Consider the following 48700-nt stretch of genomic DNA (forward strand, 5'->3'; position numbering starts at 1 on the left):
GGGGACAGGGAACAGGGAACAGGGAAAAAATTTCCTTCTGACTCCTGACTCCTGCTAGATGATTTTGAAGCTAAAATCTAAAATCCAAAATTGATAATAGTTAACTTCCCCAAATTTTTTCTAAGACTATTTGGGGCGCAATATCTGCTAGTTTTCCAGTGGGTGAGGTAATAGCTAAGACTTTTTCACTTGTGGGTAATAATTTTTCTGAGTCCGTAGAATTTAGCAAAGCTATTGTATATGTTTCTACTGCTATACTCAATTGCAGAAGACTATTTTCTACAGACAACATTAAACTAGCGCCACCAATGATGGCGGTTAGTTTGCCAATATCATCGGGGGAAGTAACTTTAATATTGTGACAATGTTCTAAAATTGAACGCACAAACGACTCATTATCAGCTTCTTTAATGACAACAACGGGTAAATCTGGTTGTTTTTCTTGGCAAGCTGCAATGATTTTTTGCCAACTTTCTACAGGGTAGGTTGTATCTAAATTAGATCCACCAGCATTGATGAGAATAAAACCTGATTCACTTACGCCTAAACGTTTTTGTTCTCCTTGCGCCCATTCGATGTCTACTTTTGGCACATTTACTGATAGTGGTGGACAAGGAGTATTAATCTTTAAAGGTTTGAGTAGGTCATGGTACACTTTTGCCACATATTGGGATAGGTTGGGTGTAATGTGATTAGTGAGAAAAACCGCACCTTGTCCTTGATAGCCAATGCGTGTGGGGATTCCTGTTAACCACATTAGCAAGCCTACTAACCAACTTTGTCCAACAATAATAGCGACATCATACTCACGATCGCGGATCATGCCAACTAAGTTACCCCAATCAGCCAAACTATTACGATCTTTGTAGTCAAAAGTTAATACATCATGAACTGACTTGCTTACTCGGTAAGCAGCCTTTGACTGGGGTTCGACAATGACATCTATCTGCGCGTCGGGATAATAACGCTTAAGATCATCAAGAGTGGCAAAAAAAAGAATTTGGTTATCAATTGAACCAGGTACAAGGGTTACTACACGCATAATATTTATTAACGTTTATTGTTTTATATTTTAGGAGAATATAGGTATTGAGAATTATGAGTCACGATCTTAAGATGTAGGGGCGCAGGGCGTGCGCCCAAGGGTTAGAAGTTAGGAGTTTTTGAATTTTGCTAGTGAAGTTATTCTCAAAAATGGGTATTCTGAATTTATTTAATTAAAGATCAAGGAAAAGTTGTGCATTTACTAATTCCCGCTGCTGGAAGTGGCAAAAGAATGGGCGCTGATCGTAATAAACTTTTATTACAGGTACGTTCAAAACCATTGATTGCTTGGACTTTGTTGGCAGCAGAAGCCGCAAGTTCTATTAGTTGGATAGGAATTGTTTCTCAACCTCAAGATTGGGACAAGTTCAAGTCTATTATCGCTGAATTAAAGCTAAAAAAAACAATAGAATTAATTTCTGGTGGTTCTACTCGTCAAGAGTCAGTTTATAATGGCTTACAGGCATTACCAAATAATGCGGGACAGGTATTAATCCATGATGGCGCTCGTTGTTTGGCAACACCAGATTTATTTAATGCTTGTTCTGAAGCAATTCTCAATTGTTCTGGTTTAATTGCGGCTGTACCTGTTAAAGATACCATTAAAGTTGTTGATGACAATGGCATAATTAAAAGTACACCAGAACGTAAACAACTTTGGGCGGCTCAAACCCCCCAAGGGTTCGATGTCAAATTGTTAAAACAGTGCCATGCTGAAGGTGTCCGTCAAGGTTGGGAAGTGACTGATGATGCGGCTTTGTTTGAAAAATGCGGTATTGAAGTGAGGATAGTTTCGGGGGAAGAGACTAATTTGAAAATTACTACTCCTCAAGATTTGGCGATCGCAGAATTTATACTTAGTTATAGAGAATAAGCAGGGGAGCAGGCAGCAGGGGGCAAGCAGGGGGAGAAAAATTTTCTAAAATCTAAAATCCAAAATCTAAAATCTAAAATACTGAATGCCCAAGAATATACCTATAGTAGGCAAAATAGAAGCGATTCTTTATTTAAAGGGTAAACCCTTATCACTAAGTGAAATTGCTGAATATGCGAAATGCGATCGCTTCACAGCAGAAGAAGGAATTATCCAACTAATTGAGAATTATTCCCGTCAAGACACAGCTTTAGAAGTCGTAGAAACTGAACATGGTTATAGTTTACAACTGCGGTCAGAATTTCATGATTTAGTGCAAGCTATAATACCAGTAGAATTGGGAGTTGGGGCATTACGGACATTAGCAGCGATCGCCCTCCATAATCCCATATTGCAAAGTGAATTGATTAATTTACGGGGTTCAGGAGCTTATCAGCACGTTCAAGAATTAGTAGAATCCGGTTTCGTCCGCAAACGCCGAGAAAGTGATTCTCGCTCCTTTTCTCTGCAAATAACACCAAAATTTCATCAGTATTTTCAAATCGAACAACTACCCCAAATTTTGGCAATTCCAGACAAAGAACAGCAACTAGAACTGGAGTTAGAAGGATTAGAGGCAGAGGAGGGAACAATTCAAAATTAAAAAACCCTTCTCTATTCCCTATTCCCTTTTCTCTGTAGAAAATGCGCTACCCTATGAATATGGTTTAGAGTAAAATCAGCAGTTAAGCTAATATAAATCGCCAATGGTGTTTGATCCTGACTTTTTGCAAGACGACTCTGAGCAACACCCTAATCAACTTCTGAATGATCGCTTTGGGGACAACCCAAACCAATTACTGAAATATTTACAGCATCAATCTCCTGAAGTTTTAGCCCGTGTAGCCCAAGCTGTCAGCCCCGAAATTAAACAAATCATTTCCCAGAATGTCCAAGGACTCGTGGGAGTGATACCGACAGAACATTTTAATGTGCAAATTACAACAGACCGGGAAAATCTAGCGGGAATACTAGCATCAGCAATGATGACAGGTTATTTTCTCCGCCAAATGGAACAGAGAATGCAATTGGAACATTTATCCAATCAATAGGAGTCAGGAGTCAGGAGTCAGGAGTCAGGAGTTCACCAAAAACAAAGAACAAAAAGAAAGTTTCTTCCCCTCCCCCTGCTTCCTATTCCTGTTCTCTGTCCCCTGCTATTGAGGTTGACACTCCCCGGTCTAAAGACGCGGGGATTCTATAGAGAGTTTCAGTCTATATCTCTCAGTTATCCCAGCTTCAGGCAGGGTTCCTTAAATATTTGGGTTCCTGCCCTGATCCTGTTTGCCATTACCGGCAGAATCATTTCTGACAAGCGTAACTTTCCGAGAGTCCCCCGGTAGGTTTTTAATGTCTTTGCTGACAATTTAACTGTATCACGAATATGGATTAAAATTTGAAGTTATTTCAAATTTTTAAATTAATGTTAATGCAGGATAAAGGAAAGCCTCTAGCCTTCATCCCTTGTCTAAAGCACAGATGTAGCTTCCTACAGCAATTTCCAATCATATAAGGTACATCTTAGCCCCTCATCGCTTGCGGGGAGGGGGTTGGGGGTGGGGTTCTTGTTCCGGGTTTGATGACAATTTGCTGTAAGTCAGCTACATCTTCAAGGGTTTTCGGCATTTCCCTTATAATTTCCCGAACGAACCTGAAATATTTGAGTTTTCCCATTGCGGTTGACTTCTATGGTAAGAATGTCTCCAACACTACTCGATTCGACTATCTTTTGGACTTGAGCCGCAATTTTGATTTGTTTACCATTAACTTTTTGAATCACGTCACCAGGAAGTAATCCTCCTATCTGTGCGGGTGATTTTTCCATAACTTTTCTGATAACAATTCCCACGTCTGGCTGAATGTTTAGCTGATCTTCCGCTTTCAGTCGCTCTTTTGTGGTTGTGGAAATGTCTATCATCTCAATTCCTAGAAAGGGGTGAGCAACTTCTCCTGTGGTAAATAGTTCATTGGCTACACGAAAGGCGGTTTCAATGGGGATAGCAAAACCAAGTCCTTGAGCATCAGCACGGATAGCAGTATTTACGCCAATAACTTGCCCTTGAGCATTTAAGAGTGGTCCACCAGAATTGCCAGGATTAATAGCTGCATCTGTTTGGATAAAACTAACGCGCTTATTAGGAACGCCTACTTGGGCGCTAGTTCTGTCCGTGGCACTGATAATGCCAATAGTGACAGTATTATCTAAACCTAACGGATTGCCTATAGCGATCGCCCATTGTCCAGGAATTAAATTTTGTGAATTACCTAACTTGACTATCGGCAACTTGTGGGCGGAAATTTTGACTGCGGCTATATCTGTCACCGTATCAACTCCTACCACCTTCCCCTCAAAACTCCGCCCATCTTTGAGGGTAACTTGAACCGTGTCTGTATCTGCCACTACATGAGCATTAGTTAATAACTTACCATCCTCACTCAGTATAAATCCTGAACCTGTTCCCCGCTCAACTTTTTCTGAGGGGATTGGTTGTTCATCCTCTTTAAAAAAATGGCGAAATAAGGGATTTTTGAGAGCTTCAGTCATCGGATTTGATACTTTACGAATTGCATTAATTCGCACAACCGCAGGACCAACTCTGCCGACAGCAGTGGCGATAAAATTGATATTATCACTTCCCGAAGTGTTAAGTATGCCATTGACAGGTTGAGGAGCAGCAGATTCAGCAGGTAAAGTTACTGCCACATTTTTTAATTCTTGAAATGAAAGATTGTGCGTCCAAAAATAACGACTAACAAATACACCACCACCAGAGCCAATTACCACCAAACCTAGATAAACAGCCAGTTGCTTCCAAGATACATTCATAATTATTAAGAATAATGGCACTCAAGGACAGATGAAAGCTTATCTCTTTAGTGTAATCAAGCAAACCTTCAGTGAACAGATTATTTGAGCGATAAATATCAAAAATTTGTCAGCATATTCGGGGATCATATCTAGTAGTCTGTCAACCCGAAAATGACGGGTGAAGGGGAGAAGAGAGGTGGGGGAGGTGGGGGAGGTGGGGGAGGTGGGGGAGGTGGGGGAGGTAGGGGGGGAGGGAAGAACAGAAGTTTTTTTCCATTACCCGTCAAAATAAATTTGACGAACTACTAGTTCTTAGATTTCATCATGGATTTACTCAAAATAGGTAGTAAAAAGATAGAGGAAAAACTTTATCCTATCTTTAACAATTCCCCACTAAAATCTAAAAATTAGCGGTTTCTGGACTTCTTTACATGAAATTTTCCTATTGTTCACTATGTTTTTTGAGCTTATTTAGCACTTTAGGTTTATTATCCACCTTATTACAATTACAAAGTGCTAATGCTAGTCCAGGGAGTTGTCCTGTTCCCGTCTTAGCTCGTATCCAACGTCATCAAGTTAATCGCGGTGAAACTTTAGCAAGTATAGCTAATCGCTATAATCTATCACCAGAAACCATTATGGGAATCAATCCATCTGTTAAGAATGGGGTGGTAAGTCCAGGTACAGAATTGCAAATTCTTCCTTTTAATGGCATTGTTGTGGAAGTTCCTCGTAATCAAAGCTGGCGACAAATCGCATCTAAATATAAAGTTCGCCCAGATACAGTCTTTGAAATCAATGGTTGTCAGAAAACCCCTAAATTTGTTTTTTTACCAATACTTCCAGGGGTAACTAATACTACTGCCCCTACTCCTGCTGCTGGGGTAATTGCTACGGCACCTAGTACCCCCGCTGAAAACATTACTGGTTATCCCTTGCCAAGTGTTACAGAGGTTGGATTAGCTTATGGTTGGCAATATCACCCGGTAACAGGAGACGTTTTCTTTCATAGTGGCGTAGATTTGTTAGCGCCAGTAAATACTCCTGTGGCAGCGATCGCTTCAGGAATCGTCGTCTTTGCCAAGGAACAAGGTAGTTACGGCAAATTAGTCATTATTAACCACGCAGGTGGCTCACAGAGCCGTTACGCCCAACTTGACAGCATCAAGGTCACGCTCGGTCAAACGGTCAACAAAGGCGATATTTTAGGATCAGTGGGAACTACAGGACAACCAACCTCTACTCAACCCCATCTTCATTTTGAAATGCGTTCTAACGGTTATTTAGGTTGGGAAGCAAAAAATCCCAAGGAGTTTTTAAAGTGAGGAGTCAAGCCATAGTTCAGAGCTAATAACTCAAGTCCCTTTTAACGGATTATAAACGAAAAAAAAGGTTTGGTGCTATGACCAAACCTCCATAATTGCTGTGCTTAACAACGTACTCAATTAATTTAGTGCTACTCTAGTCACATATCATCTTCCTATGGAATGTGTACAGATTGCTCTAATTGTGATAGATCAAGACAAAAATATATATTGGCGTTGCAAATATTAGTCTATATGAAATTATACAAATTAATTTAAATATAAAAAAGGCTTGGGTGTTAGCCAAGCCTTTATATATACCAGGTGTTTACCATATATAGATACTTTAAACCTTAAATTACTCCTATTCATCTTCCTATCAGGTGTGTACAAATTCAATAAAATCTGATATGGCGGATGTTTATAAGTAGGGGTTGCTGAAAAAGTTATCTGTGAGGGCTAGTAGTGTGTCAACCCGAAAATGACGGGTGAAGGCGAGTAGGGGGGGTAGGGGGGTAGGGGGGTAGGGGGAGGTAGGGGGGGTGGGGGAGGTGGGGGGGGTGGGGGAGGTAGAGGGGGAGGGAAGAACAGAAGTTTTTTCCGATCATTACCCGTCAAAATAAATTTGACGAACTACTAGAAGTATGGCTAACGCCACGCTGCGCTATCAGCAAACCCTACTTAATGGTTTTTGAGCGATCGCTGGCTCGAAAATTGCCGAAAATTTGATCAGGTAGGCCAAAAGACCTACCCTACAGCTATTCTTTCAAAATAGTCTTGGATGCCATTCTTGTCTTCTTGCGATCGCTTTCGGTGAGTTCTTCACCTGCTTGTAAGCGAGTTGCTGAAACTTGTAGCACGGTGGCTGCACAGGTATCGCCAATTTGTAAGGCGGTATTAGCAGCAGTTTGTAACATTGTGGCAGCACCAAGGCGATCGCCTAGTTCTAATTTTGCCTCAGCTAATTGAGTTTGCCGATATTTAGCCAAAAGCAGAATCGAGTTTAGCACCTGGGAATTGAGAGCAGGTTCATAACTCTTGGTAAAATTGGCATATATTGGCACTAAGGGAGAAAGTAAACCCTCTTTATTCAAGGATGGGTCATCATAGCGAATTTGAATATGACCAATGACTTGTTTCCCTTCTGGTAATTGTCCCAGATAAATATTCGCTAAAACAACCCTTTCGCTATCCTTCATCAAGTCCCCTAACCGCAGTATTAAAGTCCCATTAGCATCGGTTTCCACTGGTAATTCAATGGTATCTGGCGCAACTTGGGCAACGGGTTTGAGTTCCGCCAGACGGACAACAGGGACTAAAGATAGGAGTAAATGGGCATTTGTTAATCCCACCGACTGTACCCGCCGAAATAGCCGCGCAAATTGAGTTACAGCTTGCTCTGGGTTCTCGATATAAGCTAGAGTCCCACCCCCTGCATCAGCAATCTTTTCCAATAAATCTGGATTCCAGTCATCACCAAAACCCAGGGTGTTAATTGTCAGGTTGAGTTTGGCGGCTTTTTTGGCAAGTTGCAAACAACGTTTATTGTCATTTGGTCCAATTTGCCATTTCCAAATCTGTAACCCGTTATCCCCATGACCATCTGTGAGGAGGAAGGCTTGGGAAACCGCCCCTTTTGTGCCTTTGAGTAGTTCTGTAATCCCCAAGGATAAACCTTCGGCGATGACAGTCCCTCCAGCAGCCTTTAGCTTGGCTCTTAACTGGGTTTTGATGCTTTCAATATCTTGGATGATTTGGTTGGGGATAATGACTCCAGATGTGCCAGCAAAACCGATGATGGAAATCCTGTCACCAACTTTTAATTGATCCAATAATTGCTCAACTGCTTGAATGACAATATTCATGGGTTCACCGGACATAGAACCACTTTGATCGAGAATCAAGCAGAGATTCAAGGGTAAACTTTGTTCAAATTCAGCAGGAATAGCGGAAATAGAAATTGAGAGTTGACGTTGATTGCTTTGTTGGGCAGCATCAACGTTGGTATCATTTAGAGCCGATGTTAGTTGAACTTTCATTGAGGGGAAGCATCTTGCAAAACAGTTTTTGAGACAATTCTGGTTTTTTTGCGATCGCTTTCTGATAACTGTTCCCCAGCTTGTAAGCGGGTGGCGGAAACTTGCAATACCGTTGCAGCACTAGCATCTCCCATTTGCAGCGCAGTTTTTGCCGCAGTTTGTAACATCGTTGCTGCACCAGCCCGATCACCCTGCTGTAATTTCGTTTCTGCTAACTGGGTTTGGCGATATTTGGCTAAAGCTAAAACCGACCGTTGTACCTGGGGATTTGGTGCTGGTTGGTATTCCCTGGTGACATGAGCATAAATTGGTAGATTGGGGGAGTATAGCCCGATTTGGTTATGGGCGGGGTCATCGTAGCGGACTTGAACATTAGCGATCGCCTGTTTACCTTCTGGCAACTGTCCCACATAAATATTAACTAAAACTACCCGTTCCCCGTCTTTCATTAAATCGCCCAATCTCACCACCAAGCGCCCATCGCTTTCGGGTTGTACTGGTAACTCAATGGTATCTGGGGAAACTTGGGCAATGGGTTTGAGTTCTGCTAACCGCACATTAGGCATTAAGGATAATAATAGTTGAGCGTTAGTCAACCCCACTGTTTGCATTCGACTAAACAACCGCCCAAATTCCGATACAGCCTGATCTGGGTGTTGAATATAAGACAACGTACCCATACCAGCATCAGCGATTTTTTCTAAAACTTTATCATTCCAATTGTCACCAAATCCCAATGTATTTAGAGTTAAATTATAACTGGCGGCTAATTGGGCAAATTTCAAACAGCGATCGTTATCACCATGTTCATTTTCTCCATCAGTCAGTAAAAATGCTTGGGAAACTGTATCATGTTTACCCTTGGCTAACTCTTCAATTCCTAAGCGTAAACCCTCATCAATGGCAGTTCCCCCATCAGCTTTGAGTTGCATTATCTGTTTTTTAATATGTTGGCGATCGCTAATTAACTGATTTGGGACTAGAACTTTAGCCCGGTGGTCAAAAACAACCACACTGAGGCGATCTTCAGGAGTGAGACGATCTACCAATAAACAAGCGGCATTTTTCACAGTTTCTAGGGATTTTCCCATCATTGAACCGCTATGATCGAGAATTAAGCATAAATTCAAAGGCACAGTCCGATCTATTGTTTCACCACTAGCAGAAACAGAAACTACTAATTGACGTTGAGTGCTAGTTTGATTTGCATCTATACCAGCATCATTGAGCGCTAGTTGTAAATTAACTTTCATAATTTCAATTTCCTATCTAGTTTAGACAGATACAATTTTACAGATAACTTCAAACCGCATCCTCTATACTACGGAAAATAAGTTAATTTAGGAGTCACAGGCTGAGAATCACTGGAATAAAAGCCTTAACTTTCCCTAAAACAGAGACTGAAATATGAACAAATAAACATGAAAATTGATATAATTTAATTATTCAAAAAGTAATTTTTCAGGGTTTCTGCTAAAGTAAAAGGAGATTCTTTAGGAAAGAAGTTTAATTTAATTCCTGTTTCTTCAGATGCTTTTAAACGAGCTTTTTCATAACAATCTGCAAATATTTCTATAAATAGAGGTTGCAAACTAGGACTATCTTCTAATAATAATTCAATACAAATACGTTGCTCTGTAATCGTACTGCGCCAGCTTTCACTACGTTTTTCAGGTTGATATTGCCATTTTAGTAAGTGCATTAATAGCACAATTAAACGGCTCTTTAACTCCCGTTTTTCACTTTTTCCCATGCTTTCAATTTCTTCTATCAGATTTGCTAAATCAATTTCTGCAAATTTCCCTGCTTTTAATTGTTTAGCTATTGTTTCTATCCACAGATAAAAATCTTGGTCGTAAAGATCATCATTAGTAGTGACTGTTGGTTGATGTGTTGTCATAATGATTTCTAACCTCCTGCAATAATCCTATCAGTAAATCATTCTATTGCTTCTCTTTCTTCATATTCACCTTGAGGATATCTAATAATTGGGTCATCTGCTAAACAGCCATAAGTTCTATTAATAAAATCATGCCATTCTAAATCTTTGATTTCTTGATTTTGGGCAATTTTGATGGTTTGATTCACAGGTTCAAATGTGACTGTTACTTCTAATTCTGTTTCTCTCATCTCCAGAGGGATATCTAAATGAAGCACCCCCTCTTGACCTACGTAGGAACGAATTTTGATACTTTGCATATTTTTATTATCTGCTATTTTATTTAATATATCAAATCATAATAAGATTTAGGTATGAATTTTAATAATATATCTAGTTTTGTTTCGCGCAAAGGTACAAAGGAGCAAAGACGCAAAGAAAGAGAGGGTTATTTTTTGCCAAATCCTTTAGGTTTGTTTTGAGAATTGCCTTTTTTGGATTTTGGTTTAAAATTGGGTAATTCACTTTTGTTAGATTTCAGATTATCCCAAATAGTTGCAATAGTTTCTTTACAATCAACAGTATCAGGATGATTTTCTCCGAATTGCTCATGATAAATTTCTAAAGCTTTCATGAAGAGAACGAGAGCCTTATCATAAGACATTTCCTCATGATAAATAAACCCTAAATGTTTAAAAATTCGAGCAACATTATGATTTCTATTTCCGAATAAACTCTGACTCAATTTCAATGCTTGAAAATACCAATCTTTTGCTTCACTATAGCGTTTTTGGCATATATAAAGATATGCTAAATTATTCATAGTTAATGCTACATTGGGATTCTCCTCATCCAATAAGCTTTTCATTAATTCCAAAGTATCTAAATATATGGATTCAGCTTCTTGATAACGACCTTGAGATTCGTATAAGTTAGCTAGATTATTTAAGCTGGTTGCCACATCTGGATGTTTAGATCCAAAGAGTCTCTTTTTAATTTCTAAGCATTGTGATAATACAGATTCAGCTTCTTGGTAGCGGTTTTGACTTTGATATATCATAGCCAAATTATTTAGGATTTTGGCTACATTAGGATTCTCTGACCCAAGTAGGCGTTGACTTTTTTCTAAGGCTTTCAAACATAGAGATTCTGCTTCTTGATAACGATTTTGACACCGATATAAATCAGATAAGTTGTTAAAAGAGCTTGCTATATGAGGATGATCTTCTACCAGAATAAGCTGGTGAATTGCCAGGGCTTGTAATAAAAGGGGTTCTGCTTCTGTGTAACGACATTGAGCTTTGTAAAGACCAGCCAAATTTTCAAGACAGCTTGCTATCTCAGTATGATTTTCTCCTCTTAAAATTCGTCTAAGCTCCAATGCCTTGGTTAACCGAATTTCCGCTTCTGTGTAAAGACCTTGAGATTTATAAACTACTCCTAGCAGATTTAGGCTGTCGGCTGTAAATAAGTCGTTTTCCTCTGCTGAATTTTGATTTATTTCCAATGCTTGTAATAAAAGTCGTTGAGCCTCCTTGTAGCGACCTTGAAGTTGATAGATTTTTGCTAAATAGTTAAGGATAACTAAGAGGGCTGAATGTTCTAAGCCAAAATGAATTTCAATGATAGATAAACACTTTTCAATCCATAATTCTGCTGTGTTATAAAAACCCTGACTAATATAAAACTTACCTAACCCAAGAAAAGGCCATATTAAATTATTTTCACTGATAAATTTTCTCAAATTTTCATCTTTTGCTACTTCAATTAAATGAGATGTAGAAGGAGAAAATGTTTGAATATGCTGAATATCTAAAAATTCAGGAATTTGTTTTGCTATAGTAACTATTGCATTCACAAACCCTGTTTTAAAACTATCAACTCTCTCTGACTCTTCCCGCTTATCTCGCAAAAATTCCCGAATTAATGGATGTACTCTATAACTTCCTTGACCTGTACGTTCCAATAAATTAAAATCTAATAAATCTCCTCTAGCTTCTTCCACAATATCTAAATCAATTTCTTGATTTTCTAAAACTGGTAAATTTTGATAAGCCTTTTTTACCAACTCCCAAGGAATATCAGCCAAAGCAAACAAACTTAACATACAGCCTAATTCTTGGGCATTTTCATCTAAACGTTCCCAACTTAATTCAAAGGCATCATTTACCCCTAGTTTAGCTGTCATTGTAGCATCAGCTTTTATAATTGATGTATGCCTCAGCCGCTTTTTCTCTAGTAAAGATAATATTGTCTTTAATGATAAATCTGGATCACGATCTAAATAACGTCCAACTAACTCCAATCCCAAAGGTAAATAACCCAACCAACTGCATATTTTTTCAGCAATTTCTAATTCTTGTTCAATGCGTTCAGCACTAACTAACGACTTTAATAAATCTAGTGCTGGCTGTGGTTGAAGTGTTTCAAGTTGCAAATGTAAAAATGAACGTCCTAAATTTTCTCGTCTGGTAAGAAGTATTGTAAAACTTGATGATTCTGGTGGTAAATAAGGTTTAATTTTTCCATAGCCTGTAACATCATCTATTACTATCAACCATTCACCAGTTCGCCAATTTCGCCAACAGTAATTTAACTGTGTTGGTATATCCCAATCTTCCGGCGGATTCAAATTTAAAAAACTTCGGGCAAAATTAACTATCTGTCTAGCTATATCTCCATCTCTACCATCTAACCAACAAACACCACCACTAGAAATATTAGATTTATTCTCTCGACAATTTTGTAAATGTCTTAATGCGTATTGTTTGGCAAATTCAGTTTTACCTACTCCACCCATTCCCACAATTACAGCAATTTTGAGTCCATTTTGTTGCTGTAACAATTCATCTAGCTTTTGAACTTCATCTTCACGTCCAACAAACTGTAAAACTCCATTAGGAGGAATGTTTTTATAATATAAAATATCTGTATGATCAGCATTAAATCCCTGATTTCCAGGAAAGAGAAAATTTAAAGCCTCATACCGCTTTGGTAAATCTTCCAGTTTAAGAAAGTTTACCGGTTCTTCAATTTGAAAATGGGTGTCATAAATCCAAAATTCATCAAAATTGCAGAGAATAACATATCGAGGTTTTGGCTTTAATTCATTCCAATATTCAAAGACCTGTTTATGATGTTTCTCTAGCTTTTCACCACGACTTTTCATTTCTAATAGTAGTCGTGGCCGCCACACCAAGTCCGCAAACTTTGTATGCTGTCCGTCTGGCTTAATTCGATACTCTAGCTTTGCACCTGCTTCAATACAACCTCGATGTCCAAATGCTTGGAAAAGTTTAACGCAAAATTCCTGTCCTTCACCTTTTTCATAGCCTTTGAGGGAACGAGCGAAATTAATAAATTCTTGGATTTTGCTGGGTGTATCGGTCATAACAGGACTTTTATGATGGAGTCATTTATATTATTCCCTTTTTTAGGGTGCGATCGCTCTTCATTGGTAAAATTTCTTCACAATGCAGCATATTCTGACCCAGATTTCTTGTTACCTTTAATTTAGCGTTCTAAATCCGGTATAGCCGGTTAAATTGGCAGAATTAACATCTTCTTTCCAGCTTTCTATAAATATCGTTAAGATGGGAGGTAGAACCTCCCGGAAAGCATTCCCAGTCGGAGACTGGGAACGAGGGAAAAGCATTCCCAGTCGGAGACTGGGAACGAGGGAAAAGGAGTTCTCAGCAACTTACCAAATGCCGCAAAATTGGTTGAAGAATGTAGTAAATTATTACCTCTAATTGCTAGTATTTTCTAGCCCAGACGAATAGAATATGGCTTGGCTTCGCCACGCCAAGGGCGAACGCGGCTACACAACCAAAGTCTAAGAGAAATTTAACCCACGCAGGTGGGTTTCGTCTGTGTAGACGCGGTTTCTAACCGCCCCCTTTCTAAAAATACCGTTAAAATGGGAAGTTTTACAATCTCCTCCTAATTTATCTGGAGAAGATGTATTGCCAGAATTTTTTAGATTTACAACTTTCCCTCACATATCTGGGAATTTAAAATTGGTGGATATCAAGTATTAGATAAATGGTTGAAAGATAGAAAAAATTCTAAGAGAGAATTATCTACTGAGGAAATTGACTAGTATCAAAAAATTGTCATTGCTTTAACAGAAACTTTACGAATAATGCAGGAAATTGATATAATTGTTCCAGGTTTTCCCATAAGTAGGTGAACACAATAAAACCAAACTGTGTAAAGAAATGTAAAATCGCCCAAACCCTCTTCACTCTTGCCTCTTGCCTTTTGCCTTGCCATAACGACAATTTTCAACGCTCACCTACTTAGAGTAAAAACTGGTAATATTAACCAATATTAATTTCCTATTTACATTGAAAACCCAAAATGTCTCCTATTTACCTCTCTCTCCTCATGGTGCAAAAATAATATTAGGAAACAATATTACACCAGAACAATTAGTAGTTCCCCTTGCACCCACTCCTACAACAATGTTTGGACCCCGTGCAGCTTGTTTATTATCACCAACAGGACCATTATGGGTATCAGATACAGGACATCATCGTTTATTAGGGTGGCAAAATTTACCCACAAAAGATCATCAACCCGCGGACTGGGTAATAGGACAAACTGACTTTTTTCATGAAGGACAAAATGCTAAGGGTCCACCAGGAAAATCTACACTTAGTGTCCCTACAGGTATTTGTAAATGTGGTAATGGTTTAGCTGTTGCCGATGCTTGGAATCACCGCATTTTAATCTGGTACAATATACCAGAAGATAGTCATGTTCCCGCAGATTTGGTATTAGGACAAACTAACTTTATTGATAATGAACCAAATCGAGGTAATCAACAACCTGCGGCTAATACGTTACATTGGCCTTATGGTATTTTTTATCATCAAGGTAAGTTATTTGTAGCTGATACCGGAAATCGTCGGTTATTAATTTGGAATCAATTACCCACAGAAAATGGACAACCTGCGGATATAGTTTTGGGACAACCGAATATGATATCACGCAATGAAAATGGGGGTGGTTCTCCCACTGCCGCCAGTATGCGTTGGTGTCATGATATCACCCTTTGGGATGATAATTTAGTTGTTGCTGATGCAGGTAATAACCGGGTAATGATTTGGGAAGGAACACCAACAGAAAATAATGCCCCTTGTGCGGTGGTTTTAGGACAAAAAAACTTCAATTTTGTGGAATTAAATCAAGGTGTTTATTTCCCCATTGCAAGTAGTTTAAGTATGCCTTATGGGGTAGATGTTGCGGGGGATTGGTTAATAGTTGCTGATACAGCTAATTCCCGGTTGCTAGGATGGAAGAAACAAGCATCTATTTTATTATTGCAGGGTGCGATCGCTGATGGTGTGATGGGACAAGATAACTTTACAAATAAAAGCGAAAATCGGAATTTTGGACTACCAACAAGACAAAGTTTAAATTGGTGTTATGGAATTAAGGTTTGTGGGGAAACTGCGGTAGTTGCTGATTCTGGGAATAATCGCGTTTTGATTTGCAAGTTTTGATTATTTCACGCAGAGACGCAGAGGCGCAGAGGAGGAAGGATGAGAATAGAAGAAATTAGGGTTCGTGGGATTGTGCAAGGTGTGGGTTTTCGTCCTACTGTGTATCGTTTGGCGAAGGTTTTTGGGTTAAAGGGTGATGTTTGTAATGATGGGAAAGGGGTGTTAATTCGTGTTTCTGGTGGTGAGGAAGAAATAACGGAGTTTGTCAATAAGTTATATCAAGAATGTCCTCCTTTGGCAAGAATTAAGGAGTTGATTAGAAGTCCATATTTAGGGGAGTTTGATTTTAATACTTTTGTGATTTCTCGTAGTGTTAATAGTGTGGTGAAAACTGAGATTTCTCCTGACGCGGCAAGTTGTCCCCAATGTCAAAGGGAGATTTTTGATCCTTTTAGTCGTTATTTTCGTTATCCTTTTACTAATTGTACTCATTGTGGTCCAAGGTTGAGTATTATTCGCGCTATTCCCTACGATAGAAATAATACTAGCATGGTGAATTTTCCAATGTGCCAGGAATGTGAAAAGGAATATCAAGATGTAGAAAATCGTCGGTTTCATGCCCAACCTGTGGCTTGTTTTGTATGTGGACCTCGTGCATGGTTAGAAAGGACTGACGATAAACCTGTGATTTCTGATATGTTTTCCATGTTGGATGATGTGGATGCTGTTTGTACGTTATTACAAAAGGGTGAAATTGTTGCTATTAAAGGTTTAGGTGGTTTCCATTTAGCTTGCGATGCCACTTTAGAAAATGCAGTTTCAAAACTCAGAAATCGTAAAATTCGTTATCATAAACCTTTGGCTTTAATGGCAAGAGATATTAATATTATTTCTGAATATTGCTATGTTAATGATTTAGAAAAGGAATTATTAACAAGTTCTGCTGCACCAATAGTTTTATTAAATATTAAAGATCAGAGTAAATTAGCACCTTCTATAGCCCCAGGGCAAAATACTCTTGGTTTTATGCTACCTTATACACCGTTACATCATTTAATTCTCAGAAGAATGAAAGTACCAATAGTCTTAACTAGCGGTAATATTTCTGATCAACCACAATGTATAGATAATGAAGATGCAAAAGATAAATTATCCAAAATAGCTGATTATTTTCTTTTACATAATCGTGATATTGTTAATAGAGTAGATGATTCTGTAGTGCGAGTTATTGATAATCAGATTCAAACCCTCAGACGCGCTAGAGGATATGCACCAGCACCAATTCTTTTACCTCCAGGTTTTAAAAATATACCGCCTATTTTAGCAATGGGTAGTGAGTTAAAAAACACCTTTTGCTTATTACGAGAAAGTGAGGCGATTTTATCACAACATTTAGGAGATTTAGAAAATGCGGCTGCTTTCAATGCTTATCAAGAAACATTGAATTTATATCTGAATTTATTTCAACATCAACCAGAGATAATTGCTATTGATAAACATCCAGAGTATTTATCTTCTAAACTTGGCAAAGAACTAGCAGAAAGTAATAACATTAAATTAGAAGAAATTCAACATCATCATGCCCATATAGCTGCCTGTATGGCAGAAAATCAAATTTCCTTAGATACAAAACCCATTTTAGGAATAGCTTTTGATGGGTTAGGATATGGTGAAGATGGTACACTGTGGGGAGGAGAATTTTTACTAGCAGATTATTGTAACTTTCAAAGATTAGCTACATTTACACCAATGGCAATGATAGGAGGAAAACAGGCAATTTATCAACCTTGGAGAAATACATACTCTCAATTAATTAATGCTTTTACTTGGGAAGAAATCAAAGAAAAGTACAGTGATTTAGAAATCATCAAATTTTTAGAAACTAACAACCCAAAACTACTCAACCAAATCATAGAAAAAGGTATTAATTCACCCTTAACATCATCAGTAGGCAGATTATTTGATGCAGTTGCAGCCGCAATAGGTATTTGTCGAGAACAATGTAGCTATGAAGGACAAGCAGCAATAGAAATGGAAACAATAGCTGATGTCAATATTTTAAACAATGATGAAGAAAGTCTAAATTATTCCTTTAAATTTAAAAAATCAGATAATATTTATTATATAAATACATCTCCAACATGGCGAGAAATCCTCAATGATATTAAACAGCACATATCCTCATCAGAAATAGCTGCAAAATTTCATAAAAGTTTAGCTATTACTGTTGTAACAATGGTTAAACAACTTAGACAAGAACACGAATTTCACCAAGTAGCATTAACAGGAGGAGTATTTCAAAATCGAATTTTATTACAACAGGTAAAAAAGCGATTAGAAAAATTAGAAATTAACGTATTAACTCACAGTATATTACCGACAAATGATGGCAGTTTATCATTAGGACAAAGTGTAATTACAGCCGCTAAATACTTAAAAGAAATAACATAAAAACCTCTGTTGTCTCCGCGCCTCTGCGTGAGATAAATCTTAAAAAAGGAAAACTAAAATGTGTTTAGGAATACCCGGACAAATAACAGAAATAACCAACCGTGAACATAAACTAGCTATGGTTAATATTGGAGGAGTCAAAAGACAAATAAATATAGCCTGTATAGTTGACGAACAACACCCACCAGAAAAATGTATAGGAGATTGGGTATTAGTTCACGTCGGTTTTGCCATGAACAGAATCAACGAACAAGAAGCCGCAGAAACATTACAATTATTGCAAGAAATAGCCGCCTTGCACTAAAGTACAAGGCTAATAGCAAAAGTCCGTTAAAACGGACTGGAAAAGCAAAATAATGACATTCTAGCTAATCAATTTATGTTTTGTGAAGTAATTAATCCAAAATCTAAAACCTAAAAAAATTTAAAATTGATATGAAATATGTAGATGAATTTCGCAACCCTGAAAAAGCCCTCGCTTTACAACAAGAAATAATCAAACTCAGCCAACAAATAGACAAACATATCAAAATAATGGAAGTATGTGGAGGACATACCCATGCTATTTTTAAATATGGAATCGAAGAAATATTACCCGATAATATAGAATTAATTCATGGTCCTGGTTGTCCAGTTTGCGTCATGCCTAAAGGGAGAATAGATGATGCGATCGCACTCTGTCAACTACCCAACATCATATTTACCACATTTGGCGACGCAATGCGCGTACCCGGTGCAAAAACCAGCTTATTACAAGCCAAAGCCCAAGGCGCTGATATTCGCATGGTTTACTCACCATTGGATAGTCTGAAAATAGCCAAAGAAAACCCCAATAAAGAAATAGTTTTCTTTGGTTTAGGCTTTGAAACCACCGCCCCTAGTACCGCATTTACCATTCTTCAAGCAGCCGCAGAAAATATTACTAATTTCAGTATGTTTTCTAATCATGTATTAGTAATTCCTGCATTACAAGCATTATTAGAAAATCCCGATTTACAACTTGATGGTTTTGTTGGACCAGGTCATGTAAGTATAGTCATAGGAACAGAACCTTATGAATTTATTGCCCAAGAATATCATAAACCCATTGTTATTTCTGGCTTTGAACCATTAGATATCTTCCAATCAATTTGGATGTTATTAAAACAAATAGTAGAAAATCGTTGTCAAGTCGAAAATCAATATAATCGTTTAGTAGAACCTAGGGGAAATCAAAACGCATTAATAGCCATGAATCAAGTTTTTACAGTTCGTGAGAAATTTGCATGGCGAGGTTTAGGAGAAATCCCCAATTCCGGTTTTAAAATTCGTGCAGAATATGCCCAATTTGATGCTGAAGTTAAATTTACCATTCCTAATTTAAAAGTAGCAGATCATAAAGCTTGTCAGTGTGGAGAAATTCTGAAAGGAGTTTTAAAACCTTGGCAATGTCAAGTATTTGGAACAGCTTGCACACCAGAAACACCCATAGGGACTTGTATGGTTTCTTCCGAAGGTGCTTGTGCAGCATATTACAAATATGGGCGACTTTCCACTATGGCTAAAAGAGATAAATCAGGTGTATCTCCACAATCGCTATCAGTCTAAATTGCACAATTTGAGGAAAATTATATGCCTTTTGTCACTGTTCAAATTGGTAAAGGTCACTCCATAGAAAAAAAGCGAAAATTAGTTAAAGCTGTAACCGATGCTTTAGTTTCTGCTTTAGGAACAAAACCCGAATGGATAACCGTACATATTGACGAATTTGAACGGGAAGATTGGGCAGTTGGTGGCATTTTACATTACGATAAACACAATGGTAGACATGAAGAAACAGGTAGGTAATTAATTAATAATGACAGGCAAGATGCCTGTCCCACAAGAAAAAAAATATAATTACAAAGCAATTTTAAAATGCCAATTAACCCTAATCAAAATTCACTCTTTCAAAAAATCGAACAAGTCCGTCGTCGTGCAGGAAAAGTGAGAGATACTCATATTAATTTATCTCATGGTAGTGGTGGTAAAGCCATGAGAGATTTAATCGCCGATATCTTTGTGAAAAGTTTTGATAATCCCATTCTTGCCCAATTAGAAGACCAAGCCACATTTGATTTAGCCAGTCTTTCTCAACATGGAAAGCGACTAGCATTTACCACAGATTCTTATGTAGTAGACCCCTTATTTTTCCCTGGTTCAGACATAGGAGAACTAGCAATAAATGGCACAATTAATGATTTAGCTGTGAGTGGTGCAAAACCTTTATATCTCACTTGTAGCGTCATTTTAGAAGAAGGTTTACCAGTAGAAACATTACGCCGTGTAGTTGCCAGTATGCAGAAAGCAGCCCAAAAAGCTGGAGTGCAAATAGTCACAGGAGACACCAAAGTTGTTAATCGTGGTTGTGCTGATAAACTATTTATTAATACTGCTGGTATTGGTATAATTCCCCCAGGAATTAATATTTCTCCTCGCAACATTCAACCAGGAGACGTAGTAATTATTAATGGAGAAATAGGCAATCATGGCACAGCAATATTAATTGCCAGAGGAGAATTAGCATTAGAAACAGATATAGAAAGCGACTGTCAACCATTACATGAATTAGTCGCCGAAATCATCAAAGTTTGTCCCCAAATTCACGCCATGAGAGACGCAACCAGAGGAGGTTTAGCCACAGTATTAAATGAATTTGCCCTCACCGCAAACGTAGGCATACGCATTAATGAAAACGCAATTCCTATTCGAGAAGAAGTAAATGGAGTCTGTGAAATATTAGGATTAGAACCCTTATACTTAGCTAATGAAGGAAAATTAGTAATAGTTGCACCTCCTGAAAAAGCCGATTTAATATTAGAAATTATGCGAAATCATCCTACGGGAAAAGACGCATCTATCATTGGTGAAGTTATCACCAACCCACCAGGAATAGTATTATTAAAAACTGCCTTTGGTGCGGAAAGAATCCTTGATATGTTAGTAGGTGATCAACTTCCTAGAATATGTTAATCGTAGGTTGGGTTGAGGTAAGGAAACCCAACATCTTCTATCATGAAAATAAAAATTGGTGACATTGTGCAGGAATTAGTGATATAATCATATACAATACTTATTTGTGAAGAGAATATGTTAAAACACCTCACAATTACAGAAGCACAACAGCAAATTTTAGATTTGCCTGATGATGTACAACAAGAGCCAATAATTATTACCAAACATGGTAAACCAGTCATGGCAGCTATTAGTTTTGAGCAATATGAATCTTTATTAGAAACTTTAGCAATTTTATTTGATAAAGAATTTACCCAACAATTACAAGAAAGTATAGCTCAAGCACACAGGGGAGAAACTATTAGTTGGCATGATGCAAAACTCAAACTCGGACTTTGAAAAACCACAAACTGATAATATTGAATTTGAAATTCAGTTAACACCTTTAGCATTAGAGATGTTAGCAAATATTAAAGATAAACGTCACCAAAAAGCTCTAAGTTCACGAATTGATAAACTAAAAATAGAACCAGAAAAACAGGGAAAACCTTTAACTGGACAACTAATAAATTATCGTAGTCTTAGGGCTGTAGGGCAACGCTACCGTATAGTTTATCAAGTGGAAAATGATAAGGTAGTTGTTTTGGTAGTTGGTATAGGTTTAAGAAAGGAAGGTGATAAGGGAGATGTTTATAATTTATTACAAAAGTTATTATAGTTTACGGTAGTTCCTAGAATATGTTAAGCGTAGGTTGGGTTGACGGAAGGAAACCCAACATTTCCAAAATTTTCATGATTTTGTTGGGTTGCGCTGTCGCTTAACCCAACCTACAATTTTTTCTATTAAATTATGCTATGCACGAACTAGGAATAACCCAAAATATCATCGCTATAGTTAGCGAAAACGCCCAAAATAAAAAAGTTCAAAGAGTATTATTAGAAATCGGCAAATTATCAGCAATTATGCCAGATGCGATTAAATTCTGTTTTGATATTTGCGCCCAAGGTACAATAGTAGAAGGGGCAAGATTAGAAATTTTAGAAATACCAGGAATGGCTAAATGTCGTCAATGTGGTGCAACTTTTCCTATAGATAAACCTTTTGGAATTTGTGAATGTGGTAGTGTGCAATTAGATATCATAACTGGTGAAGAACTAAAAATTAAAGAAATTGAAGTGGAGGAATTATGTGTGTAACTTGTGGTTGTGCTGATAATAATCAAACGACAATTACAAACATGGAATATGCAGATCATCATACCCATACTTTAGCAGATGGAACTGTAATTACTCATTCTCATCACCATGAAGAATCACCCCAAATTCATGCTAAAATACATAATACAACCATATCTTTAGAACAAGAAATCTTAAGTAAAAATAACTTACTAGCTGCCCAAAATCGCGGCTGGTTTAAAGGTCGAAATATTCTGGCTTTGAATTTAATGAGTTCTCCCGGTGCAGGAAAAACTACATTATTAACTCGAACTATTAATGATTTAAAAGATCATTTAACTATTAGCGTGATTGAAGGTGATCAAGAAACTACTAATGATGCGGAAAAGATTAAATCAACAGGTTGTAAAGTCGTGCAAATTAACACGGGTACGGGCTGTCATTTAGACGCATCAATGATAGAAAGGGGTTTACAAGAACTGAATCCTCCTCTTAATTCTGTGGTGATGATTGAAAATGTCGGAAATTTAGTTTGTCCGGCTTTATTTGACTTGGGAGAAGCTGCTAAAGTTGTAATTTTATCGGTGACAGAGGGAGAAGATAAACCAATTAAATATCCCCATATTTTCCGCAATAGTGAAATTATGATTTTGACAAAAATTGATTTATTACCCTATTTGCAATTTGATGTTCAACGCTGTATTGAATATGCAAAACAGGTAAATCCAAAAATACAAATTTTCCAAGTTTCTGCTACTACTGGGGAAGGGTTGGCAGGTTTATATAATTGGTTAAATCAAGTTTGATTTATGTTTAAATTGGCTGTTTTTTTCTCGCGCAGAGACGCAGAGGCGCAGAGAGTAAGAGGTTGAGAAATGGGATTTATAATTATTTCTGAAAAACCGTTAATAATACAAACCCCAGTAAATTATAGTGACCTACACAAGTGAATCCAGCATGATTACCCATTTCTTCTCTTTGCTTTTGGCTATAAAATCTAACTGCTGTATGAGAATGGGGCGTAATTTGACATGGTGATGAGTTATTAAAAGTAATATCTACTAAATAAAATTTACCCCCAGGAGAAAGTACCCTTGCGACTTCTTTTAAAACCTGTTCTGGTTGGGGATAATGTAAGAAACTAATTGTATTAAAAACCGCATCAAATTGTCCCTCTGCAAAGGGGAGATTTTCCGCATTACCTTCCAGATAAATTAAGCGGGGACGGTGGCGGTTATTTTGTCTCGCTACCCGCAACATTTGCGGAGATAAATCTAAACCTGTGGCTGTAATTTCTGGAAATTGAGTTGCTAATCTATCTAATAAGCGTCCAGTACCACAACCTAAATCTAGAATATTTGCATGAGGTAATAATTCAACTTTTGTAATTAATCTTTGGTGAATAGCTTGATAAATAAAAGAAGGAAATGTCCAATCATAACTATTTGCCCAACGGTCAAATAGTTCTTTTTTATTATTTACAAAATTGCTAATCATGGCTGCTATATTTTTGTGTTAATTTTATTATAACAAAATAATAAGATATATCCCCGACTTCTTTAAGAGGGTGTTTGAAAAGTCACGATTGCTGTATCAAATGTTTTACCCCTCCCTAACCCTCCCCTTATAAAGGGGAGGGAACTGGATTTTCTTGTTTCTCCCCTTTGTAAGGGGGGTAACAATGTGATGAAAATTACGGGATACCACTTTTAAAACATCCTCTAAGAAGTCTGGGATATGGTAAGGAACGCAAATTTAATAACCTGCAATTCTGATGTAACCTGGAATGGTGCGTTACGCTGTCGCTAACACACCCTACTTTTGCACCTTATTTAATTCACATTCCTAATTTTAGTGATTAAAATATAATTTAGGACTTACAACCAATCTCGATAGGCTGAAATTTCAGTTACTCCAATTTCAAAAGGTGATCCTTTGCCAAAAGGAGGATAAACACGAATTTTGGCATCTTTAGTCAATCTTTCTAGTCTATTTCCCAATTGGGGAATATTGCTGACTATATGCCAATAAGCAACTATATCGGGACAGTCTACAATTAACATCAAAGTAGTCTTATCTGTGGTCATGTACCACTGACAATTAGATAGTAATACTTGAGTAATGCGATCGCACGCATAAAAGAAGCATCTACCTATAGATTGTTCCAACTCCAAATGGAGGATACCATCCTCTTTTGTTACCTTAATAGGAGGTAAATCATCGGGAGGAAGCAAAGAAAGTTTAGACATAATTCCGCACCTCTTGATTGTAGCGTTGCAAACTTTCTCGATTTTTTTGCAAAGAAAAAGATGAGGGTTTTAACGCTAGTGTGCTGAGATTTAATTCGTCCTGAAATTTCTTGATTTTGTCACGACAACCATTAACATCACCGATAATTGAATTCTCAATCAAATAGTCTTCATCGAAACAAATATTTGTCCGATCAAATGCTGGTTGTTGAGGACTTTTCTGCATTACTTGAGTCGAGTTAGCCGTCATTTCTTTGCTGAAGTGGCGAATAAAAGGCAATGCTTCATTTACCGCTTCATCATGGGTTTTACCCACAAAAAAGAACCGGGCTAACAGGAACTTTTCTGCACCACTGGAATTAAATTCCCGATACTTATTGACTGTCTTCCGCAATCTTTCTAGAGAAAAAGGCGGACCACCCATTAAACCGAAGGAATTTTCGGCAGCAAATTTAACTGCATCATCGTCACCACTAGCAACATAGATGGGAATTGGTTTTTGCAATGGTTGGGGATGAATTGTGAGATTTTCACATTGATAATATTCGCCATTAAATGATACATCAGTCTCATATAACAGCTTTTGAATCAATGCTACTGACTCTAACATTCTGGTGCGAGATTCCTGGGTTGTCACCCCAAAATGTTTATTTTGCTGTGGAAATGGTCCACCTTTCGCTACCCCAAAAGCCAGCCTCCCACTACAAAGATTATCCAAAGTGGCGATATCTTCAGCCACCCGGATTGGCTGATGAAATGGCAATAATACAGCCGCAGTTCCTAGACGAATTTGTGAAGTTACACCCGCCAAATGTGCCAATAACAGCAGAATTGAAGGACTAAGATTGAACTCATTAAAATGATGTTCCGTTACCCAAGCCTCTTCAAAACCTAAACTTTCAGCCTCTTTTACCAATAAAACTTGCTCAAAGATAGTCCGTCTAGCATCTAGGTGATGATTTTCGTAATTGCAGAAAAGTCCTGTTTTCATTGTTGACCAAATATTAGATTAGGCTGCGACTAATTGCAACTCCAACCATAATCGAGGTTCGGACTGCTTTAACTTCGACATAGGGTCACGTAGCAATCGTTTAGCATTCAGACAAACTACTTGAATTAACCCCATATTTTCGGCTAATTCTCTGAGGATTTCTTTTTTGGATTGGATACAGGGCATTATGTCTTCTCGACAATAAATTCCTATATATTGAAACCGTTTTGCAGGTCGTCCCCAAAAACAAGTAATAACTTTCACATGACAGCCTTCTAAGAGTTCTCCCACGGCTGGGTAATAGTCATTTACGACTCTAAGAAATTCTTGGGCTAGGATGTCTTCAGTAATCATCTGACTGATTCTTCTGTAGCTTCCATAACTCTATTAATTATAACATATAATTGTTATTTAAACCTGACAAAATAAATAAAATCAATAAGATCCCCGACTTTCTTTAAGAAGTCGGGGATCTGAAACTTTCAACTATCGAGAATTGCGTTCTGCTACTAAAACATCAGCAATGATATCTGGTAGACTTTTCAAATCGGTATATCCTTCTGAACCAGAAATTGGGGAAATAAAAGTATAGTTAGGATCACAAACTCCTGTGTCATAAACCTGCATAACCCATCTATCAGGTAATCCCTCTACACCCAATTCTACAATGTACCAACTCTCACCCATTAACCGAGAATTAATCACTGTAAACCAATCTCTATAATCATCAGCAATATTCCAATCTGCCAAAAGAAATTCCAATGATATTTTTCCGGCATCAGTTGCAGTCAATAACATTATTACTCCTGAGTGACAACTTGATTAGAAACTTCAGGGTATAAACCTAATTCTTTTGCCAATTGTTTAGCAACAAAAAATAGAAATTGCGCTCCATCTTGATTACCTTGATGAGCAAACATTGTGGCTACTTGTAACATTGCTTGCACTAAACCAGAATCAATTAATTCAGGTTGTGCTTCCAAAACTTCTGGTTCTTGACCATTAGGACATTGGAGAAGTTCATCAATTAAATTAAAATACTGTGTTTGGCGTTCGTCTGTCATGATAATTTAGTTTATGGTGAATGATTAATTTGAAAAATTACTGTTCGATGCTTTGTTGCCACATTCTTTCCAACATGGCAATGTGTTCTTTTAATACAGCAGCACGGTAGACAAGATATCTGTCATAAGCGATAATTCCTATACCAATACAAATGGGTGTTACTAAAAATATCCATTGCAAAATTGTTGCTAATTTATATTTTTTTGCGGTAACTTTGAGTTGATGAAGAAAATTATTGTCAGATAATTTGACCTTGACTAAAGATGGCTGAGTATTGATAATTTTTGTTTGGGGAACTAATGCTGGAGATGCTATATTTATTTTCGACAATTCACAGGATAAATTCTGTGTTTTAACGAACTCTCTATGTTGTCCCCAAACTATAGCAAATACTACTACCCCTGGAGAAATTAATGCTAAAGTTACCAAACTTACGGTAAGCACATTTAAAAGTTTGACTTTCATGTTTTCTCCATTACCAGGTATCAACTACCTAGAAAGAAAATTTCTATTAGTAGGTTTATTTTTTGCACCTTTTTTATTCAAAATATGCTTATCAAAATCTCCTCAAAACAAAATTCTTTCCTTTTATATTGTGTAATACAGACAGGATTGAAATAACTTTTGAGAAATATAGGAGTTAAGAAGTCCCCCCTGATTCGTCAGACTTGCATCTTAGGAACTTCGGGGGGTAGAGGGGAATCTCTGCGTAAATCCTATATCGTTTATATCAGTTGCCCTTTTAGTCCTAACTTTAAGTGAGTTGAATTAATATTATTAAGATGATTACGATAATACTCATAGTCTGTCATCCTGACTGTGCAAGCATTAAAAAAAATATTTGGTGTGGGGGTGCTAGTATTTTTTGAGTGGGGTACTAGCATTTTTGAGGGAGGGGACGGGGTATTTTGTACTCAAAGCCAAACTAATATCGGCTATTGGTTTGAGATATTTATTAGGGAAGATTCACAAGTACAAACTGTACTCAAATGACAGCATCTCATGACAAGGCTAGACCTAAGATATCTTGAATAAGTCAGAAACAAAATTAAGATATTCTAAGGAAGGTAGAACAGTATTATTTTCAACAATCAATACCCAACATGAGTGTTGGGTTTCATGCTATTGCTCCGCAACGCTCACGCGAACAACCCAACCTACGAATCAAGACTTTTTTCAATTTGGCGAAGGTATTAACAATTAGGAATATTTTCTTGTGGGAATAGACAGAAATTATGGTAAAATGGCTATGGCTAATATAAAGAACTAATCAGATAAATATGTAACTGAAATAGATTAATATATAAATTTTAGGAGTTTAGGAGTTAAAAAATGCGAATTGCTAAAGACGTAACAGAACTTATTGGAAAAACGCCATTAATTCAGTTAAATAAAATTCCCCAAGCCGAGGGAGTAGTAGCTAGGATAGTCGTCAAACTAGAAAGTATGAATCCTGCGGCTTCTGTAAAAGACAGAATTGGCGTAAGTATGATCCTTTCCGCTGAATCTGAAGGTTTAATTTCACCGGGCAAAACCATTTTAGTTGAACCAACATCTGGTAATACAGGTATCGCTTTAGCAATGGTAGCAGCCGCCCGTGGCTACAAGTTAATTTTAACTATGCCAGAAACCATGAGCCAAGAAAGACGGGCTATGTTGCGGGCTTATGGTGCAAGTTTGGAATTAACACCAGGAACTCAGGGAATGCGGGGCGCAATTAACAAAGCTGAGGAAATTGTTGCCAATACTCCTAATGCCTTTATGTTACAACAATTTGCCAACCCAGCTAACCCGAAAATTCACCGAGAAACCACCGCTGAGGAAATTTGGGCGGATACTGACGGAGAAGTTGATATCTTAATTTCTGGGGTAGGAACGGGCGGCACAATTACTGGTATTGCTGAAGTAATTAAACAACGCAAACCAAGTTTTCAAGTTATTGCAGTCGAACCTAGTAACAGTCCGATTCTATCAGGTGGTAAACCCGGTTCTCACAAAATTCAAGGAATTGGTGCGGGATTTATTCCTGATGTTTTGCGTCAAGATTTAATTGATGAAATAATTCAAGTGGAGGACGCAGCAGCAATTGAATATGGACGGAGATTAGCTAGGGAGGAAGGTTTATTATCAGGAATCTCTTCGGGTGCGGCTTTATCTGCTGCTGTTGAAGTTGGTAAACGCCCAGAAAATGCGGGTAAATTAATAGTAATGATTCAACCTTCTTTTGGTGAACGCTATTTAAGCACCGCATTGTTTCAAGATTTAATGAGTTAAACATTTTGTAAGGTTGGGTTGACGTATGTTCCCCAACATTTACCCGGTTTACAAAAAAAACAGTGTCATTATTTCAATCTCATGTTTTTAAACATGAGTTTTTTCTGTTCCCTGTTGCTTCTTCCTCTGAAACCTTGGAGAATGGTAACATTGATGCGATCGCTAATTTTTGGCTTAAACTGTTAGGGTGGTGGTAATGCTATTCCCGTTTTTCTAAACTCTGCGGGTAAAGGTTCATTATTAGACATCTCCGGTAAAGATTGTAGAGACGTTCCATGGAACGTCTCTACAGGGGTTTCATGTCACGCATATTTAATTTTCACCAGATGTCTATTGTTCAGCAAATTATACAAGGTCGCAGCTAAAGCATAAACTGTCCAATTTGGTAAATATAATTAATATAAAGCCTCATGTTAACTATCAATCATGAGGTGGGCAATGCCCACCCTACAAATTTATAAATTCACACCATGTTTCTTAGCAATTTCTACAAGTTGCTCATATTGATGTTGTGATGCTTTAGCTAAAATTGCATCTGCTTCTTCTGGATTAGTACCATCTTTAGGAATTAAATACTTCACATAAAGAGAAACAAAATCAACGACAGCAGCTAAACCTGTTAATTCGTGTTTATCGGCTTGTTTTCCAGCAATTACGGCTACTAACCCGGCTCTAATGGGGTCAGGTCTTACTTTCATAAATTGGTCAACTAATTGCTTAGAATAATCCGCTGGTGCTAAATTCTTTAACTTACTTTGATCAGGTTTAAATTCTAATCCTGCGGCTGTTGATTGATCCAACATACACCATTCTATAAATTCTTGGAGTGCGGCTTCAGGAAGCTTAGGAAGATATTGATGTAGTTCTAAATTAGACACAATTAGTTACCACTTTTAGTATTTAGTAATTCCTAATTGATAATTCTTAATCTGATAGTTAGGAATTATCAATTATTCCTTAAAATTCAGACTAACCCACTGATTTGGGAACTTTTGTACTGCACATAACAATTATATAGAACCCTGACTTATCGAAAAATAGAGAAAAGAACAGATCCCCGACTTCTTAGAGAAGTCGGGGATCTTAAGTATTAAGTAACATAAATTAAGCTGTTCTAAAACGAGCTAATTCTTCGCCGGTTTTCGCGTCGTGGGCGTGAACAGTACACACCAAACATGAATCAAAAGAACGGGCGACATGACCCACTTCTACGGGATCTTTAGGGTCTTGAATTGGTGTTCCAATTAATGCTTTTTCAATTGGTCCTAGTTGTCCTTCTCCGTCACGGGGTCCAATATTCCAAGTACCGGGAGCGATAACTTGATAATTCTTAATTTTGCCTTTTTCGATTTCTACCCAGTGACATAATGCACCTCTAGCAGCTTCCGTTGCACCCCAACCTTTACCATCTTTTTCTTCTGGTTTAATATACCAAGGATCGTTTAATTTAAACTCTCTTAAACAACGTTCAGCTTGACGATATAGTTTCACTATTTCATGGACTCTTCCTAATTGCCGAAGATGAACACTTGCACCGCCCATTTTCTTGAATGTATCGAGAATAAATGGGTCATAATGTTGCCAAGATTCCCCATGATTTCCCCCTGCAACTAATTGACGGGCTAGGGGACCGGCTTCTAAACGTCCTAAGTCTTGGTGAAGGACTGCACTTGACCAAGAATAAGCACCAGTAAAGTCTTTTTGGTTGTTATTAATTGGGTTTGTAGTGCGATCGCTTGGATGCCAATCTTCTGTACCTTCATCATACCAGGAATGGGTTAAATTCTCACGGGCAAAACCTTGATTCATCAAAGCATGAGTATCAGTGAAGCTATCATAAACACCGCTTTTCATAATCACAGCAGCGTTACGTCCTTCAATGGTGGGATGATTATATTTATCCTCATGGGGAATATAACCCCAAGTCACATATTTACCCACACCAGCGCCATATCGATCTAAACCGATATCTAACCCCATGCGCCAATATAAACCTAAGTCAGATTCTCGATGTTTAACATCTTCATCTAACCACTTTTGAAAGTCTTCATAAGATTGAATTTCTTCATATCTTTCTAAAGAACAACCTAACCAAACTGGTTCTAACCAATTGGTGCGGAAATATTCCAAAATTGCCCAGGCGCGGGTAATATCAGTTAAAGTTGGGGCGCACATCACACCACCAGGCACCATATAACTGCAATGACAACAGGTGATATGCTGTAAATGTTCCTGAGTAACTTATTTTATCAGGTAATTTTGCTCGGACAGAACATTTTATTTTCACCATTTCAGCTTTTATAAATAAGGGAATATTTAAGGAATGAGTCAGGGTAATTTTTATCCCTAACAGTTACAGCAGTTTTCTTGTATTTGAACTACTATTATTAGACCTAACCCCCAGCCTACCTCTCCCTAACCCTCTCCTAAGAGGAGAGGGAAAAAGAAAAACCTTTATTGCTGGAAGGGGGGTAAATCAAAGCCTCTCTCCTCTTAGGAGAGAGGTTTGGAGAGAGGTCGGTTTGTGGTCTATTTACCTGAAAATAGCTGTACTGTAATATCGGAAACCTATCCCCCATCTCTACATGAGGATGCAAATGCAGACTCAAGGGACTGGTTCGCAGATATGTTTGCAGACTTTGAGCCGCAGAACACCACAGACGGTAGGTATAGGGAATGGCGAAAATAAAAGCAACGGAATTACAGTATCAAGCAGTTTTTGAACAGAAGTTAGTTGAAGCTAATACTAATTTAAAAAGGGAGAGAATAAGAGTTAGTATTAAACAAACTGGCAATTCTCTCCAATTACGAGCTACCTTACCTTTAAAACCAGGAGATTACAGTTTAGGTAAGACAAAAAAGCAGTATGATATATCTTTAGGAATACCCGCAAATTTAGAGGGATTAAAAACAGCCATTGAAGAAAGTTATGAATTAGGTAAATTAATTGCTCGTCATACTTTTGAGTGGAATGAGAAATATTTAGGAATTAAATCGAGAGAGAAACAAGAGAGCAAAACAATTGGCGAATTATTAGATAAATTTGATGAAAAATATTATCAAACCCGTCAGAAAACTATCACTAGTCAAAATACTTTTGCTAACTATATATCTGTAATTAAAAGAAACTTGACTCTCACCCATTTAGCTACAAAAGAAAATTTTGAGGAAATTATTAATTCATTTCAGGGTAATAAAAAAAATGAACTAATAGCAGTAACTTCTGTTTTGATTAAAACCTTTAATTTAGGATTTCAACTTGATGTCAAACGAGATCATGTCACTCCTGCTTATCGAGAAATTCCTGAAGATGAAAAAATAATATCTGCTTTTGACCTCTTTGAAAAATTTGCCCTCAACCGCAAAAATACAAACATTAGTGATGAAATAGACACCTGGGAAATGTGGCGTTGGGTATATGGAATGTTGGCGACTTATGGATTAAGACCAAGGGAATTATTTGTCCAACCAGATATTAATTGGTGGATGTCTTCCCAAAATATTGACCATACTTGGAAAGTGAATAAAAATACCAAAACTGGATATCGAGAAGTTATTCCTTTTGTACCTGAGTGGGTAGATTTATTTGATTTAAAAAATCCCAAACCATTAAATATTTTAGAAAGAAAAGTTGAAAAAATTGCTTCTGTACAAAATATTAATTGGATGCGAAGAGATATATCCAGATGGTTTAGAAAAGTGGGGATTGAGTTTCAACCTTATGATTTACGCCATGCTTGTGCAATTCGAGCGCATCTTCAGGGAATACCAATTAAAGCCGCAGCAGATAATTTAGGTCATACTGTTGATGAACATACAAAGACCTATCAAAGATGGTTTGGGATTGAAAATAGGAAAAAAGCCTTTGGTGAGGTAATTAGTCAAAGGTCGTTAATTGAGTTGCAGAAGAATGAAATATTGGCGTTAAGGATGGAGAATGAAAGGTTGAAGTTGGAGGTGGAAAGGTTGAAATTTTTGGAAACTAAAGATCGAGAGGACTGCGAACAGCTTTACCACCACTGTGCCTTTAGGGATTTAGTGACCTAGTTTCTGAGGTATAATATTTACCTCAAAGCACAAGTACTAGGACTTACGCACTGTACAAACTCACCATGATGTGAATGAACGAAAATCTGTGGATTATGGAGCGGTTACCAATTACAGGATGTCTGAAAAGGGTAGCTTACAACCAAATTATAAGGGTTTCAGTGCGATCGCCAATCCTGTAGGGTGCGTTAATAGAATGTAACGCACCCTACAGGATTGGTTTAGTAAAAACATTTCTTGCTAAAATATAATCAGAGAAACAGCAAAATGAGATTATGAACTTAGATACAATTCAACAAGATATTGAGTCTCTTCCTCCCGATGCACAACAAATCATAGTCGAACTCGTAGAAGTCCTGAAAAAACGCTATCTTCTGAATCAACAAAAATCCTCAGAAAATTCCTTGCCAGACTGGTCAGACTTTATCGGTTGCATAGAAGCTGAAACAGACCTCTCAAAAAACTATAAAAACTACTTAGATCGTGAACTTAATCAAAAATATGATCATAGTTGATACAGGCTTTTGGTTAGCTCTTGCCAATAAAAAAGACACAGTTCATATAGCCGCCAAAAAACGATTTCAAGATTTAGCTAATCAGCAATTTATTACAACCTGGTGCGTCGTCACAGAAACGTGCTATCTATTACAAAAAAGAGTAGGAGTGGATGCTCCAAAAATCTTTATTAATAAAATTTCTACAGGAAAGCTACAAATATTTGATCCGAAACAACATCATTGCCAGCGTATTGAAGAACTGATGGAAAAATATAAAGATTTACCGATGGATTTAGCCGATGCCTCTCTCGTTATTCTGGCAGAAGAATTAGGTCATGGGCAAATTTTATCCGTTGATTATCGAGACTTCAATACCTATCGCTGGAAAAATACAGAACCGTTCGATAACCTCTTTCATGAATTTTTATGATGTAGTGCGATGCCTATGGCGAGGGAAGCGATCGCTCAATTTCCATTATCTTGTGCTTCGTTAACTATGATTAACTGCGATCTCATGGGTAAGCGATTCCTAGGTCGCGCTTCGCTATCGCTCAATTTTCATTTTCTTGTGCTTCCTTGACTACTATTAACTGCGATAGCCTAAGCGCTGACTTGTCAGTGCGATCGCCGATCTTGTAGGGTGCGTTAACGGAGTGTAACGCACCATATTTATAATTATTTACTGATTTTCGGTGCGTTACGCTGTCGCTAACGCACCCTACTAATCGTCCCAATATCCTTGAGGTTTTTCCTTTCTGCTATCTTTACCCCAATCGGTTGGATAAATTCCCTGAGCGATAAACCGATGAATACTGGAATACTGCCAATCTTGGGGATTTTCACACAATCCATGTCGAGCCGGATTATCATGAATATAATCACAATGGAGCGCAAAATCCCGTTCATCCCGAATTAAATGCTCCCAAAACCGACGTTGCCAAAGATTACTTTCTCCTCGCTTTTGTCGTGATTGAGAAACCTCCCGATTAACCCCTAATGCTTGTCCATAATGTTTAGTAACATAGGTTTTAATTAGGCGCAATCTCACCGACAAATATTTATCATCAGGGGGTAAAGTCCACAAACAATGAAAATGATCAGGTAATAAAACAAAAGCATCAATACAAAAAGGATATTTTTCCCTTACTTTTTCTATTGCTTCTCGGAGAGATTTTCTCCCTATATCAGTACAGAGCCAAGATTCTCTTTGATAAGTGACTTGTGTGATGAAATATGTACCTCCAGAAACATTAGGTCTTCTATAATTAGGCATTATGGAGTTAGTATGGGTGAAATTAAATTTATTTTTTATTTATTGTATTGTCATATTGCAAGCAGTTCGCTCAAAATCCATTGTCTTGTGCTTCCTTAACTGGGATTAATTGCGATCTTATGGGTAAGTGCGATTCCTACGGAGCGCTTCGCTATCGCTCAAAATCCATTGTATTGTGCTTTCTTAACTGTGATTAACTGCGATCTTATGGGTAAGCGATCGCTCAAAATCCATTGTCTTGTGCTTCCTTGACTTTGATTAACTGCGATCGCTCAAAATCCATTGTCTTGTGCTTCCTTAACTGGGATTAATTGCGATAGCGTAAGCGCTGACTTGTCAGTTCGCTAATATTGAGTTAATGCGATCGCTTAAAATCCATTTTTTTGTGCTTCCTTAACTGCGATCGCTCAATATCCAAACAAATAAATCAATAAAAATATGCGTGCAAACATTGACACTCAGAAGTTAGAACGTCTGATGCAAGTCTTAGGTAGAGAAGCCCAGGGTTCAGGCTGCATCTACTTTACAGGAGGAGCTAGTGCGCTACTAATTGGATGGCGTAACTCCACAGTTGATGTTGATCTTCGTCTAGATCCTGAACCACCAGGCATTTTTCAGGCGATTCCTACGGAGCGCTTCGCTATCTCCAAACTCAAACAAGAATTAAACATTAATATCGAATTAGCATCTCCGCAGGATTTTTTGCCACCTCTTCCAGGATGGCGTGATAGAAGCGTATTCATTGGCAAACAAGGTCAAATTTCGTTTTATCACTATGATTTTACAGCCCAAGCTCTTTCTAAACTATCCAGGGGATTTGACCGTGATATTAAAGATATTGAAGCCATGTACAAACAGAAATTATTCTCTTTGAGTGATCTACAGAATTGCTTTGAAGCGATTGTACCTGAACTAATCAGATTCCCATCTCTTAATCCTGATATGCTTAGAAGCAGAGTCGAGAAATTTATTGAACGTTGTGAAAATAACCTGGAGGAAAATCAATCATGAATCTTAATGAGTTACCAGGTGCAGAAATAATATTACCTGGACTAAGTGATCTTCGCAGTGGTGAGTCCAAGACAATTGGAGCATTGTTAGCGGCGATCGCGTCAACCCGCTTAACTGAAGCTGGTTTAGATATCCCTAAAAATCACTTAGCTCCAGAACCAGAGCTAACTTTATATGCCCTTCTCCAAGATGAACGAGAGGATGCTTACATTTACTATAATGCTTTGCTTAATCAACTAAATAGCTTTTGCAATGCTCTTGAACTCAGTTATAAATATAAACCCGCTAAATTTACTGTTTAATATCTTTGAGAAAAGCGATTCCTACGGAGTTCGCTATCGCTCAATTTCCATTATCTTGTGATTCTTTAACTGGGATTAACTGCGATAGCGAAGCGCTGACTTGTCAGTTCGCTAATATTGGGGAAATGCGATAGCGAAGCGCTCCGTAGGAATCGCTTAAAATCTATTATCTTGTGCTTCCTTAACTGGGATTAACTGCGATCTCATGGGTAAGCTATCGCTCAATTTCCATTATCTTGTGATTCTTTAACTGGGATTAACTGCGATCGCTACTGTCTTGATTATCAAGTGATAAAATAAAAAAAGGAATAACAACTACTCACCCCAAGAACATCTTTTAGACTGCACAGTATCAGAAGAGAAAAAATAATGGCTGAACTCAAACTAAGATCAAAAGATCCAGATTCCCTCAGACGAATTATTGAAAGTGCTTTATCAGAAAGATTACAAAGTGTAATAGCAGGAATAAAAAGAACAGAAGAACGAATTATAGAATTGGAAACCAAGTATCAATTATCAACAAAGGAATTTATAACCCGTTTTAATAATGATGAATTATCCCATAATTTTGATTTTGATGAATGGATTGGCGAATCTCGAATGTTGACACATTTACAACAAATGAAAGAGTCTATAGAGGAGATTGATTTTGTTAATTGAAAATTATTTTCAACAGATTCAGCTTTTAATTGAATCTTCAGAAATTGTCAAAATATTCAATATTGAAAGTGAAAAAAGAGGAATATATGAAGGCTTGATCAGAGGAAAAATTGATTTTCAAGATAATTCTTTGCTGCATTTACGAGAATTTATCTATGTTGAAATCTCCATAGATCGAAAAATGTATAGTTATCAATATATGAATTCAGAAAATAAACTAATTTTTCGTTATGACAATACTGAACATCATCGAAAATTAAATCTCCCTACTTTTCCTCATCATAAACATGATGGAAGTGAGGATAATGTGATTAAATCAGATGCTCCTTTTTTAAATGAGGTACTCAATGAGGTTAAAAAATATTAGGATAGTGCGATAGTGAAGCGCGACCTAGGAATTGCTCAAATTCCATTGTCTTGTGCTTCCTTAACTGCGATAGCGTAAGCGCTGACTTGTCAGTTCGCTAATATTGGGTTAGTGCGATCACTTCCTTAACTGTGATTAATTGCGATAGCGTAAGCGCTGACTTGTCAGTTCGCTAATATTGAGTTAATGCGATCGCTTCCTTAACTATGATTAACTGCGATAGCGTAAGCGCTGACTTGTCAGTTCGCTAATATTGAGTTAATGCGATCGCTCTTACGTTTCCTTAACTGGGATTAACTGCGATAGCGTAAGCGCTGACTTGTCAGTTCGCTAATATTTGGTTAATGCGATAGCGAAGCTCCGTAGGAATCGCTCAATATCCAAACAAATCAATAATAAAGATGTGTGCAGAGTGTGTTTTATATTCAGTGGCAGGGTAAAAATTAAAATTGCTCCTCTCTACAAAGCTATAATGTGATTGAAGTCAAAAAACTATAATCCGATATGTCAACCATTGAACAAATTGAAGCAGCTATTCTAACGCTTCCACCAGAACAATTTCAGCGACTTCGGCAATGGATCTTAGACGTAGACTACCAACATTGGGACGAGCAGCTAGAACAAGACATCGCAGACGGCAAACTGGAGGCTTTAGCAGAAGAAGCGATCGCTGAGTTTAAAGCGGGACATTGCCGAGAACTCTGATGCACTACACAACGCGAAGATTTTGGAAGTGCTATGACGATTTGCCCCCTCAAGTTCAGGAAACAGCAGATCAGTGTTACGAACTTTTGAAAGCTGATCCATCTCATCCATCATTACACTTCAAGAAGATTGGTAAAAAATACTGGTCAGTTCGAGCAGGATTAGACTATCGGGCTTTAGGAGTTGAGGTAGAAAGCGGTATTTCTTGGTTTTGGATCGGAACTCACGCAGAATATGACAAGCTCATTGGTAAGCTTTAACCAGCAGGCCAGCCGATTTTGTAGGGTGCGTTAATAGAATGTAAAGCACCTTATAACTTCACCGTTGAACATCTTTGAGAAAAGCAATATCGCTCAAAATCCATTATCTTGTGCTTCCTTAACTGCGATTAATGCGATAGCGTAAGCGCTGACTTGTCAGTTCGCTAATATTGGGTTAGTGCGATAGCGAAGCACTCCGTAGGAATCGCTCAAAATCCATTATCTTGTGCTTCCTTAGAGGGTGTTTGGAAAGTTATGGTTGATGTATCAAATATTTTTTACCCCACCCTAACCCTCCCCTTGTAAAGGGGAGGGAACTGGATTTTTATTGTTTCCCCCCTTTACAAGGGGGGACTAAGGGGGGTAGCAATGTGATGAAAATTACGGAATACCACTTTTCAAACATCCTCTTAACGGGGATTGACTGCGATAGCGTAAGCGCTGACTTGTCAGTTCGCTAATATTGGGTTAATGCGATAGCGAAGCGCTCCGTAGGAATCGCTCAATTGCCATTATCTTATACTTCCTTAACTGTGATTAATTGCGATAGCGTAAGCGCTGACTTGTCAGTTCGCTAATATTGGGTTAGTGCGATAGCGAAGCGCTCCGTAGGAATCGCTCAAAATCCATTATCTTGTACTTCCTTAACTGGGATTAACTGCGATAGCGAAGCGCTCCGTAGGAATCGCTCAATTGCCATTATCTTATACTTCCTTAACTGTGATTAATTGCGATCACTAATGTTGGGTTAGTGCGATAGCGAAGCGCTCCGTAGGAATCGCTCAATTTCCATTATCTTGTGATTCTTTAACTGGGATTAACTGCGATCGCTCTTGAGGCTTATTGAACTCTCACATATCAATTTAGGATTGCTATACTAGCTTTTTGGAGATGTCTATTGTTCCATTGGGAGTTTTATAGAAAATTCCGTTTAATACACTAAATATGGATGTTATACGGAAAAATTATGTATTACAATACAATAGCGACATGAAAAAGAAGTGTGAAAGGTAGTTGAGCATTCATTTCATTACCCGCTAGTTATACTTGGAAAATCATACTTAACCTGAGTAATATGGAAAACCTTGAAGAAAAAATAGCCTTGCTCGAACAAGCAGTTTCAGATGAGAGAAAAAGACTTTCGTCAGATAGGCTTGACATTTCTTTTGGAGAGTTGATCAACCTATACAAAAATGATGAATTAATAATTAGACCAGAGTATCAAAGGTTGTTTCGATGGTCAGAAACACAAAAAACTGCACTTATAGAATCTATTCTACTCTCAATTCCAATTCCTCCAATATTTGTAGCTGAGGATAAAAACGGGGTATGGGAGTTAGTTGATGGATTGCAACGTGTTTCTACTTTTATAAGTTTCTTTGGTGAGCTAAAAGGTGATGGATGGGAAATCAATTATCAAGAAGAGGATGTTAACTCATCAGTGGAAGAGGGAGAAGAAATTGAAGAAGGAAACGGGGAAGTAACTGAAGAGGAAAAAACTCTAAATAAATGGACTTTGCAAGAAGGAGGATTAGTTAACAGCTTACAAGGTTTTAATGTTGATACTCTTCCAACTAATCTAAAAATAAATCTAAAAAGGGCTGTTTGTAGAGTCGAAATTTTGAGAGGGGAAAGCAGTACTTCCATGAAATATGAGTTGTTCAAACGACTCAATTCTGGAGGATCAAAATTAACTCCACAGGAAATCAGAAATGCAATTTATCGAGGTATAAATCCTAGACTTAATGAGCTTTTGCTAAAAATTAGTCAAAATGAGGTTTTTAAAACACTTACCCAATTAACTCGTGGCAAACTTAATGAATTATATGATCAAGAACTAGTTCTTAGGTTTTTCGCTTTCTATAAAAATGCTGAAAACGTCAATGAAAACATGGAGAAATTCTTAAATAAATTTATGGAGAACACTGTCAGCAATACTGATTTTGACTACAATAATTATGAATCTCTCATCATAAGAGTCTTAGAATTAATTAACCAAATAGGAGATGACAAGATATTCAGAAACGCGAGTAACTTATTTGTTCCAGCTTATTTTGAAGGCATATTAATCGGAGTTGCTCAAAATATTGATAAATACGCTGAAGACATTGAACTTTTAAAATCAAAAATAACACAATTGAAAAGTGATACAGATTTCAAGAGATATTCTGGTACTGCTTCTAATAGCAGAAGCCGGATTAGAAATCGTCTTAAAAGAGCAGATGAGATTTTTCAATAAACTTAGCAATCAATTATGCATGATTTTGATATAGCATTGCAAGAAATTATTGAGGAGCGAGTATCTGTTCTTTTTGAAATTGAGAGAGTAATTTTCACGAAAAGATACTCTTTATCTTCAAGACATAAAGATATTTTCTCAACCCAATCAATAGCGATGATTTATTCCGTATGGGAAAGTTTTATCCAAAAATCTTTCAACCTCTATATTGATGAAATTAATAACTTAGGGATAGATTTCTATGATTTTTGCGATGAAATAGTTATTCACCACATGGAAAACGATTTCAAACAGTTCAAGGAGTATCCCGAAAAAGATAATAGAAAGGTACAGTTTTTTGTCTCACTTAAGAATTTTCATGCTATTAGTAGCTGCTCTATTTCAAGAGTTGTTAATACTGAGAGTAATGTTGGCTTCAATGTCTTGAACAAACTGCTCAAAAGTTTTGCACTTGAAAAGTTTCCAGAACATTGGAAAGATTACAAATATCCAAATCCTAATTTAAAAGACTCCTTAGATTTATTCCTAAGATTACGCAATTCTGTAGCTCATGGAGGTGATTTAGTTTCCCCTGATAGGATTGATCAGGCAGTCTATACCAGATTCAAGAAATTGCTGACAGATTTAATGTACGAAATCCGATTGAAGATGTTGTACGGTCTTGAACATCAAACATTCTTAAAGTTACCGCAGAGTATTGTAATAAATGACTAGTAATCATTTTTAAATTCTGTTAGTTTTAAGCAGAACAACTTTTAAGCAAAACAATAGAAAACAACACAGTGCGATTGCTAAATTTCTATTTTATTGACTACTATTAACTGCGATCTCATAGGTAAGCGATCGCTCAATATCCATTATCTTGTGCTTTCTTAACTGCGATTAAGTGCGATAGCGTAAGCGCTGACTTGTCAGTTCGCTAATATTGGGGAAATGCGATAGCGAAGCGCGACCTAGGAATCGCTCAAAATCAATTGTCTTGTGCTTCCTTAACTGCGATTAACAGCGATCGCTAATATTGGGTTAGTGCGATAGCGAAGCGCTCCGTAGGAATCGCTCAAAATCCATTGTCTTGTGATTCTTTAACTATGATTAACTGCGATCTCATGGGTAAGCGATCGCTCAAAATCCATTGTCTTGTGATTCTTTAACTATGATTAACTGCGATCTCATGGGTAAGCGATCGCTCAAAATCTATTGTCTTGTGATTCTTTAACTGTGATTAATTGCGATCTCATAGGTAAGCGATCGCTCAAAATCCATTGTCTTGTGCTGCGATCGCTAGTTGTGGTTTGAGTGCGATCGCTAATCACCTCGGATAATTTTTATCTTGCATTCTGATCGCTCAAAACAGACATCAAATTCTCGAAAAAAGTTTGTTTGTCCCAGGATTAAGGGTACATTAGAGGCTTCTACCCAGGCAAATGCTAGACGAACGGGTTCTAGATTTCCAATTTGAACTTGCACAAATAACCCCCTTGCTTCAACCTTTGCAAGATTTCCAGCCAATGGCAAGCGAACAGTTTTGATTATCCCAAATCGCGCCTAATTGTAACCCAATATCATAAGGTAAAACATTGACAGTAGATCCAGTATCCAGCAGTGCATTTACAGAAACAGAAGAGTCTGCATAACTCAGAATGACAGGAATTGTGGGTAATGCTTCATTGTCAGAAAAGGGAAACTCAACTGTACTAGGCATGAGTTGATGTCTCTTTGTTATCCTGAATCATCTGCATTAGAATGTTTGCAGCTTCCGTTGCGTGATATTGCGACCAAACCGGGTACTCTGATGCAGAAAAAATAACTTGTAGTTCAGCGTCTGGGATTTGTGTGGCTAGGAGTTTGAAGAGTGATAATTTGTCTGACTGACTCAAATTGTTGACCAGAGGAATTAACTCAGTAAGTGACATAGTTTAAACTTCCATACAGGCAATAATACATTGATCATAAGTCATCTGTGAGGTAAAGTCTAACGAGTCCGTTAAACATCTTTGAGAAAAGCGATTCCTGCGGAGCGCTATCTCTATTCCTTCGGAACGCTACGCGAACGAGACGCTACCGTGAACGCTATCGCTTAAAATCCATTGTCTTGTGCTTCCTTAACTGGGATTAACTGCGATAGCGTAAGCGCTGACTTGTCAGTTCGCTAATATTGAGTTAATGCGATAGCGAAGCGCTCCGCAGGAATCGCCAATCTTGTAGGGTGCGTTAATGAAATGTAACATACCTTATTACTTTTTCATCTTCAAGAAAAGCGATTGGTCAAATAGCTACCATGTAGTGGCGTTTCAATGTCAAAGTTGGTGATAATATAGAAAAGAAAAACTCTTTAAATGTAAAATCTTGTATGACTACTCGGCTAGAAGTTGAATCAGTAATCAAGCAATTGCCAGAAAGTGAAGTTCGTGATCTGGCAAAATGGCTTCAAGAATATCTTGATGAGATGTGGGATCAGCAAATTGAGGCAGATTTAGCATCAGGGAAATTAGATCGCCTCATTGCTCAGGCAGAAAAAGATATTGCAGCGAACAACGTGAGGGATCTTGATGAAATCCTTTGCGACGACTGAGTTTTGGAAAGCGTATGCTAATTTGTCACCTGAGATGCAAGAGCAAGCGCGGAAGGCTTATCAGCTTTGGCAGGAAAACTCACTTCATCCCTCTTTGCACTTCAAAAAAGTCGGTAGAAATATTTGGTCTGCCCGTGTCAGTGGTGGATATCGAGCGTTAGCCTTGAAAAAGGGTGACGATTATTATTGGATTTGGATCGGTAATCATGATGAATATGAAAGTTTTTTAAATTAGCTCGTTGTCACAAGCCAGCGAACATACCATCGCTCAAAATTTATTTTCTTGTGCTTCCTTAACTGTGATTAAGTGCGACAGAAACAACCAAGCACACTAAGATTCAGTGTTATTCTTTACTGCTGCTTTTTGAGAATTTTCAGAGGATGGTTCAGCCAGAATTGGTTCAATATCCTGGCTTTTATCTCTTTGGATAAATTCATCTAGTAATTGAAAAAAGTAATCAAATGCAGCTTTTTCATCAATACAGGTGAGTAAAATAATTTTATCCCAAGCGTTAACCGTATGGATAGATAAGCGGTTTTGTAGCCAAGGTTGAAAGTTTTTATGAAAATCACTTTCAGTTTCAGTATTAGTAATACCTAATTCAGAGCGAGAAAAGCGATATCCCAAAATAAACATCCGTAAATTACTGATAGATGCTGTTCCCAAATATAAGCCTGGTTTGGTTTTAATTTTTTCGAGTAAGTAGGTGAGCGTTGAAAATTGTCGTTATGGCAAGGCAAAAGGCAAGAGGCAAGAGGCAAGAGTGAAGAGGGTTTGGGCGATTTTACATTTCTTTACACAGTTTGGTTTTATTGTGTTCACCTACTTAAGTTAAATAATGTACTCATTGAGTTTAACTCCATTAAAAATGTTCAAAATTATTCTATTACTTCTATTTTAAACTCATTAGATAGAGAGGTAAAATCTTGAATCCAGTCATCTGGGTATAGTCCTTGTCGGGAAAGGTTGTCGAAAATTTTGCCAAAAACTTCAACACCGTAGTAGGAGTCTCTCTGAGGAGTATCATCGGTATTACAAAGACGGGATTTTGGAAGTTACAATAGACTCAGAAATCTATGAACAATATTTCAAACCCCTAGAAAAACCCTATCAAGGCACAGAGCAATTTGAATTACCAGTTCCTCATCATTTGTTTCCTATCCTTAACCAATATCCAAGAGTATTAAAACCAAGGTAGTGCTATGAGCGATCAGTTTTGGCAAAAAATCAAATCTAAATATCGGTTAGGTGAACTGATTCACGGTACAGTCGAGTATCAGGCGCCATTTGGGATTTTTGTTAGTTTAGATGATGAAGCAGTCAAGGGTCTTGTTCAGATTACTGATTTTGTTGATAGTGGAGATATGACTCCAGAAATGTATCCAGATATTGGTTCACCTATTGGGGCTGTTGTTGTTGGGTATACCGAAGATGATCGCAATCAAATTTGGTTGAGTGTCAAGCCCAGTGTCTTACAGAAAGCATTGGTACATCTCAAAATTCCCGCAACAAGCGATCGATAATCAGCAGCATAACGATCTAAATACACACCAACCACCAAGAGGTTATTAAATATCTTTGAGAAAAGCGATTCCTAGGTCACGCTTCGCTATCGCTTAAAATTCATTATCTTGTGCTTCCTTAACTGTGATTAAGTGCGATCTCATGGGTAAGCGATCGCTCAATTTCCATTATCTTGTGCTTCGTTAACTGTGATTAACTGCGATCCCTGTAGGCATCGCTAGGTTAAAATGAGAGAGCGATTCCGCTATCGCATCCTTTCACCAATCCTCAGACGAGGAGATTCTCAAATGCCATTGGTTGAACTCATGTCACAAATCCAGACACTGCCCAAAATTGATAAGCTTCGGCTGATGCAGTTTCTCGCCACAGAACTGGTAAAAGAAGAAGATGCAAACTTCTTTGTTGCAAATCAAGAGTATCCAGTTTGATCGCCCTACAATTGCTCTGAGGCTGCCAATATTTTGATGAATCTTTTGGCTACAAAGGAACAAGAAAAAAATGGTTGACGCTCAAAGATTTCCCTACAAGATTATTGACAGCAACCAAGGCAAAGGTTGATAGAATGCCCCATCTGCCTTTGACCCTCAGTTATAACGGTCATTCCTTGAAGGTTGAAGGCTTATTGGACACAGGCGCAAGTGTGAATGTTTTGCCCTACGAAATAGGAACGCAACTAGGTTTTATCTGGGAGAATGAGACACTCTCGGTTATATTGGCAGGAAATTTAACTTAAATAGAAATATGGGGACTTGATTACTTGATTAACTAATGTAAAAAACAAAGGAGGCTTTATGAAAGCTGTTGAGTTAGTAGGGACAGTAAACACAAATGGGCAGATTAATTTAGACCAAGCATTAACATTTCCTTACGGGAGTCGTGTTAAGGTTATTGTCTTATTACCTGAGTTGATTGATCAGGTAGACGGTGATCAGGAGATATTCCAACCAATAAGCCTAAATAACCCTAAACTAATTGATACATTGAAAATGCGGACTTTGATTGAGACAAGCTTAACTGATATGGCAAACGATCCAGAGATCCAAAGAGAGATAGGTCTAATTAATGCTGAATTTGAAATCTCTGAACTGGATGGAATAGAAAGGTTATGAGCGTTCAGCGATCTGAAATTTACTTCGTTAATCTTAATCCAGTTCAAGGTAGAGAACAAGCAGGAGAGCGTCCTGTTTTAGTGCTTTCTGTAGATGCTATCAATCAATTACCATTAGTTGTTACAGTAGTTGTTGGTACAAAAGGAACAAATATCACCAAAAACTACCCAACAAATGTGAGGTGTTTACCTGAAGAAACTGGATTGTCAATAGAGACAGTATTTCTTTGCTTTCAAATTCGTTCACTTGATTTAAAGCGTTTTCCTAGCCAGCCTTCTGGCAAACTCTCAGATACTAAAATGCAGGACATAGAAACCGTAGTTCGCTATTGTTTAGGACTTTAGTCTTGTTTCAACAGCGGTCTGTGAGGTACGGTCTAACGGGGCTGTTAAACATCTTTGAGAAAAGTGATAGCGCAAGCGCTGATGCAAGCAGTTCGCTCAAAATCCATTTTTTTATACTTCCTTAACTGCGATTAACTGCGATAGCGTAAGCGCTGACTTGTCAGTTCGCTAATATTGGGTTAATGCGATCGCTTATCACCTCGGATAATTTTGATTGTGCATTGCGATCGCGTTCGCGGAGCGTCCCGGAGGGAACTAGGCTGATGCAAGCAGTTCGCTCAATTTCCAAATAAATCAATCCTTCTATACTCAAGCAAACCTGTAAATATTTTAACTTTAATATTAATATTTACGTATTTATATTGATAAAAACCCGGGTTTATATTTCAATAGAAAGAAAAAATTATACTTAATTCCCTTTTTCGCTCCCCTCTCTGCGCCTCTGCGCCTCTGCGTGAAACAAAAAACATAACACTCAAGCCCGAATCACAGTAATCCTATATTGATTTTCCGTCACCACAACCTCAGTTGACAAACGTTCCTCCATTGGTAGGGCATTTTTCCGCCTATCAAACACAAATAACCAACCAAAATCCAACCCCAAACGCCCTAAATAGGATTCTAATTGCTCAATACCATCAGCTTGAGGATCACGCTTTTTATCCCGCCATACCTTTAACTCAATACCCAAAGTTACATCTTTGTAACGCAGACATAAATCCATTCTGTCGCTACCAATTGCATATTCCCGTTCTAAAACTCCACCACCATTAATAACACGATGTAAAAAAGCCATTAATACAATATGTGGCGCAATTTCATGATAGCCAGTGCTACCTAATAACGGTTCTCCGTGCTGTCGCCAAAACTTGAGAAATGCAGTTAGTAAAGCATCTATATTTAATTCCCCTGCCGCAGTTAACCAAGTTGGTGCAATCATTGGTAAAGAAGCCATTGGTGTCACTGTTAAAACCCTGGGTAACACTTCCCGATAAATGGGATTAGCAATAGTTAATCCACCATAAGGGTGCATTTTACATAATCCCAAATCAATGACAAATTGAATATCATCATTGGGTATATCTCCCAGTTCTAAACCTGCTAACATTGGCTCAATAATTGCTTTTATTCTTGGTTCTCGTAACCGTTCAGCTAAACTATCTAAATGAGTATCTTGACGAGCAATTAATATTTCCTTTGCTTTTAAAATATGTTCTTTTGTAATAGCAATATTTCTATCTTTAACCATTTTTTCTACAACTTCTTTAGCTAAAGCATTAACTAACCAAGGTTGTCCTTGAGTTAAATCAAAGGCTGTTTCTATAGCTTCAGGAGTAAAAATTTGTCCTGTTGCTGCTGTATGTTGTTGATATAGTTCTCCTACTTCTTCAATATTAAAATTTCGCATAGTTATAGAAGCAACTTTAATATTAAAAGGACTGGATGTATTTAATCTGTCACTACCACCTGATGCTACTTTATAATCTCTGACATCTCGTAAACCAATTAATCCTACCGATGAGGGAAAATTTTCAGGGCGTTTAGGAAAACCATCTCTTAACTGCCGTAAAACTGAAATTAAAGTTTCATCTTGCAAAGAATCAATTTCATCTATAAATAATACTATCGGACGATTGATAGCTCTTGACCATGCTCTTAAATTTTCAGCAATTCTTTGTCCAGGAACATTATAAACCCAAGTTTGGGGTTGTAGTTCGGTCGGTAGGCTATCTTCAATTGTATTTCGCCAAATTCCTAAAATTGCTAATTCTGCTGCACTGGGGTCATGATTAAATGCACTTCCTACTTCTGCTGATACCATGACTGCTGCATAATTTCCTGTGGCGGTAAGTTGTTGTGCTAGGGATAACATTGCGGTTGTTTTCCCTGTTTGTCGTGGTGCATGAAGGACAAAATAACTTTCTTGTGCAATTAACATTAATAAGTCGGGTAAACGACTGGTGGTTGAGAGTGTATAGTTTTTTTTAGGGTTACAGGGACCTGCAATATTAAACCAACGAGTCATGATTATTTTGGCAGTTAGGGAACTCTTTAAGTTTACACAATTGTTATGCTCTCAATATACTGGAATTTGGGAAAATGACGATCTGGCATTCCAAAAAAGGGCGTTGCTGATTAAGGGTATGAATTTTAGTCTCACGCAAAGGCGCAAAGACGCACTGAGGTTTGAGTTTTAAAGATTCAATTTGGGAATTTCATACCTCAATTCAGCAACGCCGAAAATGGTTCTATTCAATCCCACGAAGACTTTAAACCCGGATTTCTCACAAGCGAAAAAAATCATTCATAAAGAGTAAAACAAAGGCAGTTTATTTGATACATAAACAGCAAAGATGAAAAAAGGAAATCTCCTAAGTATATATTTGATAAATTTAGTTAAATATCAAGAGCTATTCAGTCAATATATACTGATATAAATAATTGAGTAGTAAAATTAGGCATCTGAAAACAGAGTGAAAAAAAACTTTTATCCCCACCCTAAATTAAAGCTAAAAATGAGCGTAATAATCAATAATCGTTCCCAAAGAATTAACCAGGATTTGGTAACAACTGCAAACAACGGTAAGCAGTAACATAAATATGTTTGTAGGGACAACAACTATTAATTGCAATTAAAACTCGCCGGGTACTCACAGTAATCAAAGCACCTAACTTCAATAACTTGGTACGGATAGTCCCAACTTGAGCATTCTGTAATTCAGTTTTAACCAAACATTTGTTTCGCAAAGCATTCATCAAAACATAAGCAATGGAAGAGAACCACAAACGTAGTTGATTACCAGCAAATGTATGGGTACTGGTTCTGTCACTAAATAATTCTAATTGTTGTTCCTTAAAGCGATTTTCCATCTCACCTCTCGGACAATATTTTTGGGTATAAACTTCACTTGGAGGCATCTTATTTGTAGGAATTGAGGTGACAATAAAACGGATATTAGTTCCCTTTGCCCCATACTCAACTTTAGCAACAACACGACGACTACGACTCCAAGATTTATGGGTTTGATAGTCAATAGTTTTATACCAAGTTGAATTCTCTATCAGATGTGATGCTAGTTCAGGAAGTTCAATATCTGGAACAAATAGAGTTTCTAAAAAAGAAACTACTGTGGATAGCTTTTGCTCAAACTCTTGCTTGGCTTTACTTTGA

57 protein-coding genes and 2 pseudogenes are annotated in these 48700 nt (G+C 37.5%); 34 read left to right on the plus strand and 25 right to left on the minus strand.

The features are described from left to right. Positions 1-100: 100 nt before the first annotated feature. Positions 101-1042, minus strand: coding sequence for a glycosyltransferase family 9 protein (locus FJR37_RS00295; RefSeq protein ID WP_053539653.1), 942 nt, complete (start codon positions 1040-1042; stop codon positions 101-103). A 195-nt stretch (positions 1043-1237) separates the two neighbouring features. On the opposite strand from FJR37_RS00295, the gene ispD reads away from it, so the two are divergent. The 3 genes from ispD (at position 1238) to FJR37_RS00310 (ending at position 3009) form a co-directional block, all read left to right on the plus strand. Beyond that, the gene (gene ispD / locus FJR37_RS00300; RefSeq protein ID WP_039201346.1) at positions 1238-1918 is read left to right on the plus strand and encodes a 2-C-methyl-D-erythritol 4-phosphate cytidylyltransferase; all 681 of its coding nucleotides are present in this window, start codon (positions 1238-1240) and stop codon (positions 1916-1918) included. An 85-nt stretch (positions 1919-2003) separates the two neighbouring features. Next, positions 2004-2561 (plus strand): SMC-Scp complex subunit ScpB, encoded by a 558-nt coding sequence (gene scpB / locus FJR37_RS00305; protein WP_168464975.1) that lies wholly within the window; start codon positions 2004-2006, stop codon positions 2559-2561. Positions 2562-2664: 103 nt separating this feature from the next. Beyond that, positions 2665-3009, plus strand: a complete 345-nt coding sequence (locus FJR37_RS00310; protein WP_027401717.1) for a DUF760 domain-containing protein — start codon at positions 2665-2667, stop codon at positions 3007-3009. Between the two features lie 557 nt (positions 3010-3566). Here FJR37_RS00310 and FJR37_RS00315 read toward each other — a convergent pair. Then, positions 3567-4784 (minus strand): HhoA/HhoB/HtrA family serine endopeptidase, encoded by a 1218-nt coding sequence (locus tag FJR37_RS00315; RefSeq protein WP_168464976.1) that lies wholly within the window; start codon positions 4782-4784, stop codon positions 3567-3569. Between the two features lie 413 nt (positions 4785-5197). On the opposite strand from FJR37_RS00315, the gene FJR37_RS00320 reads away from it, so the two are divergent. After that, positions 5198-6091 carry a M23 family metallopeptidase gene (locus FJR37_RS00320; RefSeq protein WP_168464977.1) on the plus strand — a complete coding sequence of 298 codons (894 nt, stop codon included), beginning with the start codon at positions 5198-5200 and terminating at the stop codon, positions 6089-6091. Between the two features lie 737 nt (positions 6092-6828). Here FJR37_RS00320 and FJR37_RS00325 read toward each other — a convergent pair. From FJR37_RS00325 to FJR37_RS00345, 5 genes are all read right to left on the minus strand, one after another. Continuing rightward, complete coding sequence (locus tag FJR37_RS00325; RefSeq protein WP_027401714.1) at positions 6829-8109, minus strand: VWA domain-containing protein; 1281 nt, start codon at positions 8107-8109, stop codon at positions 6829-6831. After that, a complete protein-coding gene (locus FJR37_RS00330) occupies positions 8106-9362 on the minus strand; it encodes a VWA domain-containing protein (RefSeq protein WP_168464978.1) in 1257 nt (418 codons plus the stop codon). Before FJR37_RS00330 ends, FJR37_RS00325 begins: the two co-directional genes overlap by 4 nt. 185 nt (positions 9363-9547) lie before the next feature. Then, positions 9548-10009 carry a DUF29 domain-containing protein gene (locus tag FJR37_RS00335; RefSeq protein WP_168464979.1) on the minus strand — a complete coding sequence of 154 codons (462 nt, stop codon included), beginning with the start codon at positions 10007-10009 and terminating at the stop codon, positions 9548-9550. Between the two features lie 38 nt (positions 10010-10047). After that, the gene (locus FJR37_RS00340) at positions 10048-10308 is read right to left on the minus strand and encodes a hypothetical protein (RefSeq protein ID WP_168464980.1); all 261 of its coding nucleotides are present in this window, start codon (positions 10306-10308) and stop codon (positions 10048-10050) included. A 128-nt stretch (positions 10309-10436) separates the two neighbouring features. Next, positions 10437-13379: a tetratricopeptide repeat protein gene (locus tag FJR37_RS00345; protein WP_168464981.1), complete on the minus strand. Its 2943-nt coding sequence runs from the start codon at positions 13377-13379 to the stop codon at positions 10437-10439. Between the two features lie 591 nt (positions 13380-13970). Between FJR37_RS00345 and FJR37_RS26685 the strand changes: the two genes are divergently transcribed. From FJR37_RS26685 to hypB, 11 genes are all read left to right on the plus strand, one after another. Beyond that, complete coding sequence (locus tag FJR37_RS26685) at positions 13971-14090, plus strand: type ISP restriction/modification enzyme (protein ID WP_199924453.1); 120 nt, start codon at positions 13971-13973, stop codon at positions 14088-14090. 247 nt (positions 14091-14337) lie between these two features. Next, positions 14338-15498 carry a hypothetical protein gene (locus FJR37_RS00355; RefSeq protein WP_168464982.1) on the plus strand — a complete coding sequence of 387 codons (1161 nt, stop codon included), beginning with the start codon at positions 14338-14340 and terminating at the stop codon, positions 15496-15498. A gap of 39 nt (positions 15499-15537) precedes the next feature. Beyond that, complete coding sequence (gene hypF, locus FJR37_RS00360; protein WP_168464983.1) at positions 15538-17889, plus strand: carbamoyltransferase HypF; 2352 nt, start codon at positions 15538-15540, stop codon at positions 17887-17889. A gap of 58 nt (positions 17890-17947) precedes the next feature. Further along, on the plus strand, positions 17948-18193 hold the full coding sequence (locus FJR37_RS00365) for a HypC/HybG/HupF family hydrogenase formation chaperone (protein WP_039204499.1): 246 nt from the start codon (positions 17948-17950) through the stop codon (positions 18191-18193). Positions 18194-18324: 131 nt separating this feature from the next. Then, the gene (gene hypD, locus FJR37_RS00370; protein ID WP_039204501.1) at positions 18325-19476 is read left to right on the plus strand and encodes a hydrogenase formation protein HypD; all 1152 of its coding nucleotides are present in this window, start codon (positions 18325-18327) and stop codon (positions 19474-19476) included. 24 nt (positions 19477-19500) lie between these two features. Next, on the plus strand, positions 19501-19716 hold the full coding sequence (locus FJR37_RS00375) for a 4-oxalocrotonate tautomerase family protein (protein ID WP_168464984.1): 216 nt from the start codon (positions 19501-19503) through the stop codon (positions 19714-19716). A gap of 69 nt (positions 19717-19785) precedes the next feature. After that, positions 19786-20880 (plus strand): hydrogenase expression/formation protein HypE, encoded by a 1095-nt coding sequence (gene hypE / locus FJR37_RS00380; RefSeq protein ID WP_168464985.1) that lies wholly within the window; start codon positions 19786-19788, stop codon positions 20878-20880. A gap of 117 nt (positions 20881-20997) precedes the next feature. Continuing rightward, positions 20998-21261, plus strand: coding sequence for a type II toxin-antitoxin system Phd/YefM family antitoxin (locus tag FJR37_RS00385; protein WP_039204508.1), 264 nt, complete (start codon positions 20998-21000; stop codon positions 21259-21261). After that, positions 21233-21580: a type II toxin-antitoxin system RelE/ParE family toxin gene (locus FJR37_RS00390; protein WP_242032347.1), complete on the plus strand. Its 348-nt coding sequence runs from the start codon at positions 21233-21235 to the stop codon at positions 21578-21580. Before FJR37_RS00385 ends, FJR37_RS00390 begins: the two co-directional genes overlap by 29 nt. Before the next feature lie 137 nt (positions 21581-21717). Further along, positions 21718-22059 (plus strand): hydrogenase maturation nickel metallochaperone HypA, encoded by a 342-nt coding sequence (gene hypA, locus FJR37_RS00395; RefSeq protein ID WP_168464986.1) that lies wholly within the window; start codon positions 21718-21720, stop codon positions 22057-22059. After that, positions 22050-22844, plus strand: coding sequence for a hydrogenase nickel incorporation protein HypB (gene hypB / locus FJR37_RS00400; protein WP_168464987.1), 795 nt, complete (start codon positions 22050-22052; stop codon positions 22842-22844). The genes hypA and hypB overlap by 10 nt, the downstream gene beginning before the upstream one ends. Before the next feature lie 82 nt (positions 22845-22926). Here hypB and FJR37_RS00405 read toward each other — a convergent pair whose 3' ends face one another. The 7 genes from FJR37_RS00405 to FJR37_RS00435 all read right to left on the minus strand — a co-directional run bounded on the left by FJR37_RS00405 (position 22927) and on the right by FJR37_RS00435 (position 26808). Then, positions 22927-23535 carry a class I SAM-dependent methyltransferase gene (locus FJR37_RS00405; protein ID WP_168464988.1) on the minus strand — a complete coding sequence of 203 codons (609 nt, stop codon included), beginning with the start codon at positions 23533-23535 and terminating at the stop codon, positions 22927-22929. Between the two features lie 380 nt (positions 23536-23915). Then, on the minus strand, positions 23916-24287 hold the full coding sequence (locus tag FJR37_RS00410; RefSeq protein ID WP_039204474.1) for a hypothetical protein: 372 nt from the start codon (positions 24285-24287) through the stop codon (positions 23916-23918). Further along, complete coding sequence (locus FJR37_RS00415; protein ID WP_168464989.1) at positions 24280-25278, minus strand: LLM class flavin-dependent oxidoreductase; 999 nt, start codon at positions 25276-25278, stop codon at positions 24280-24282. The genes FJR37_RS00410 and FJR37_RS00415 overlap by 8 nt, the downstream gene beginning before the upstream one ends. An 18-nt stretch (positions 25279-25296) precedes the next feature. Further along, on the minus strand, positions 25297-25632 hold the full coding sequence (locus FJR37_RS00420; protein ID WP_027401698.1) for a hypothetical protein: 336 nt from the start codon (positions 25630-25632) through the stop codon (positions 25297-25299). 132 nt (positions 25633-25764) lie between these two features. Then, a complete protein-coding gene (locus FJR37_RS00425) occupies positions 25765-26076 on the minus strand; it encodes a hypothetical protein (protein ID WP_027401697.1) in 312 nt (103 codons plus the stop codon). 2 nt (positions 26077-26078) lie between these two features. Beyond that, complete coding sequence (locus FJR37_RS00430; protein WP_015079389.1) at positions 26079-26342, minus strand: hypothetical protein; 264 nt, start codon at positions 26340-26342, stop codon at positions 26079-26081. Between the two features lie 37 nt (positions 26343-26379). Further along, on the minus strand, positions 26380-26808 hold the full coding sequence (locus tag FJR37_RS00435) for a hypothetical protein (RefSeq protein ID WP_168464990.1): 429 nt from the start codon (positions 26806-26808) through the stop codon (positions 26380-26382). A gap of 867 nt (positions 26809-27675) precedes the next feature. Here FJR37_RS00435 and cysK point away from each other — a divergent pair. Continuing rightward, the gene (gene cysK, locus FJR37_RS00440) at positions 27676-28617 is read left to right on the plus strand and encodes a cysteine synthase A (protein ID WP_168464991.1); all 942 of its coding nucleotides are present in this window, start codon (positions 27676-27678) and stop codon (positions 28615-28617) included. Positions 28618-28679: 62 nt separating this feature from the next. Then, positions 28680-28814, plus strand: a complete 135-nt coding sequence (locus FJR37_RS27350; RefSeq protein ID WP_256366854.1) for a hypothetical protein — start codon at positions 28680-28682, stop codon at positions 28812-28814. Between the two features lie 258 nt (positions 28815-29072). Here FJR37_RS27350 and FJR37_RS00445 read toward each other — a convergent pair whose 3' ends face one another. Together FJR37_RS00445 and FJR37_RS00450 are read right to left on the minus strand one after the other, a co-directional pair. Beyond that, positions 29073-29495: a hypothetical protein gene (locus FJR37_RS00445; RefSeq protein ID WP_027401694.1), complete on the minus strand. Its 423-nt coding sequence runs from the start codon at positions 29493-29495 to the stop codon at positions 29073-29075. 226 nt (positions 29496-29721) lie between these two features. Further along, positions 29722-30822 (minus strand): annotated as a pseudogene (locus FJR37_RS00450) (nickel-dependent hydrogenase large subunit); the annotation flags it as partial. 421 nt (positions 30823-31243) lie between these two features. On the opposite strand from FJR37_RS00450, the pseudogene FJR37_RS00455 reads away from it, so the two are divergent. From FJR37_RS00455 to FJR37_RS00465, 3 genes and pseudogenes are all read left to right on the plus strand, one after another. After that, positions 31244-32664: pseudogene (locus tag FJR37_RS00455) on the plus strand (site-specific integrase). Between the two features lie 275 nt (positions 32665-32939). Next, a complete protein-coding gene (locus tag FJR37_RS00460; protein WP_168464992.1) occupies positions 32940-33179 on the plus strand; it encodes a hypothetical protein in 240 nt (79 codons plus the stop codon). Further along, on the plus strand, positions 33166-33591 hold the full coding sequence (locus FJR37_RS00465; RefSeq protein ID WP_168464993.1) for a type II toxin-antitoxin system VapC family toxin: 426 nt from the start codon (positions 33166-33168) through the stop codon (positions 33589-33591). The genes FJR37_RS00460 and FJR37_RS00465 overlap by 14 nt, the downstream gene beginning before the upstream one ends. A 291-nt stretch (positions 33592-33882) precedes the next feature. Here FJR37_RS00465 and FJR37_RS00470 read toward each other — a convergent pair whose 3' ends face one another. Beyond that, complete coding sequence (locus FJR37_RS00470; protein ID WP_015079363.1) at positions 33883-34434, minus strand: transposase; 552 nt, start codon at positions 34432-34434, stop codon at positions 33883-33885. Between the two features lie 438 nt (positions 34435-34872). Here FJR37_RS00470 and FJR37_RS00475 point away from each other — a divergent pair, with 438 nt between their 5' ends. The 8 genes from FJR37_RS00475 (at position 34873) to FJR37_RS00510 (ending at position 40692) form a co-directional block, all read left to right on the plus strand. After that, positions 34873-35445 carry a DUF6036 family nucleotidyltransferase gene (locus FJR37_RS00475; RefSeq protein ID WP_168464994.1) on the plus strand — a complete coding sequence of 191 codons (573 nt, stop codon included), beginning with the start codon at positions 34873-34875 and terminating at the stop codon, positions 35443-35445. Beyond that, complete coding sequence (locus FJR37_RS00480) at positions 35442-35747, plus strand: hypothetical protein (RefSeq protein ID WP_027401691.1); 306 nt, start codon at positions 35442-35444, stop codon at positions 35745-35747. The genes FJR37_RS00475 and FJR37_RS00480 overlap by 4 nt, the downstream gene beginning before the upstream one ends. A gap of 369 nt (positions 35748-36116) precedes the next feature. Next, entirely contained in the window at positions 36117-36407 is a 291-nt protein-coding gene (locus FJR37_RS00485) for a hypothetical protein (protein ID WP_015079369.1), read from the plus strand. Beyond that, positions 36397-36774: a DUF6516 family protein gene (locus FJR37_RS00490; RefSeq protein ID WP_168464995.1), complete on the plus strand. Its 378-nt coding sequence runs from the start codon at positions 36397-36399 to the stop codon at positions 36772-36774. The genes FJR37_RS00485 and FJR37_RS00490 overlap by 11 nt, the downstream gene beginning before the upstream one ends. A gap of 504 nt (positions 36775-37278) precedes the next feature. Next, positions 37279-37479 carry a hypothetical protein gene (locus tag FJR37_RS00495; protein WP_039204217.1) on the plus strand — a complete coding sequence of 67 codons (201 nt, stop codon included), beginning with the start codon at positions 37279-37281 and terminating at the stop codon, positions 37477-37479. Further along, the gene (locus tag FJR37_RS00500; protein ID WP_015213912.1) at positions 37479-37739 is read left to right on the plus strand and encodes a hypothetical protein; all 261 of its coding nucleotides are present in this window, start codon (positions 37479-37481) and stop codon (positions 37737-37739) included. Before FJR37_RS00495 ends, FJR37_RS00500 begins: the two co-directional genes overlap by 1 nt. 1075 nt (positions 37740-38814) lie before the next feature. Continuing rightward, positions 38815-39978 carry a DUF262 domain-containing protein gene (locus FJR37_RS00505; protein ID WP_168464996.1) on the plus strand — a complete coding sequence of 388 codons (1164 nt, stop codon included), beginning with the start codon at positions 38815-38817 and terminating at the stop codon, positions 39976-39978. A gap of 15 nt (positions 39979-39993) precedes the next feature. After that, positions 39994-40692: an MAE_28990/MAE_18760 family HEPN-like nuclease gene (locus FJR37_RS00510; RefSeq protein ID WP_168464997.1), complete on the plus strand. Its 699-nt coding sequence runs from the start codon at positions 39994-39996 to the stop codon at positions 40690-40692. Positions 40693-41165: 473 nt separating this feature from the next. Here FJR37_RS00510 and FJR37_RS27355 read toward each other — a convergent pair whose 3' ends face one another. The 4 genes from FJR37_RS27355 to FJR37_RS00520 are packed head-to-tail and all read right to left on the minus strand — an operon-like array spanning position 41166 to position 41891. Next, the gene (locus FJR37_RS27355; RefSeq protein WP_256366855.1) at positions 41166-41291 is read right to left on the minus strand and encodes a hypothetical protein; all 126 of its coding nucleotides are present in this window, start codon (positions 41289-41291) and stop codon (positions 41166-41168) included. Further along, positions 41284-41445, minus strand: a complete 162-nt coding sequence (locus FJR37_RS27570) for a hypothetical protein (RefSeq protein ID WP_340626568.1) — start codon at positions 41443-41445, stop codon at positions 41284-41286. Before FJR37_RS27570 ends, FJR37_RS27355 begins: the two co-directional genes overlap by 8 nt. 16 nt (positions 41446-41461) lie before the next feature. Beyond that, on the minus strand, positions 41462-41680 hold the full coding sequence (locus tag FJR37_RS27575) for a hypothetical protein (protein ID WP_340626567.1): 219 nt from the start codon (positions 41678-41680) through the stop codon (positions 41462-41464). After that, a complete protein-coding gene (locus FJR37_RS00520) occupies positions 41673-41891 on the minus strand; it encodes a hypothetical protein (protein ID WP_027401683.1) in 219 nt (72 codons plus the stop codon). The genes FJR37_RS27575 and FJR37_RS00520 overlap by 8 nt, the downstream gene beginning before the upstream one ends. Positions 41892-42328: 437 nt before the next feature. Between FJR37_RS00520 and FJR37_RS00525 the strand changes: the two genes are divergently transcribed. Together FJR37_RS00525 and FJR37_RS00530 are read left to right on the plus strand one after the other, a co-directional pair. Continuing rightward, positions 42329-42550: a hypothetical protein gene (locus FJR37_RS00525; RefSeq protein WP_039201173.1), complete on the plus strand. Its 222-nt coding sequence runs from the start codon at positions 42329-42331 to the stop codon at positions 42548-42550. Further along, a complete protein-coding gene (locus FJR37_RS00530; protein WP_039201172.1) occupies positions 42528-42785 on the plus strand; it encodes a hypothetical protein in 258 nt (85 codons plus the stop codon). The genes FJR37_RS00525 and FJR37_RS00530 overlap by 23 nt, the downstream gene beginning before the upstream one ends. Before the next feature lie 96 nt (positions 42786-42881). Here the strand turns inward: FJR37_RS00530 and FJR37_RS00535 are convergent, their stop codons facing one another. After that, positions 42882-43217: a hypothetical protein gene (locus FJR37_RS00535; RefSeq protein ID WP_217355140.1), complete on the minus strand. Its 336-nt coding sequence runs from the start codon at positions 43215-43217 to the stop codon at positions 42882-42884. Positions 43218-43753: 536 nt separating this feature from the next. On the opposite strand from FJR37_RS00535, the gene FJR37_RS00540 reads away from it, so the two are divergent. The 4 genes from FJR37_RS00540 to FJR37_RS00555 all read left to right on the plus strand — a co-directional run bounded on the left by FJR37_RS00540 (position 43754) and on the right by FJR37_RS00555 (position 45528). Further along, the gene (locus tag FJR37_RS00540) at positions 43754-44074 is read left to right on the plus strand and encodes a S1 RNA-binding domain-containing protein (protein WP_039201170.1); all 321 of its coding nucleotides are present in this window, start codon (positions 43754-43756) and stop codon (positions 44072-44074) included. A gap of 288 nt (positions 44075-44362) precedes the next feature. After that, entirely contained in the window at positions 44363-44503 is a 141-nt protein-coding gene (locus FJR37_RS26285; RefSeq protein ID WP_217355141.1) for a hypothetical protein, read from the plus strand. 363 nt (positions 44504-44866) lie between these two features. After that, positions 44867-45184, plus strand: a complete 318-nt coding sequence (locus FJR37_RS00550; protein ID WP_039201169.1) for a hypothetical protein — start codon at positions 44867-44869, stop codon at positions 45182-45184. Further along, entirely contained in the window at positions 45181-45528 is a 348-nt protein-coding gene (locus FJR37_RS00555) for a type II toxin-antitoxin system PemK/MazF family toxin (protein ID WP_039201168.1), read from the plus strand. The genes FJR37_RS00550 and FJR37_RS00555 overlap by 4 nt, the downstream gene beginning before the upstream one ends. A gap of 160 nt (positions 45529-45688) precedes the next feature. On the opposite strand, the gene FJR37_RS00560 is transcribed toward FJR37_RS00555, so the two are convergent. From FJR37_RS00560 to FJR37_RS00570, 3 genes are all read right to left on the minus strand, one after another. Continuing rightward, positions 45689-45841, minus strand: a complete 153-nt coding sequence (locus tag FJR37_RS00560; RefSeq protein ID WP_168464998.1) for a hypothetical protein — start codon at positions 45839-45841, stop codon at positions 45689-45691. Positions 45842-46003: 162 nt separating this feature from the next. Beyond that, complete coding sequence (locus tag FJR37_RS00565) at positions 46004-47554, minus strand: ATP-binding protein (RefSeq protein WP_168464999.1); 1551 nt, start codon at positions 47552-47554, stop codon at positions 46004-46006. A gap of 524 nt (positions 47555-48078) precedes the next feature. Beyond that, positions 48079-48700 (minus strand): transposase (locus FJR37_RS00570; RefSeq protein ID WP_168465000.1); only part of this gene is annotated, 622 nt, incomplete at its 5' end.

The sequence above is a fragment of the Aphanizomenon sp. UHCC 0183 genome (genome assembly GCF_009712065.1).
In the GTDB taxonomy this organism is placed as follows: Bacteria; Cyanobacteriota; Cyanobacteriia; order Cyanobacteriales; family Nostocaceae; genus Dolichospermum; species Dolichospermum heterosporum.

What these genes read in the sequence shown, in the direction of transcription:
- FJR37_RS00295 (WP_053539653.1), bottom strand. Translation starts at nt 1,042, where the DNA reads ATGCGTGTAGTAACCCTTGTACCTGGTTCAATTGATAACCAAATTCTT.
- scpB (WP_168464975.1), top strand. Translation starts at nt 2,004, where the DNA reads ATGCCCAAGAATATACCTATAGTAGGCAAAATAGAAGCGATTCTTTAT.
- FJR37_RS00310 (WP_027401717.1), top strand. Translation starts at nt 2,665, where the DNA reads ATGGTGTTTGATCCTGACTTTTTGCAAGACGACTCTGAGCAACACCCT.
- FJR37_RS00315 (WP_168464976.1), bottom strand. Translation starts at nt 4,784, where the DNA reads ATGAATGTATCTTGGAAGCAACTGGCTGTTTATCTAGGTTTGGTGGTA.
- FJR37_RS00320 (WP_168464977.1), top strand. Translation starts at nt 5,198, where the DNA reads ATGAAATTTTCCTATTGTTCACTATGTTTTTTGAGCTTATTTAGCACT.
- FJR37_RS00325 (WP_027401714.1), bottom strand. Translation starts at nt 8,109, where the DNA reads ATGAAAGTTCAACTAACATCGGCTCTAAATGATACCAACGTTGATGCT.
- FJR37_RS00330 (WP_168464978.1), bottom strand. Translation starts at nt 9,362, where the DNA reads ATGAAAGTTAATTTACAACTAGCGCTCAATGATGCTGGTATAGATGCA.
- FJR37_RS00335 (WP_168464979.1), bottom strand. Translation starts at nt 10,009, where the DNA reads ATGACAACACATCAACCAACAGTCACTACTAATGATGATCTTTACGAC.
- FJR37_RS00340 (WP_168464980.1), bottom strand. Translation starts at nt 10,308, where the DNA reads ATGCAAAGTATCAAAATTCGTTCCTACGTAGGTCAAGAGGGGGTGCTT.
- FJR37_RS00345 (WP_168464981.1), bottom strand. Translation starts at nt 13,379, where the DNA reads ATGACCGATACACCCAGCAAAATCCAAGAATTTATTAATTTCGCTCGT.
- hypF (WP_168464983.1), top strand. Translation starts at nt 15,538, where the DNA reads ATGAGAATAGAAGAAATTAGGGTTCGTGGGATTGTGCAAGGTGTGGGT.
- FJR37_RS00365 (WP_039204499.1), top strand. Translation starts at nt 17,948, where the DNA reads ATGTGTTTAGGAATACCCGGACAAATAACAGAAATAACCAACCGTGAA.
- hypD (WP_039204501.1), top strand. Translation starts at nt 18,325, where the DNA reads ATGAAATATGTAGATGAATTTCGCAACCCTGAAAAAGCCCTCGCTTTA.
- FJR37_RS00375 (WP_168464984.1), top strand. Translation starts at nt 19,501, where the DNA reads ATGCCTTTTGTCACTGTTCAAATTGGTAAAGGTCACTCCATAGAAAAA.
- hypE (WP_168464985.1), top strand. Translation starts at nt 19,786, where the DNA reads ATGCCAATTAACCCTAATCAAAATTCACTCTTTCAAAAAATCGAACAA.
- FJR37_RS00385 (WP_039204508.1), top strand. Translation starts at nt 20,998, where the DNA reads ATGTTAAAACACCTCACAATTACAGAAGCACAACAGCAAATTTTAGAT.
- FJR37_RS00390 (WP_242032347.1), top strand. Translation starts at nt 21,233, where the DNA reads ATGATGCAAAACTCAAACTCGGACTTTGAAAAACCACAAACTGATAAT.
- hypA (WP_168464986.1), top strand. Translation starts at nt 21,718, where the DNA reads ATGCACGAACTAGGAATAACCCAAAATATCATCGCTATAGTTAGCGAA.
- hypB (WP_168464987.1), top strand. Translation starts at nt 22,050, where the DNA reads ATGTGTGTAACTTGTGGTTGTGCTGATAATAATCAAACGACAATTACA.
- FJR37_RS00405 (WP_168464988.1), bottom strand. Translation starts at nt 23,535, where the DNA reads ATGATTAGCAATTTTGTAAATAATAAAAAAGAACTATTTGACCGTTGG.
- FJR37_RS00410 (WP_039204474.1), bottom strand. Translation starts at nt 24,287, where the DNA reads ATGTCTAAACTTTCTTTGCTTCCTCCCGATGATTTACCTCCTATTAAG.
- FJR37_RS00415 (WP_168464989.1), bottom strand. Translation starts at nt 25,278, where the DNA reads ATGAAAACAGGACTTTTCTGCAATTACGAAAATCATCACCTAGATGCT.
- FJR37_RS00420 (WP_027401698.1), bottom strand. Translation starts at nt 25,632, where the DNA reads ATGATTACTGAAGACATCCTAGCCCAAGAATTTCTTAGAGTCGTAAAT.
- FJR37_RS00425 (WP_027401697.1), bottom strand. Translation starts at nt 26,076, where the DNA reads ATGTTATTGACTGCAACTGATGCCGGAAAAATATCATTGGAATTTCTT.
- FJR37_RS00430 (WP_015079389.1), bottom strand. Translation starts at nt 26,342, where the DNA reads ATGACAGACGAACGCCAAACACAGTATTTTAATTTAATTGATGAACTT.
- FJR37_RS00435 (WP_168464990.1), bottom strand. Translation starts at nt 26,808, where the DNA reads ATGAAAGTCAAACTTTTAAATGTGCTTACCGTAAGTTTGGTAACTTTA.
- cysK (WP_168464991.1), top strand. Translation starts at nt 27,676, where the DNA reads ATGCGAATTGCTAAAGACGTAACAGAACTTATTGGAAAAACGCCATTA.
- FJR37_RS00460 (WP_168464992.1), top strand. Translation starts at nt 32,940, where the DNA reads ATGAACTTAGATACAATTCAACAAGATATTGAGTCTCTTCCTCCCGAT.
- FJR37_RS00465 (WP_168464993.1), top strand. Translation starts at nt 33,166, where the DNA reads ATGATCATAGTTGATACAGGCTTTTGGTTAGCTCTTGCCAATAAAAAA.
- FJR37_RS00470 (WP_015079363.1), bottom strand. Translation starts at nt 34,434, where the DNA reads ATGCCTAATTATAGAAGACCTAATGTTTCTGGAGGTACATATTTCATC.
- FJR37_RS00475 (WP_168464994.1), top strand. Translation starts at nt 34,873, where the DNA reads ATGCGTGCAAACATTGACACTCAGAAGTTAGAACGTCTGATGCAAGTC.
- FJR37_RS00480 (WP_027401691.1), top strand. Translation starts at nt 35,442, where the DNA reads ATGAATCTTAATGAGTTACCAGGTGCAGAAATAATATTACCTGGACTA.
- FJR37_RS00485 (WP_015079369.1), top strand. Translation starts at nt 36,117, where the DNA reads ATGGCTGAACTCAAACTAAGATCAAAAGATCCAGATTCCCTCAGACGA.
- FJR37_RS00495 (WP_039204217.1), top strand. Translation starts at nt 37,279, where the DNA reads ATGTCAACCATTGAACAAATTGAAGCAGCTATTCTAACGCTTCCACCA.
- FJR37_RS00500 (WP_015213912.1), top strand. Translation starts at nt 37,479, where the DNA reads ATGCACTACACAACGCGAAGATTTTGGAAGTGCTATGACGATTTGCCC.
- FJR37_RS00505 (WP_168464996.1), top strand. Translation starts at nt 38,815, where the DNA reads ATGGAAAACCTTGAAGAAAAAATAGCCTTGCTCGAACAAGCAGTTTCA.
- FJR37_RS00510 (WP_168464997.1), top strand. Translation starts at nt 39,994, where the DNA reads ATGCATGATTTTGATATAGCATTGCAAGAAATTATTGAGGAGCGAGTA.
- FJR37_RS27575 (WP_340626567.1), bottom strand. Translation starts at nt 41,680, where the DNA reads ATGCCTAGTACAGTTGAGTTTCCCTTTTCTGACAATGAAGCATTACCC.
- FJR37_RS00520 (WP_027401683.1), bottom strand. Translation starts at nt 41,891, where the DNA reads ATGTCACTTACTGAGTTAATTCCTCTGGTCAACAATTTGAGTCAGTCA.
- FJR37_RS00525 (WP_039201173.1), top strand. Translation starts at nt 42,329, where the DNA reads ATGACTACTCGGCTAGAAGTTGAATCAGTAATCAAGCAATTGCCAGAA.
- FJR37_RS00530 (WP_039201172.1), top strand. Translation starts at nt 42,528, where the DNA reads ATGAAATCCTTTGCGACGACTGAGTTTTGGAAAGCGTATGCTAATTTG.
- FJR37_RS00540 (WP_039201170.1), top strand. Translation starts at nt 43,754, where the DNA reads ATGAGCGATCAGTTTTGGCAAAAAATCAAATCTAAATATCGGTTAGGT.
- FJR37_RS26285 (WP_217355141.1), top strand. Translation starts at nt 44,363, where the DNA reads ATGCCATTGGTTGAACTCATGTCACAAATCCAGACACTGCCCAAAATT.
- FJR37_RS00550 (WP_039201169.1), top strand. Translation starts at nt 44,867, where the DNA reads ATGAAAGCTGTTGAGTTAGTAGGGACAGTAAACACAAATGGGCAGATT.
- FJR37_RS00555 (WP_039201168.1), top strand. Translation starts at nt 45,181, where the DNA reads ATGAGCGTTCAGCGATCTGAAATTTACTTCGTTAATCTTAATCCAGTT.
- FJR37_RS00565 (WP_168464999.1), bottom strand. Translation starts at nt 47,554, where the DNA reads ATGACTCGTTGGTTTAATATTGCAGGTCCCTGTAACCCTAAAAAAAAC.